Origin of the sequence: Nocardioides sp. Bht2 (assembly GCF_047308515.1) — a bacterium.
In the GTDB taxonomy this organism is placed as follows: Bacteria; Actinomycetota; Actinomycetes; order Propionibacteriales; family Nocardioidaceae; genus Nocardioides.
On record NZ_JBLBWI010000025.1, the window covers coordinates 1 to 45,495 of the forward strand.

38 protein-coding genes and 1 pseudogene are annotated in these 45,495 nt (G+C 69.2%); 16 read left to right on the top strand and 23 right to left on the bottom strand.

What is annotated here, in order from left to right:
• A pseudogene (locus ACLM5J_RS19855) lies at nucleotides 1-915 on the bottom strand (hypothetical protein); the annotation flags it as partial.
• A gap of 164 nt (nucleotides 916-1,079) precedes the next feature.
• On the opposite strand from ACLM5J_RS19855, the gene ACLM5J_RS19860 reads away from it, so the two are divergent.
• Complete coding sequence (locus ACLM5J_RS19860) at nucleotides 1,080-1,583, top strand: GNAT family N-acetyltransferase (protein ID WP_413658410.1); 504 nt, start codon at nucleotides 1,080-1,082, stop codon at nucleotides 1,581-1,583.
• Between the two features lie 6 nt (nucleotides 1,584-1,589).
• Here ACLM5J_RS19860 and ACLM5J_RS19865 read toward each other — a convergent pair whose 3' ends face one another.
• Genes ACLM5J_RS19865 through trpS form a run of 3 tightly spaced genes read right to left on the bottom strand, consistent with a single transcriptional unit; the run spans nucleotide 1,590 to nucleotide 4,188 of the window.
• Nucleotides 1,590-2,624 carry a YihY/virulence factor BrkB family protein gene (locus ACLM5J_RS19865; RefSeq protein WP_413658411.1) on the bottom strand — a complete coding sequence of 345 codons (1,035 nt, stop codon included), beginning with the start codon at nucleotides 2,622-2,624 and terminating at the stop codon, nucleotides 1,590-1,592.
• 13 nt (nucleotides 2,625-2,637) lie between these two features.
• The gene (locus ACLM5J_RS19870; RefSeq protein ID WP_413658412.1) at nucleotides 2,638-3,147 is read right to left on the bottom strand and encodes a 2'-5' RNA ligase family protein; all 510 of its coding nucleotides are present in this window, start codon (nucleotides 3,145-3,147) and stop codon (nucleotides 2,638-2,640) included.
• Between the two features lie 15 nt (nucleotides 3,148-3,162).
• Nucleotides 3,163-4,188, bottom strand: a complete 1,026-nt coding sequence (gene trpS, locus ACLM5J_RS19875; protein WP_413658413.1) for a tryptophan--tRNA ligase — start codon at nucleotides 4,186-4,188, stop codon at nucleotides 3,163-3,165.
• A 222-nt stretch (nucleotides 4,189-4,410) separates the two neighbouring features.
• On the opposite strand from trpS, the gene ACLM5J_RS19880 reads away from it, so the two are divergent.
• A complete protein-coding gene (locus tag ACLM5J_RS19880; RefSeq protein WP_413658414.1) occupies nucleotides 4,411-5,001 on the top strand; it encodes a DUF4328 domain-containing protein in 591 nt (196 codons plus the stop codon).
• Here ACLM5J_RS19880 and ACLM5J_RS19885 read toward each other — a convergent pair.
• From ACLM5J_RS19885 to ACLM5J_RS19905, 5 genes are all read right to left on the bottom strand, one after another.
• Entirely contained in the window at nucleotides 4,998-6,209 is a 1,212-nt protein-coding gene (locus ACLM5J_RS19885) for an MFS transporter (RefSeq protein WP_413658415.1), read from the bottom strand. The two genes, ACLM5J_RS19880 and ACLM5J_RS19885, sit on opposite strands and share 4 nt — an antisense overlap.
• 53 nt (nucleotides 6,210-6,262) lie before the next feature.
• Nucleotides 6,263-9,841, bottom strand: coding sequence for an ATP-binding cassette domain-containing protein (locus ACLM5J_RS19890; protein ID WP_413658416.1), 3,579 nt, complete (start codon nucleotides 9,839-9,841; stop codon nucleotides 6,263-6,265).
• A gap of 88 nt (nucleotides 9,842-9,929) precedes the next feature.
• The gene (locus tag ACLM5J_RS19895; RefSeq protein WP_413658417.1) at nucleotides 9,930-11,105 is read right to left on the bottom strand and encodes a hypothetical protein; all 1,176 of its coding nucleotides are present in this window, start codon (nucleotides 11,103-11,105) and stop codon (nucleotides 9,930-9,932) included.
• Nucleotides 11,102-11,629, bottom strand: a complete 528-nt coding sequence (locus ACLM5J_RS19900) for a SigE family RNA polymerase sigma factor (protein WP_413658418.1) — start codon at nucleotides 11,627-11,629, stop codon at nucleotides 11,102-11,104. Before ACLM5J_RS19900 ends, ACLM5J_RS19895 begins: the two co-directional genes overlap by 4 nt.
• Before the next feature lie 153 nt (nucleotides 11,630-11,782).
• Nucleotides 11,783-13,972: an NADP-dependent isocitrate dehydrogenase gene (locus tag ACLM5J_RS19905; protein ID WP_413658419.1), complete on the bottom strand. Its 2,190-nt coding sequence runs from the start codon at nucleotides 13,970-13,972 to the stop codon at nucleotides 11,783-11,785.
• 215 nt (nucleotides 13,973-14,187) lie between these two features.
• Between ACLM5J_RS19905 and ACLM5J_RS19910 the strand changes: the two genes are divergently transcribed.
• From ACLM5J_RS19910 to ACLM5J_RS19920, 3 genes are all read left to right on the top strand, one after another.
• Nucleotides 14,188-15,228 (top strand): MIP family channel protein, encoded by a 1,041-nt coding sequence (locus ACLM5J_RS19910; RefSeq protein ID WP_413658420.1) that lies wholly within the window; start codon nucleotides 14,188-14,190, stop codon nucleotides 15,226-15,228.
• A gap of 92 nt (nucleotides 15,229-15,320) precedes the next feature.
• Nucleotides 15,321-16,304, top strand: coding sequence for a malate dehydrogenase (locus ACLM5J_RS19915; RefSeq protein WP_413658421.1), 984 nt, complete (start codon nucleotides 15,321-15,323; stop codon nucleotides 16,302-16,304).
• A 91-nt stretch (nucleotides 16,305-16,395) separates the two neighbouring features.
• Nucleotides 16,396-17,016, top strand: a complete 621-nt coding sequence (locus tag ACLM5J_RS19920) for an HAD family hydrolase (RefSeq protein ID WP_413658422.1) — start codon at nucleotides 16,396-16,398, stop codon at nucleotides 17,014-17,016.
• Here ACLM5J_RS19920 and ACLM5J_RS19925 read toward each other — a convergent pair.
• The 6 genes from ACLM5J_RS19925 to ACLM5J_RS19950 all read right to left on the bottom strand — a co-directional run bounded on the left by ACLM5J_RS19925 (nucleotide 17,013) and on the right by ACLM5J_RS19950 (nucleotide 23,358).
• Nucleotides 17,013-17,390: a DUF3017 domain-containing protein gene (locus ACLM5J_RS19925; protein WP_413658423.1), complete on the bottom strand. Its 378-nt coding sequence runs from the start codon at nucleotides 17,388-17,390 to the stop codon at nucleotides 17,013-17,015. The genes ACLM5J_RS19920 and ACLM5J_RS19925 overlap by 4 nt on opposite strands.
• Complete coding sequence (locus tag ACLM5J_RS19930) at nucleotides 17,390-18,241, bottom strand: bifunctional methylenetetrahydrofolate dehydrogenase/methenyltetrahydrofolate cyclohydrolase (protein WP_413658424.1); 852 nt, start codon at nucleotides 18,239-18,241, stop codon at nucleotides 17,390-17,392. Before ACLM5J_RS19930 ends, ACLM5J_RS19925 begins: the two co-directional genes overlap by 1 nt.
• 14 nt (nucleotides 18,242-18,255) lie before the next feature.
• The gene (locus ACLM5J_RS19935) at nucleotides 18,256-19,431 is read right to left on the bottom strand and encodes an MFS transporter (RefSeq protein WP_413658447.1); all 1,176 of its coding nucleotides are present in this window, start codon (nucleotides 19,429-19,431) and stop codon (nucleotides 18,256-18,258) included.
• 419 nt (nucleotides 19,432-19,850) lie between these two features.
• The gene (gene purH / locus ACLM5J_RS19940) at nucleotides 19,851-21,455 is read right to left on the bottom strand and encodes a bifunctional phosphoribosylaminoimidazolecarboxamide formyltransferase/IMP cyclohydrolase (RefSeq protein WP_413658425.1); all 1,605 of its coding nucleotides are present in this window, start codon (nucleotides 21,453-21,455) and stop codon (nucleotides 19,851-19,853) included.
• Complete coding sequence (gene purN, locus ACLM5J_RS19945; protein ID WP_413658426.1) at nucleotides 21,452-22,075, bottom strand: phosphoribosylglycinamide formyltransferase; 624 nt, start codon at nucleotides 22,073-22,075, stop codon at nucleotides 21,452-21,454. The genes purH and purN overlap by 4 nt, the downstream gene beginning before the upstream one ends.
• A 62-nt stretch (nucleotides 22,076-22,137) precedes the next feature.
• Nucleotides 22,138-23,358, bottom strand: coding sequence for a DUF6350 family protein (locus tag ACLM5J_RS19950; RefSeq protein ID WP_413658427.1), 1,221 nt, complete (start codon nucleotides 23,356-23,358; stop codon nucleotides 22,138-22,140).
• Nucleotides 23,359-23,517: 159 nt separating this feature from the next.
• On the opposite strand from ACLM5J_RS19950, the gene ACLM5J_RS19955 reads away from it, so the two are divergent.
• The 7 genes from ACLM5J_RS19955 (at nucleotide 23,518) to ACLM5J_RS19985 (ending at nucleotide 30,763) form a co-directional block, all read left to right on the top strand.
• Complete coding sequence (locus ACLM5J_RS19955) at nucleotides 23,518-25,317, top strand: sigma factor-like helix-turn-helix DNA-binding protein (RefSeq protein WP_413658428.1); 1,800 nt, start codon at nucleotides 23,518-23,520, stop codon at nucleotides 25,315-25,317.
• A 19-nt stretch (nucleotides 25,318-25,336) separates the two neighbouring features.
• A complete protein-coding gene (locus tag ACLM5J_RS19960) occupies nucleotides 25,337-26,293 on the top strand; it encodes an ABC transporter ATP-binding protein (protein ID WP_413658429.1) in 957 nt (318 codons plus the stop codon).
• Nucleotides 26,286-27,179, top strand: coding sequence for an ABC transporter permease (locus ACLM5J_RS19965; RefSeq protein WP_413658430.1), 894 nt, complete (start codon nucleotides 26,286-26,288; stop codon nucleotides 27,177-27,179). The genes ACLM5J_RS19960 and ACLM5J_RS19965 overlap by 8 nt, the downstream gene beginning before the upstream one ends.
• The gene (locus ACLM5J_RS19970; RefSeq protein WP_413658431.1) at nucleotides 27,179-28,093 is read left to right on the top strand and encodes an ABC transporter ATP-binding protein; all 915 of its coding nucleotides are present in this window, start codon (nucleotides 27,179-27,181) and stop codon (nucleotides 28,091-28,093) included. The genes ACLM5J_RS19965 and ACLM5J_RS19970 overlap by 1 nt, the downstream gene beginning before the upstream one ends.
• Nucleotides 28,090-28,800 (top strand): ABC transporter permease, encoded by a 711-nt coding sequence (locus tag ACLM5J_RS19975; protein ID WP_413658432.1) that lies wholly within the window; start codon nucleotides 28,090-28,092, stop codon nucleotides 28,798-28,800. The genes ACLM5J_RS19970 and ACLM5J_RS19975 overlap by 4 nt, the downstream gene beginning before the upstream one ends.
• Before the next feature lie 93 nt (nucleotides 28,801-28,893).
• Nucleotides 28,894-29,400, top strand: a complete 507-nt coding sequence (locus ACLM5J_RS19980; RefSeq protein WP_413658433.1) for a SigE family RNA polymerase sigma factor — start codon at nucleotides 28,894-28,896, stop codon at nucleotides 29,398-29,400.
• Nucleotides 29,393-30,763, top strand: a complete 1,371-nt coding sequence (locus ACLM5J_RS19985; RefSeq protein WP_413658434.1) for a hypothetical protein — start codon at nucleotides 29,393-29,395, stop codon at nucleotides 30,761-30,763. The genes ACLM5J_RS19980 and ACLM5J_RS19985 overlap by 8 nt, the downstream gene beginning before the upstream one ends.
• A 69-nt stretch (nucleotides 30,764-30,832) precedes the next feature.
• Here the strand turns inward: ACLM5J_RS19985 and sucD are convergent, their stop codons facing one another.
• Nucleotides 30,833-31,714, bottom strand: a complete 882-nt coding sequence (sucD, locus tag ACLM5J_RS19990) for a succinate--CoA ligase subunit alpha (RefSeq protein WP_413658435.1) — start codon at nucleotides 31,712-31,714, stop codon at nucleotides 30,833-30,835.
• 17 nt (nucleotides 31,715-31,731) lie between these two features.
• A complete protein-coding gene (sucC, locus tag ACLM5J_RS19995) occupies nucleotides 31,732-32,898 on the bottom strand; it encodes an ADP-forming succinate--CoA ligase subunit beta (protein ID WP_413658436.1) in 1,167 nt (388 codons plus the stop codon).
• A 297-nt stretch (nucleotides 32,899-33,195) separates the two neighbouring features.
• Between sucC and ACLM5J_RS20000 the strand changes: the two genes are divergently transcribed.
• Complete coding sequence (locus tag ACLM5J_RS20000; RefSeq protein WP_413658437.1) at nucleotides 33,196-34,071, top strand: M23 family metallopeptidase; 876 nt, start codon at nucleotides 33,196-33,198, stop codon at nucleotides 34,069-34,071.
• 110 nt (nucleotides 34,072-34,181) lie between these two features.
• Here the strand turns inward: ACLM5J_RS20000 and pcrA are convergent, their stop codons facing one another.
• A complete protein-coding gene (gene pcrA, locus ACLM5J_RS20005; protein ID WP_413658438.1) occupies nucleotides 34,182-36,638 on the bottom strand; it encodes a DNA helicase PcrA in 2,457 nt (818 codons plus the stop codon).
• 13 nt (nucleotides 36,639-36,651) lie between these two features.
• Nucleotides 36,652-37,827: a GAF domain-containing protein gene (locus ACLM5J_RS20010; RefSeq protein ID WP_413658439.1), complete on the bottom strand. Its 1,176-nt coding sequence runs from the start codon at nucleotides 37,825-37,827 to the stop codon at nucleotides 36,652-36,654.
• Between the two features lie 113 nt (nucleotides 37,828-37,940).
• On the opposite strand from ACLM5J_RS20010, the gene ACLM5J_RS20015 reads away from it, so the two are divergent.
• Nucleotides 37,941-39,788, top strand: a complete 1,848-nt coding sequence (locus ACLM5J_RS20015; RefSeq protein ID WP_413658440.1) for an NAD(P)/FAD-dependent oxidoreductase — start codon at nucleotides 37,941-37,943, stop codon at nucleotides 39,786-39,788.
• 80 nt (nucleotides 39,789-39,868) lie between these two features.
• On the opposite strand, the gene ACLM5J_RS20020 is transcribed toward ACLM5J_RS20015, so the two are convergent.
• The 3 genes from ACLM5J_RS20020 to ACLM5J_RS20030 all read right to left on the bottom strand — a co-directional run bounded on the left by ACLM5J_RS20020 (nucleotide 39,869) and on the right by ACLM5J_RS20030 (nucleotide 42,311).
• On the bottom strand, nucleotides 39,869-40,225 hold the full coding sequence (locus ACLM5J_RS20020) for a hypothetical protein (RefSeq protein ID WP_413658441.1): 357 nt from the start codon (nucleotides 40,223-40,225) through the stop codon (nucleotides 39,869-39,871).
• Between the two features lie 131 nt (nucleotides 40,226-40,356).
• Nucleotides 40,357-40,998, bottom strand: a complete 642-nt coding sequence (locus ACLM5J_RS20025) for a LuxR C-terminal-related transcriptional regulator (protein WP_413658442.1) — start codon at nucleotides 40,996-40,998, stop codon at nucleotides 40,357-40,359.
• The gene (locus ACLM5J_RS20030) at nucleotides 40,995-42,311 is read right to left on the bottom strand and encodes a PspC domain-containing protein (RefSeq protein ID WP_413658443.1); all 1,317 of its coding nucleotides are present in this window, start codon (nucleotides 42,309-42,311) and stop codon (nucleotides 40,995-40,997) included. The genes ACLM5J_RS20025 and ACLM5J_RS20030 overlap by 4 nt, the downstream gene beginning before the upstream one ends.
• A 145-nt stretch (nucleotides 42,312-42,456) precedes the next feature.
• On the opposite strand from ACLM5J_RS20030, the gene ACLM5J_RS20035 reads away from it, so the two are divergent.
• Together ACLM5J_RS20035 and ACLM5J_RS20040 are read left to right on the top strand one after the other, a co-directional pair.
• On the top strand, nucleotides 42,457-43,860 hold the full coding sequence (locus ACLM5J_RS20035; protein ID WP_413658444.1) for a PspC domain-containing protein: 1,404 nt from the start codon (nucleotides 42,457-42,459) through the stop codon (nucleotides 43,858-43,860).
• Nucleotides 43,857-44,315 (top strand): hypothetical protein, encoded by a 459-nt coding sequence (locus ACLM5J_RS20040; RefSeq protein ID WP_413658445.1) that lies wholly within the window; start codon nucleotides 43,857-43,859, stop codon nucleotides 44,313-44,315. The genes ACLM5J_RS20035 and ACLM5J_RS20040 overlap by 4 nt, the downstream gene beginning before the upstream one ends.
• Nucleotides 44,316-44,416: 101 nt before the next feature.
• Here the strand turns inward: ACLM5J_RS20040 and ACLM5J_RS20045 are convergent.
• The coding region (locus tag ACLM5J_RS20045) for an HNH endonuclease signature motif containing protein (protein ID WP_413658446.1) at nucleotides 44,417-45,495 on the bottom strand (1,079 nt) is incomplete at its 5' end.

Below are 45,495 nucleotides of genomic sequence, written 5' to 3' on the forward strand. Positions count from 1 at the left end.
TCGAGCTTGTCGAGACCTCCAAAGTCCAACGTGTCTTGGGCGTCGGCGATCGAGCTTGTCGAGACCCCCGTCGGCCCGGGCGTCACTCCGGTGGTCGAGCTTGTCGAGACCTCCAAAGTCCAACGTGTCTTGGGCGTCGGCGATCGAGCCGAGGGCTTTGGCCTTCCGCTGCCCGAGGGTGTCGGCGTCTCCAGCGCGGCGCAGTTTCTCGGCTTCTTCGCAGACCAGGTCGTGGAACCTGGTGAGGTCGAGCGAGTCACCCACGACATCGAGCGTCGAGGTGCCCGACGCGGTGCCTGCCGGCCCGTACTTGTGGGTGAGCGTCACATCCCAGTCCGCCTTGGAGAGCGGACCGGTCTTGTCGCGGATCAACTCGGGATGGAACTTCGCGACCGCCATCGCGAGCGTGCGTTCGATGGTCGGCCAGCCGTACCGTTCACCGGCAGCAAGCTGCTGATCGAACCAAGCCGCCGCTTCGGCCGACAGTTTGCGGATCAGCTCCGCAACCCTGCGCGCCTTCCACCCCGGGACTTCCAACAGTTCGACCTTCGCCCACAACCGGGGCAGCCGGTGGTGCAGATCCAAGGCGTCCGCGAGTAGCGACAGCGCCGCATACCGCGAAACTCCAGAAGCTGCTGCGAACTCCTCAGCCGCGAACGCCGCCACCGCCGGGGTTCCCTCACCGCCCAGTTCGTCGTCGAGATCCAGTGAAGCGAGTGCCTGGTCGTCACACCACGAAGCTGGCGAGGCGCCGTCCACCACGGGGTTGAGGACGCACCATTGGCGGGCCAGCCGCAACTGCCGCCGAGACGCGGCCCAGGCGCGGTCGCGGTTCTCCGAGATGACCGCAAGCAGACAGCCCGCATCGAGGTCTGTGACCTCGTACGGAACATGCTTGGCGTCGATCTCGATCATGAGAACAGTCCATCAGGGACCCCCGACAGTTTGATCTCGACAAGCTCGATCACCGGAAGACAAGCTCGATCGCCGGAGGACAAGCTCGATCACCCGGGCTCGATCACCGGATGCGGCGTCGAAACCCGGTTGCGCGACGCCGAGGCAGCAGGCAGGGTCGTCGCATGCTGGAACTGCGGATCGCGGGCGCGGACGACTGGCAGATCTGGCGTGAGGTCCGGCTCGCGGCCTTGGCCGAGTCCCCCGGAGCCTTCGGAGCCACCCTGGCGGATTGGCAGGGCGACGGGGACAAGGTGGAACGCTGGCGGGCACGGCTGTCGATCCCCGGCGCCCGCGACCTCATCGCTTACCTGGACGGGCACCCCGTCGGGATGGCCAGCGGGGTTCCCGGCGAGGTTCCCGAAACCATCGAGCTGATCTCGATGTGGGTCGCCCCGAGCGCTCGCGGCCACGGCATCAGCGACCTGGTGATCGAGGAGATCGCCCGTTGGAGCGACGCTCAGGGCGCGAACCGACTGGTGCTCGCGGTCAAGGCTCAGAACCTCGCCGCGATCCGGGCCTACCAGCGCGCCGGGTTCAGCATCGTCCTGACGGCCGAGGGTGTCGCCGAACCGGACGCCGACGGCGAGCTGACCATGGTCCGGCCGCTCCCCCGGGCCGAGGCCTAGCCTGACTCAGGAACGTCGACGCAGAAGCCGGGCCAGCCCGAGTCCGAGTACCGCCCCCGCACCCAGCACGGCGGACGGCGGCCAACTCTGTTCCGACGCCGGGCGGGCAGCCAGAGCGGGACCGACATGCGGGCCGGCAGGCAGCGCCTCGGGCGGCTGGGCCGCGCGCACCGCGGCTGCTGCGGGCGAGCTCCATGCCCAGGCCGCGGCGTACATGACGACCCGGGAGAAGTAGTTCATCCAGACCACCAGGATCAAGGCGATCCCGAACGCCTGGAACGCCGGCTGTGATTTGGTGCTGGCGATCAGCAATGTCGAGACCTGCTTCAACAGTTCGAAGGCGATCGCGCCGAGCAGCGCTCCCGACCACAGCGAGTTCCGTGGCACGTTCGGACGGGCCAGGAGTTGGAAGAGCGCATAGAACAGGACAGTGGCCGCAGCCATCCCCACCACCACGGAGAGCACCCACAGCAAGGGTGAGAGGCCCTCGGCCAATCCCAGCTCCCGCAGCACCCAGCGCGACGACCGTGACAGCACCGCCGAGACGCCGACGCTGACCACCATCACCACCCCGATCAACACTAGCGACGCAAGGTCGCGCAGCTTGCCGATCACGAAGTTGGGCTGCTCGGCGCTCGGCTCGTCGAACATCACCAGGAGCGCCTCGCGCATCCCGGAGAGCCAACCGAGACCGGCATAGAGCACACCGACCAGACCGATCAGTCCGACCGCGCCCGCGGCGTCCTGGATGGTGAGCAGCGAGATCTCTCCCTCGCCCTCCCCAACGATGCCGGGAAGCACCTCCTCGATCGCCTTCACCATCGCGCTCTGGACCTGCGGGAAGACCCGCGAGATCCAGCCGACGGCGAAGAAGGCGAGCGCCAGGATCGGGAAGAACGACAAGAAGGCGTAGTAGGTGACCGCGCCGGCCTGCAGATTGCCCTTGACCGCCGAGTAGTGCTCCTGGGTGGCCAGCAGGTGGTCGAGGAACGGCCTCCGCCGTCGAGCCTCGTTGAGCTTGGCTTTCAGGCGATCGGTCATCCCCGGCATCTGATCAGCTTCCTCCCAGCTGGAAGGTGCTGCTCACCTGCCAGCCTGCGTCGGCGTCGTGTACGTAGAGGTGGAACTCGGTCACCCTGAACCTACAGGCGAAGCTGGCCAACTCGCCGAAGGCCCGGTCCAACACCTCGTCACTCAGGTGGTGTGCGATGGTGACGTGCGGGTGGTACGGAAAGCTGAGGTCCTGCGCCAACGGTCCGCTCCGTACCAGCGCAGCCACCGCTTCACAGTCGGCGATCCCTTCCACCACGCCGACGAAGACCACCGGCGAGATCGGCCGGAAGGTCCCGGTCCCCCGCAGGTGGACGTCGAACGGGTGGTACTCGCTCGCGGCCCGCGCCAGGTGTTGTTCCAGCACCTGCAGGTCATCGTGCTCGGTGGGCGGAACCAGCGTGATGTGGGTCGGGATCTGCGTCGCCGTCAGATCGCCGATCGAGGTCCGGTACTCCTGCAACTGCGAAGCCCAAGGCTCCGGAATCGCGATCGAAACACCGATGGTGGGCACGTGCGAACCTTACCGCTAGGGCTTCACGAAGCCGATGCGGTCGTAGACGTCGTTCAACGTCCGCTCGGCCACCTCGTTGGCCCGCTCGGCACCCGAAGCCAGGATCTGGCTCAACGTCGCGCGGTCGGCCATCAACTCCAAGGTCCGCTCCCTGAACGGCGTCACGAACTCGACGACGACGTCGGCCAGGTCGCCCTTGAAGTCGCCGTAGCCGCGGCCCTGGTACTTCTCCACCAGAGCCTCGATCGAGTCGCCGGTCAGCGCGGAGTAGATGCTCAACAGGTTCGAGACGCCGGGCTTCTCCTCGGTGTCGAACCGGACCTCGGCGTTGGAGTCGGTGACCGCGGAGCGGATCTTCTTCGCGCTCACCTTCGGGTCGTCGAGCAGGTTGATGATCCCGGACGGCGACGAAGCCGACTTCGACATCTTCGAGGTGGGCGCCTGAAGATCGGTGATCTTCGCCGTCTCCTTGAGGATGTACGGCTCGGGGAGCCGGAAGGTCTTCTTGTAGCGGTGGTTGAACCGCTGCGCCAGGTCGCGGGTCAGCTCCAGGTGCTGGCGCTGGTCCTCGCCGACCGGGACGTACTGCGGCCGATACAACAGGATGTCGGCAGCCTGCAGGATCGGGTAGGTGAAGAGGCCGACCGAGGCCGCGCCTTCGCCGCCCTTCGCCGACTTGTCCTTGAACTGGGTCATCCGACGGGCCTCACCGAAGCCCGTCATGCACTGCAACACCCAGCCGAGCTGGGCGTGGGCCGGAACGTGGCTCTGCATGAAGATCGCCGAACGCTCCGGGTCGATCCCCATCGCGATCAGTTGAGCGGCCGAGACCAGGCACCGTTCCCGGAGCACCTTCGGGTCCTGCTCGACGGTGATCGCGTGCTGGTCGGCGATGAAGAAGAACGGCTCGTACTCGTCCTGGAAGCCCACCCACTGCCGCAACGCGCCCAGGTAGTTGCCGAAGTGGAACGAGTCGGCGGTGGGCTGGATCCCGGAGAGCACCCGGGGCTTGGCGGTGCCCGGCGTCGTGGTGGTGGACATGACCCCCATCCTTTCATCCCCACGCCGACGGTCCGAACCGGGCGCATTCGACAGACGTCCGGCGCACCTGGCCCTAGGGTGCCGCCATGAGCGAAGTCGGCCCCATGGCCCCACCACCACCTGTCGGCTACCCAGCGCCGACGTTCCAGCTCCCGCCTCCGGCCCCGACCGGCCTGGCTATCGGCGCGCGAGCCGCGGCGATCACGGTCGGCCTCACCAGCGGTGATCAGCCTGGTATTAGCGTTCCCCGCCCTGACCAGCTACCAGGATGCGGCAGCGCGGGGAGACGACGCAGCCGACGTCCTCACCGCGTACGAGGTGGTCCCGCTGGTCGGCGTCATCGCGCAACTGATCGCCCTCATCCTGACCTGTCTCTGGCTGTACGAGTGCCGGAGGCGGGTCGACCTTCTCGCGCCCTGGGTGCCACAGCGACGGAGCACGGCCTGGGTCTGGTTGGCCTGGCTCGTGCCGGTGGTCAACCTCTGGTTCCCGTACCAGGTCATCCGCGACGTCCGACGGGGCAGCTACCCGCATCAGCGGATCGGCAGCGGCCTGGTCGGTTGGTGGCTGGCTGCGTGGCTCGGCTACCAGGTCGTCGACCGCTTCACCGCGATCACGCTCCCCATGGACGGCGCGATCGATATCGCGACGATCGAAGCGACGCTGATCCCCACCCAGGCCATCGCTACTGCGGTCTGCCTCAGCGCCTTGGTGCTGTGGTGGAAGGTGATCTCCGACATCATGGACGGTCAGGTGCAGTTGGGTACCCCGGCACCGACTCAGCCGGAGCACTGGCCGACGCAGCAGGCCTAGACGGCAGGGCTTCTACGCTCCAGGCGTTGTGAGATCACCAGGACGACGACCCCTGTCGCGGCCAGGCCCATCCCGACCAACGCCGGCGAACGGTAGCCCCAGCCGGCCGCGATGACCAGGCCGCCGAGCCAGGCGCCGAGCGCGTTCGCGACGTTGAGCGCGGCGTGGTTCATCGCGGCACCCAGCGTCTGGGCGTCGCCGGCGACCGTCATCAACCGCAACTGCAGGTTGACCACCAGCACCGAGCCCAACACGGTGATCCCGAAGACGGTCGGCAACGCCCACCAACCGGCCGGGGCCAACAGGGCGAAGGCGCCCAGCACCACGAAGGTGCCGATCGAGCCGAGGAAGAGCGAGCCGAAGACCGACCAGTCGGCGAGCTCACCGGCCAGCCAGGTACCTACCGTCATCCCGAGCCCGAAGGCGAACAGGAACCACGGCACGGCGCTGTTCGGCAGGCCGCCGACCTCGGTCAGGGTGGGCGCGATGTACGAGTAGACGGCGAACATGCCGCCGAAGCCGATCGCACCGGCCAGCAGGGTCAACCAGACCTGCGCCCGGCTGAACGCGGCTAGCTCACGGCGTCCGGACTGCGCCGGATCGCCCGGCGTCCGGGGCACGAACCAGAGGACCAGCGCGATGGTCAGCGCACCGAGCACGGTCACCAACCAGTAGGCGGAGCGCCACCCGACGCTCTGTCCGAGCCAGGTGGCGGCCGGCACCCCGATCACGTTGGCGATCGAGAGGCCCAGCATCACCATGGCGACCGCACGGCCCCGCCGTCCGGGCGCGGCCAGGTTGGCGGCCACCAGGGAGGCGACCCCGAAGTAGGCACCGTGCGGGAGGCCGGAGAAGAACCGGGCCGCCGTCAGCATGCCGTGGCTGGTGGCGAGCGCGCTGAGCGCGTTGCCGAGAACGAACGCCGCCATCAGCCCCATCAACAGGGCACGACGGGGCAACCGTGCCCCGAGGAACGCTAGGACCGGGGCACCGATCACCACTCCGAGCGCATAGGCCGAGATCACGTGGCCGGCCTTGGGGATGCTGACCTCCATCCCGTCCGCGATCTCGGGCAGCAGCCCCATCGTGACGAACTCGGTGGTGCCGATCGCGAAGCCGCCCATCGAGAGGGCGAGCACCGCCCAGCCGAAGTGGACCGGCTTGGTGGAGGTGGTGACGCCGTCAGGGCGCGCTGCGGTGGAGGTCATCGGGTCAAGAACGAAAGAGGTCCGCTCCGCATTCCCGACGTGAGGGCGTTCACTCACCCCGCCAGGTGGCCCCAGCGCACACCCAGCTCACTCCACGGGCCGATCGCGGCCACCTCGCCGTCGACCAGGACGACGACCCGGTCGGCCTGGGCCAGGGCGGCCCGCTTCGCGGTAGCACCGATCACCGTGGCGCCGCGCTCGCGCAGGGCCGCCCACAGCTCGTTCTCGGTGGTGGCGTCCAGGGCGCTGGAGACGTCGTCGGCCAGGATCAGCTCGGCGTCGGTCGCCAGCGCGCGGGCCAGAGCCAGGCGCTGCACCTGGCCGCCCGAGAGCCGCACCCCACGGTGACCGACCAGGGCGTCCTTGCCACCCGCCTCGGCGATGTCGGGACCCAGCCGGGCCGCAGCGACCGGCAGGTCGAAGCGACGCTGGTGTCCGAGCCGCACATTGTCGGCGAAGCTGCCCGAGAGCACCCGCGGCACCTGAGCCACGTGCGCGACCTGGCCGGGACGCAGGAAGACCTGGGCGTCGGCGACCGGGGTGCCGTTCCAGAGCACGTCGCCGGTGTGCTCGATCAGCCCGGCCAGCGCGGCCAGCAGACTCGACTTGCCGGAACCGACCTGGCCGACCAGCAGCACCAGTTCACCGCGCTGGACGGCGAGGTCGACGTTCTGGACACCGATCGTGCCGTCGTCGTGGAGGGCGCTGAACCGGCGCAGGGTCAGCGTCTCCAGCGGGATCCGCTCGACCGCGGGCGGCTCGGGGGCAGCGCCGGAGACCAGGTCCACGCCCGGGGGCAGGTCCATCAGGTCGACACCACCGGCGAACCGGCTGGTCTCTTTCTGCCAGGCGCGGGTACCCGGCGCCTCGGTGACCACCATGCCGGCGACCCGGCCGAACCAGTCGAAGCCGGCGACCGCGTTGGCGACCAGCAGGGTGGTGGCCAGGCCCCAGCCGCCACCGAGGAAGACCGCCCAGGAAGCGACCACGCCGCCTTGGACCATCACCATCGGCACGCCGTCGAGGAAGGCCTGGACCCGGTGTTCGCGGACGGCGGCGCTGACCCGACCAGAGTCGACCTCACGCAGATGCCGGTGCACGGCCGGGGTGGCGGCCGCCAACTTCACGGTGCGCGCCGACTCCAGAGCGGAGACCAGCGAGCGCCCGAACCGGGCCCGTGCCGCGGAGGCTGCGGCGGCCGAACGACCGGCGATCGGCCGGCCGATCGCGGAGGCGAGTGCCGAGCTGATCAACACCGTCATCAGCACCGCGCCGGCCAGCCAGGTACCGGCCAGCAGGGCGGTGACAGCAGCGATGATCAGGCCGTTGACGAAGTCGACCCAACGGTCGGCGTAACGCGCGTAGCGGTCGGCGTCCATCGACCGGGCGACCACCTCGCCGGGCGGGGTCCGCGGCAGTCGGTGCTGCTGGGTCTGCCCGAAGAGCACCGACATCCGGGTACGGAGCAGGATCTCGACCCACCATCGCGGGTAGCAGTAGAAGGCGACCGCCAGCATCAACGGCGCGGAGAGCAGGCAGAGCACCAGCGCGACCGACCAGAGCGTGGGCGTGGTGCCCTCTTGCAGGTCGACCACGACATGGCCCCAGATCAGGCCAGTGACCGCGCCCTGCGCACCGACCAGCGAGGTCAGCAGGAAGAGCACCGCGCCCGCGATACCCCAGGCCGGGCGGACCGCGAGCACGTGCAGGATGCCGCGGGTCAGGCTCGGGCCGGTACCCACCTCGGGAACCTCCGGCGGCGGGCCGAGACGGCGGCGACCGCCGACGCTCGCGGCAGGCTCATCCAGGGTGGCGTGCGCCGGCTCGGCGCTGGCCGTCGGGGCGTCCTCCTCGGCGAGGCCGTGGGCGTCCGGCTGGGCGTGCGCCTCGGCCCGACTGGCCTGCAGGAGGTCACGGTAGGGACCCTCGACGCGGGCCAGCTCGGCCCGGCGTCCCTGCTGGACGAGCTGCCCGTGGTCCAGCACCCCGACCAGCGGGGCGCGCTCGATGGTGCTGAGCCGGTGCGCGATCAGGATGCCGGTACGGCCGATCAGCAGCCGGTCGGCGGCGGCGACCACGCGACGCTCGGTGAGCGGGTCCATCCGGGCGGTGGCCTCGTCGAGGACCACCACCTTGACGTCGCGGATCAGCAGGCGGGCGAAGGCGACCAGCTGCTCCTCCCCTGCCGACAGCGTCGTGCCACCGGGGCCGAGCAGGGAGTCGAGCCCGTCGGGCAGACCGGCCACCCAGTCGAGCAGGCCGAGCTGCACGACCGCGCTCTCGATCGCCGACCGCGGGACGTCCTCGAAGAGGGTGATGTTCTCAGCCAGGGTGCCGGCCAGGATCTCGGTGCGCTGGGTGACCACGCCGACGGCGGCCCGCAACTGCTGCAGGTCGAGGTCGCGCACATCGACGCCGCCGAGCAGGACGGTGCCACGGGGCGGCTCGACGGCACGCGAGAGCAACGAGGCCAGCGTTGACTTCCCGGAGCCGGAGCGCCCGACCAGGGCGATCGTCTGCCCCGCCGGCACGTGCAGGTTGATCCCGGAGAGCGCGAAGCTGCCCTCGGCATAGCTGAAGTGGAGGTCGCGGACCTCCAGTGCGAGAGCGCCGTCGCCGGGAACGGCGCGGCCACCGAGCGGCTCGGGCTCGACGGCGAGCATCTGGCGCAGGCGGATCACGGCACCCAGACCGGCCTGCAGATCGGGCAGGTGGTTGGCGAGCATCGAGACCTGGCCGACGAAGGTGGAGGTGACCAGGAAGAGGGTGACCAGGCGGGCCACCGACATCGAGTCGTTGGCGGTCAGCGCCACGCCGACCACACCGACCGCAGCCAGCATCGAGTAGAGCAGGACACCGGCCCTGGCACCGAGCCGTGCCTCGATCACGACCACCCGGCGGAACTTCTCGTGGACGTCGGCCGAGAGCTTGGCCAGACGCCGCACCACGTGCGACTGGCCGAGGCTGGTGCGCAGGTCGTCGCGGCCCGCGATCCCTTCCTCCAAGGCGGCGGCGTGGTCGGTCCAGGCCATCTCCTCGATCACCTTGCGCCGCGAGATCTCGCCGAGCAGGCGCCGGATCGCGAGGAAGGTGAGCCCGGCCAGCGCCGGGAAGATCAGCCAGGCCGGCCACCAGGTGAAGCCGGCCACGATCCACATCGGGATGACGCCGAAACCGGTCCGCGCCAACATCCACAGCTGCCACCGGACCAGGTTGCCGACCTCGTGGGTGTCGTCGTCGACCCGGTCCAGGATCTCGCCGACCGCCTGCTCCCCCAGCGCGGCCAGCGGTTGGTTCATCGCGGCGTCGAGGAGGTCCTCGCGGAGCAGGCCCTCAGCGCGGTCCGAGACACCGACCCACACCACCTTGCCGGCGGTGTCGATGACGGCCGCGCCGAGGACGCAGAAGGCCAACGCCCAGACCAGGGCGGACGACGGGTTCTCGGCGAGGCGACCGGCGAAGACCGTGCCGGCGGTGGTGCCGATCGCGGCGATCGCGGTGCAGATCAGGGCGCCGATCGCGAGCGGCGAACGGAGCCGACGCGCATCTACCCGACGACGCAGATCCGATTCAGGAGTGCTGCGAGGGGCGGGGGCCGGAGGGGCGTCGTCGGAGGTCAGCGTCGTACTCATCGCTGATTGACATTACGCCGTACCTCCGACAACTTCCTACCGATTTTCCGGTGATCAGAGCCCGCCCCCGCATGACCTTCGGCACGCCTCAGCCGATGTGCTCGCCGATCGGCAACTGGAAACCGATTCCGAAGTCGAAGTCGCCACCGTCGCCGGCCTCGCTCCCGGGGAGCGCGATCGGCTGATCACAGCTGCGCCGTTCGACCGAGCAGGTCATCGCTTGGGCCGCCCAGGAGCGCCCGGACCGCTGCAGACCGAAGGCGAGATACCGCCCGTCGTCGAGCCAGCGATAGCCGGTGAAGAAGTCATAGTCAGCCTTCTCCTGCGGAGCGAACGAGGTGCCGTCGGCGAGCGCGACCAGGGTGAAGTCGTCGCTGTCCGCCTTGCTGTTCTCGCTCATCACATAGCGTCCGTCGGGCGACAGGTCGCCACCGTCGACCGCGAGCGCCTCACCGAGGCTGGCCAGGTCGGTCGTCGCATAGGTGCCCTGGGTGGCGCCCTCGGCGTCGTCAGACCGCACCAGGAAGTGCCCGTCCTGGACATCGAAGATCGTCAGTCCGGGATCGGTCGAGAGCACCCGTACGGTGCCGTCGGTGCGATCGATCGCCAGCAGACCGCGCTGGTCGGCGGCGTAGAGGGTCTCCTCGTCGAGTGCCATCGGGCGAGTCCGGTTCCGCAGCTGCCACTGGGCGTTGCTGAGCTCGTCTCCGCCCTGCACGACCTGCGCCGGCAGTTGCACCGGGACCCGCAACAGCTCGCTGCCCTCGCTGTGGACAGCGAACGTCCAGCGGCCATCGGTGACGTCGAGCCAGGCGGTGGAGTCGCCGTCGGTGACGAGATCGCGGGTGCCGGTGTCGTCGTCGATCTGACCGATCGGGGTGGCCCCGTCCGGGAGCGATGCGTAGAGCTTCCCGGCCTTGTCGGCGAAGACATAGCCGGAGCCCGTCTCGACGTAGGCGTAGACGTCGTGGCCGACGTCGATCGTCCTCCCACCGGCGTGGATCACCGAGCCCTGGGCCCAGCTGAGCGCGGACTGTTCGCTGGCCGCCACATGGGCTTCGTCGCTCGGGCTCCACCAGCCGTCGACCTGGCCCGGCAGGACCACCGCGGCAGCGACCAGTGCGGTACCCAGCAGACCGCCGGTGAGCGCGCGGCGACGCCGGACGCCACGTCGCCCTTGGTCGAGGATCGCCTCCAGGTCCGGGGCACGCGGGGTCAGCGCGTCAGCGCGCTCGTTCAGGGTCTCCTTCAACAGCTCGGTCATGCCGAGGCTCCTTCCAACTCGGCGACCAGTGCGACGTCGTCGCCCAACCGCTTGCGCAGCGTGCGGAGCCCGGCCGAGACCTGACTCTTGACCGTTCCCGTGGCGCAGCCCATCGCGTGTGCGGTCTGGGCCTCGGTGAGGTCTTCGTAGTAACGCAGCACGATCGCCGTCCGCTGCCGGATCGGAAGCTCGCGGAGCGCCTGCCAGAGCCATTCCCGTTGGGCGACCTCTTCGGTCGGCGCCGGGCCGACGAGGTCGGGCAGGTGCTCGGTCGCGGTCTCGTTGTTCCAGCCCTTGCGCCGGAACCAGGTGATCGCGGTGGTCGCCACCACCCGCCGGGCATAGGCCTCCAGGTTGCCGACCTCACGCAGTCGCGGCAGCGCCACGTACGTCTTGGCCAGTGCCTCTTGGACGAGGTCCTGGGCCAACTGCTCGTCGGCGACGATCAGGTACGCAGAACGGTGCAGCGCTGCGAACCTCGCTGTCGCGAAGTCGGCGAAGGCGGCGTCATCACGTCGCGGCACGCGGGCTCCTTCTCTCACTGGGCCGAATGCCCATCGTGCTACCTAGACGCGGCGAGCGTCGGACAAGGTTCGGTCGGTGTCGGAAGTTTCTCCGGGGCGAAATGGCCCGAGCCCGGCCGACCAACAGGTCGACCGGGCTCAGGTTGAGGTGGATCAGAGTGCCTCGAGCGCGGCGTTGAACGTCGCGGAGGGGCGCATGATCGCGGACACCTTGGCGGCGTCGGGGCGGTAGTAGCCACCGATCTCGGCAGGCGAACCCTGGACGGCGATCAGCTCACCGGCGATCTTCTCCTCGTTCTCGCGGAGCTGAGCAGCCAGCGGAGCGAACGCTGCGGCGAGCGCGGCGTCCTCGGACTGCTTGGCCAGCTCCTCGGCCCAGTAGAGGGCGAGGTAGAAGTGCGAACCACGGTTGTCGGTGGTGCCCAGCTTGCGACCCGGCGAACGGTCCTCGTCGAGGAAGGTGCCGGTCGCGCGGTCGAGGGTGTCGGCGAGCACCTGAGCACCGGGGGTACCGGCCTGCTCGGCGTACTTCTCCAACGACGGCACCAGCGCGAAGAACTCGCCCAGGCTGTCCCAGCGCAGGTAGTTCTCGTCGACGAGCTGCTCGACGTGCTTCGGCGCGGAGCCGCCGGCACCGGTCTCGAAGAGGCCACCGCCAGCGATCAGCGGAACCACCGAGAGCATCTTCGCCGAGGTGCCCAGCTCCAGGATCGGGAACAGGTCGGTGTTGTAGTCACGCAGCACGTTGCCGGTCACCGAGATGGTGTCCTCGCCCTTGCGCAGACGCTCCAAGGAGAACTTGGTGGCCAGCTCCGGGCTGAGGATCTGGATCTCCAGGCCCTCGGTGTCGTGGTTCGGCAGGTAGGCGTTGATCTTCTTGATCAGCTCGGCGTCGTGCGCACGGCTCTCGTTGAGCCAGAAGATCGCCGGGGTCTGCGAGGCGCGGGCGCGGGTGACAGCCAGCTTCACCCAGTCCTGGACCGGGATGTCCTTGGTCTGGCAGGCACGCCAGATGTCGCCGGCCTCGACGTCGTGCTCGAGCAGCACGTCGCCGTTGGACGCCAGGATCCGGACGGTGCCGGCCTCAGCGATCTCGAAGGTCTTGTCGTGCGAGCCGTACTCCTCGGCAGCCTGAGCCATCAGGCCGACGTTCGGGACGGTGCCGATGGTCGCCGGGTTCAGCGGGCCGTTGGCCTTGACGTCCTCGATCACGGCCTGGAAGACACCCGCGTAGGAGGAGTCCGGGATGACGGCGAGGGTGTCGTCCTCGGCGCCGTCGACGCCCCAGAGACGTCCACCGTTGCGGATCAGGGCCGGCATCGAGGCGTCGACGATGACGTCGGACGGCACGTGCAGGTTGGTGATGCCCTTGTCGGAGTTGACGTAGGACAGGCGCGGGCCGTTGGCGAGGGCGGCGTCGAAGGCAGCCTTGATCTCGGCCCCGTTGGCGAGTGCGTCGAGACCGCCGAGGATCGTGCCGAGGCCATCGTTGGCCGAGAGACCGGCCGCGGCCAGGTCGTCGCCGTACTGGGCGAAGACGTCGGCGAAGAAGGCCTTCACCACGTGGCCGAAGATGATCGGGTCGGAGACCTTCATCATGGTGGCCTTGAGGTGGACCGAGAAGAGCACGTCGGAGGCCTTGGCCTCGGCGACGGCGTTGCGTAGGAACGCCTGCAGGTGCGCAGCCGACATCTTGGTCGAGTCGACGATCTCGCCGGCCAGGACCTTGAGGCCGTCCTTGAGGACGATGTTCTCGCCCGCGGCGGTCTCCAGCACGATCGAGAGGGTGTCGTCGCCAGCGACGGTCACCGACTTCTCGTTGCTCGCGAAGTCGTTCGCGCCCATGGTGGACACGTTGGTCTTCGAGCCCTCGGTGAACGGCTTGTTCGTGTGCGGGTGCTTCTTGGCGTAGCTCTTCACCGAGCCCGGCGCACGACGGTCGGAGTTGCCCTCACGCAGAACCGGGTTCACCGCGGAACCCTTGACCTTGTCGTACTTGGCGCGGGTCTCGCGCTCGGCGTCGGTGGCCGGCGCCTCGGGGTAGTCCGGGATGTCGAAGCCCTGCGCCTGCAGCTCCTTGATCGCGGCCTTGAGCTGCGGGATGGAGGCCGAGATGTTCGGCAGCTTGATGATGTTGGCGTCCGGGGTCTTGGCCAGTTCGCCGAGCTCGGAGAGCGCGTCGTCGGCCAGCCCGAACTGAGCCAGGATGCGGGCCGCGACGGAGATGTCGCGGGTCTCGATCTCGACGCCGGCCTTGCCGGCGAAGGCCTCCACGATGGGAAGGAACGAGTAGGTCGCCAGCAGCGGCGCCTCATCAGTGTGGGTGTAGATGATCTTGGCCATCGGAAGGACTGTCTCCTGAACATCGGCGGCGAAAAGTTGCTTGATATCAAGATACCTGAACGGTCGAACTTTCACAGCCTCGCACTCGGCGCCAGCCGGGTCCACCCCGTCCGAGCGGCGACGGGCTCGTTGCGCTTCAGCCCCAACGAGAGTTCGATGGCCTAGTGTCGAAGCATTCCGATTCTCGGGTTCATCAGATGAAAGGGAACCAAATCGTGACTGCCGAATCCCTCGATCCTCCTGCCCTGCCACGCAAGTTGGCTGCCGAGCTCCTGGGCACCTTCGTTCTGGTCTTCTTCGGCTGCGGCGCCGCCATCGCCAGCGGCGCGGACATCACCACCACTGCCCTCGCCTTCGGCATCTCGGTGCTGGTGATGGCGTTTGCCGTCGGCCACATCTCCGGTGGTCACTTCAACCCGGCCGTCTCCGTGGGCGCCGGCGTCGCGGGCCGGATCGCCTGGATCGACGTCGCCTACTACATCGTGGCGCAGCTCGTCGGTGCGATCCTCGCCGGTCTGGTCCTCTTCACCATCTGGAACGGCACCGACGGCTTCGACTCCGACGGCGGCATGGCCACCAACGGCTGGGGCGACCAGAGCGCGCACGACATCTCCCTGTGGGCGGCCCTGCTGATCGAGGTGATCGGTACCGCGGTCTTCCTCTGGGTGATCCTGGCGGCGACCGACAAGCGCAACAAGGCGATCGCCAGCTCGGCGCCGTTCGCGATCGGCTTCGCGCTGACCGGCCTGCACATGGTGATGATTCCGCTGACCGGCACCTCGGTGAACCCGGCTCGTTCGATCGGCGTCGCCCTCTTCGGCGGCACCGACGCGATCACCCAGGTCTGGGCCTTCATCGTGGCTCCGCTGGTGGGTGCCGCGATCGCCGGCATCAGCTACGCCTTCATCTTCGGCCGTGACGGCATGGAGGTGGTCGGCGGTGGGCTCACCTTCGGCGGCGGCAACACCGCTCAGGGCGGTGGCCAGTGGGGCGGCCAGCAGCCGGTCTGGGACCCGAACACCGGCCAGTGGGTGCAGCCGCACCCGCAGGGTGCACCGCAGCAGTGGGCCCAGCCCGCGCACGAGCAGCAGCAGTGGTCGCAACAGCCCCAGCAGCCGCAGCCCCCGGCACCCGAACAGCAGTGGGGCCCGCCGCAGCCGCCTCCCCCGGCTCCGCCCGCTCCCCCCGCTCCGGGGCAGCAGCAGTGGGCGCCGCCGTCCGAGGGCACGCAGATCCGCCCGAACGACCAACCCTGAGTTCAATGTGAGTTGAGCGCTCGAATCGCCCGCGATTCGCAGCGCTCAGCTCACATTGAGCTTCTAACCACCCAACCCTTTTAGGAGTATTCGTGAGTGCAACCCCGTTGAAGGTCGCCGTTACCGGCGCTGCCGGTCAGATCGGCTACAGCCTTCTGTTCCGTCTCGCCAGTGGTGCACTGGGCGATCGGCCGATCGAGTTGCGCCTGCTGGAGATCACCCCGGCCCTCAAGGCCCTCGAGGGCGTCGTCATGGAGCTCGACGACTGCGCCTTCCCCGGCCTGGCGGGTATCGAGATCGGCGACGACGCCGAGACGATCTTCGACGGCGTCAACCTGGCTCTGCTGGTCGGTGCCCGCCCCCGCGGCCCCGGCATGGAGCGCAGCGACCTGCTCTCGGCCAACGGCGCGATCTTCACCGCTCAGGGCAAGGCGCTCAACAAGGTCGCGGCCGACGACGTCCGGATCGGAGTCACCGGTAACCCGGCGAACACCAACGCACTGATCGCGATGACCAACGCTCCCGACATCCCGCAGGAGCGCTTCTCGGCACTCACCCGCCTGGACCACAACCGCGCCATCTCGCAGCTCGCCGCGAAGACCGGCTCCTCGGTCAACGACATCAAGAAGATGACGATCTGGGGCAACCACTCGGCCACCCAGTACCCGGACATCTTCCACGCCGAGATCGCCGGCAAGAACGCCTTCGAGGTCGTCGGCGACCAGGCCTGGGTGGAGAACGACTTCATCCCGACCGTGGCCAAGCGTGGCGCGGCGATCATCGACGCCCGCGGCGCCTCCTCGGCCGCCTCGGCCGCCTCGGCCACCTGCAACGCGGCCCGCGACTGGCTCAACGGCACGCCGGAGGGTGACTGGGTCTCGATGGCGGTCGTCTCCGACGGCTCCTACGACACCCCCGAAGGCATCATCACCTCGTTCCCGGTGACCACCAAGGACGGCGACTGGAGCATCGTTCAGGGCCTGGAGATCTCCGACTTCTCCCGCGCCCGGATCGACGCCTCGAACGCGGAGCTGGTCGAGGAACGCGCTGCCGTCACGGAGCTCGGCCTGATCTGATCCACCCCGTTCATCCGCCAGCACCCCGAGTCCGCCGACTCGGGGTGCTGGTCTTTCCGGGCGGCTTCCGCGCGCCGCCTAAGCTGGCCGCGTGCGCCTTCCGTTGAACGTCGGGTTTGACCTCGACATGACGTTGATCGATACCCGGCCGGGGTTCGCGGCCACCCTGGACGCGCTCGGCGGTGAGCTCGGCATCACCTTCGCCTCCGCATCGATGATCGAGCGCCTCGGGCCGCCGCTGGACCTGGTCCTCGCCGACTACCTCGACGCCGCCCGGATCCCGGCCGCGATCGATCGTTTCCGTGAGCTCTACGTCGACCACAGCATCATTCCGGTCCCCGCCCTGAGCGGCGCCCACGAAGCGCTCGCGGCGGTCCGTGGCCACGGCGGCCGGATCGTGCTGGTGACCGGCAAGTTCGCGCCCAACGCGCAACGCCACGTCGACCACCTGACCTTCGACATCGACCACCTCGAGGGCGAGGTCTGGGGTGTCGGGAAGGCTGCGGCGTTGAGTCGCCACGGCGTCGGGATCTATGTGGGCGACCACATCCATGACGTCGAGGGGGCGCGCGCCGCCGAAGTGCTCAGCGTCTCCGTATTGACCGGAGGTTGCTCCGCCGAAGAGCTCCGCGATGCCGGCACCGATGTCGTGCTCAACGACCTCACCGAGTTCCCGGACTGGTTCGCCCGGCACGTCGAGACGTTGGGCTAGGGCTGGTCCGGGATCGTCGCGGCCAGCACCAGGAGCAGCACGCCGAAGATCACCATGATGGTGACGTCGAAGGTCTTGCGGCGCACCTCGAGCATCCCGGCCACCTCGGTCCGCAGCGCGACGCGTGCGGCGGCACCGGCGAGCATCGCCAGCGCCAGCCAACTGACGCCGCTACGCCAGGGCCCGACCGCCGCCGTCACCACACCGCCGATGGCGGCCGCAAGGACACACAGATAGATCACGCCACCGATGGTGCGCGGCGCCTTGATCTCGGTGACCGAGCGGCGTTCGAGATCAGCGTCGGTCGACGACTCGACAGCGCGGCCTTCCTCAGGCTCCGCGTCAGGCGGCACTGCCGGGTCGTCGGTCGACATCAGCGCAGGTTGTTCTCGGCGATCGAGACCACGTTGGCCAGCAGCATCGCGCGGGTCATCGGACCGACGCCGCCGGGGTTCGGGGAGACCCAGCCCGCGACGTCCCAGACGTCGTCGGCGAGGTCTCCTGCGATCTTGCCGTCGACCCGGGAGACGCCGACGTCGAGCAGGGCCGCGCCGGGCTTCACCATCTCCGCGGTGATGATCCCGGGCACACCTGCTGCGGCGACCACGATGTCGGCCTCACGGACGTGGGCGGCGAGGTCGACGGTGCCGGTGTGGCAGAGCGTCACGGTGGCGTTCTCCGAACGGCGGGTGAGCAGCAGGCCCAGCGGGCGACCGACGGTGACACCGCGACCCACGACCACCACCTCGGCGCCGTTGATCTCGACGTCGTGGCGACGGAGCAGCTCGACGATGCCGAACGGGGTGCACGGCAGCGGGGCCTCGTTGCCGAGCACCAGCCAGCCGAGGTTGGTGGGGTGCAGGCCGTCGGCGTCCTTGGCCGGATCGATCAGACCCAGCACCCGGTTCTCGTCACGGCCACGCGGCAGCGGAAGCTGGACGATGTAACCGGTACAGGCCGGGTTCTCGTTGAGCGAGCGGACGGCGTCCTCGATCTCCTCCTGCGAAGCGGTCTCCGGGAGGTCGATCCGGATCGACTCGATGCCGACCTCGGCGCAGTCCTTGTGCTTGCCGCCGACGTACCACCGCGACCCCGGGTCGTCGCCGACCAGGATGGTGCCGAGGCCGGGCGTGACGCCCTGGGCCTTCAGCGCGGTGATCCGGGTACGCAGTTCGTCCTTGATCGCCGCAGCGGTAGCGGTTCCGTCAAGCTTCTTGGCAGTCACGAGGGCATTCTATTTCAGGCGGCGACGGAGTGCTCGCGCAGGTGACGCTCCGCGGCCCGAGCGGCCGGGTGCGCCACGATCACCGCGACGACGGCGATCGCCGCGATCACGGCCCAGCCCGGCGTTCCCCAGGTGAGCGCGAGGAAGGTGAAGAGGGCCGGGCCGACGATCGACTCCACCTGGTAGCCCAGGTTGAAGACACCCTGGTACTCCCCCAGCCGCTGCGGGTCGCTGAGCTCGGCGAGCCAGCCCCAGTGCGCGGCGCTCGACCAGAGCTCTGCTCCGGTGATGGTGACGTGGCCGAGCCAGATCAGCACGATCGACACCCACCCCACAGTGTCGTGGGTGACGGCGATGATCGCGCAGGAGATCACGAAGGACCAGCCGCAGAGCCGGGCCGCCCGGAGCGCACCGTCGACGTTGTGCGCCCCCTTGGCGAACGGCACCTGGAGCAGCACGGCAAGCACCGTGTTGGTGCCGAAGAGCCAGGCCAGCAGTACCGGCGGGGCGTCGGTGCGCTCGACCAACCAGAGCGGAACGACGACGTTGAGCAACACCTGGTTGGTGCCCAGCACACCGTTACAGATACCGAGGATCACGAAGCCCTTGTTCTTCAACCCGGCGGGGCTGGCCAACTGGACGACCTCGACCGATTCCGCGCGGGCGATCGCGGGCAACGCGCGGACCATGAAGGCGTTGATCACCAGGAGAGCGCCGGTGAGCAGCGGCACCGCCATGATCGCGGTGTCGGTGCCGATCGCCAGCGCGAAACCACCGGCTGCGGCACCGAGCGTGTAACCGACATTGCGAGCTGAACGCATGAAGGCCATCGAGCGCACGCGGGTCTCGCGTGGGAAGACCTCGATCGTGTAGGCGCCGCGCCCCGAGCGTGCCCCGGTCTCGACGGCGGCGAGCACCGAGAGCATCAGGGTGAAGGTCCAGAAGCCGTCGAGCAGGGGCCAGATGAAGTAGAGCCCCGCCTCGATCGCCGAGCCGAGCACCCACATCCGTTGCGCGCCGAGCCTGTCGGTCACCTTGCCGAGCGGCACCGAGCAGGCGAGCACCACGACACCGCTGATCGACATGCCCAGGCCCACTTGAGCAGCACTGAGTCCGACGATCTTGGTGAAGAAGACCGCGGTGCCGGTGAGGAACGAGCCGGTCGCGAACGCGGAGAGGATCGACTGCAGGTCAGCCGGCGTTCCAGGCTGGTCGGCGGAACGAGGGTGGCCAGCAGTCTGGAAGCGCGTCGCCGGAGGCGAGTTGGCGCTCAGACGCGTTCTCCCGAGAGCGACAGATTTATCTTGACGTCAAGATATCGCGCGGGGTGCGCCGCCCGCATCTCCATTTTCGACGCACACCGTGGTCGAGCTTGTCGAGACCATCACCCACCGTGGTCGAGCTTGTCGAGACCATCACCCACCGTTGGTCGAGCTTGTCGAGACCATTGCCGGGATCTCGACAAGCTCGATCACCGGGGCGGGAGCATCGCCGGGATCTCGACAAGCTCGATCACCGAAGCAAGCTCGATCACCGGGGCGAGCTCGATCACCGGCACAATGCGTGACGCCCGCGGGCGGACCCGCGGGCGTCACGACGAAGCGCTGGCTCAGTGAGCGAAGTGGCGGGTGCCGGTGAAGTAGAGGCTGATCCCGGCGGCGTTCGCGGCGGCGATCACCTCGTCGTCACGGATCGAGCCACCCGGAGCGACGACGGCCTGGACGCCACCGTCGATCAGGACCTGGAGACCGTCGGCGAACGGGAAGAACGCGTCGGAGGAGGCCACCGCACCCTGGGCACGGTCACCGGCGCGGGTGACGGCGAGGTTGCAGGAGTCGACCCGGTTGACCTGGCCCATGCCGACGCCGACCGAGGCGCCGCCCTTGGCGAGCAGGATCGCGTTCGACTTCACCGCACGCACCGAGCGCCAGGCGAAGGTGAGGTCGCCCAGCACCTCGTCGGTCACCGCGGAGCCGGCCACCAGGCGCCAGTGCGCCGGGTCGTCACCGAACGGACGGCCTTCGGCGTCGGTACCGGCCGCGTCGATCAGGTCGCGCTGCTGAACCAGCAGACCACCGGTGATCGGGCGCGACTCCAGGTGCAGACCCGTGGGCGGGTCGACGACCAGCAGACGGAGGTTCTTCTTGGCGGTCAGGATGTCGAGCGCAGCGCCCTCGAAGCCGGGAGCCACGATCACCTCGGTGAAGATGTCCTTCACCGTCTCCGCCATCTCCGCGGTCACCGGGCGGTTGGTGGCGATGATGCCGCCGTAGGCCGAGACCGGGTCGCACTCATGCGCCTTGCGGTGCGCCTCAGCGACGTCGGCGCCGACCGCGATGCCGCACGGGTTGGCGTGCTTGATGATCGCGACCGTCGGCTGGTCACCGTGGTCGTAGGCGGCGCGATAGGCGGCGTCGGCGTCGATGTAGTTGTTGTACGACATCTCCTTGCCGTGCAGCTGCGTACCCTGCGCGAGACCACGCGCGGCACCGTGACCGTTGCGGTAGATCGCCGCAGCCTGGTGCGGGTTCTCGCCGTAGCGCAGCACGTCCTCTCGGCTCCACGAGGCGCCGATCCAGGCCGGGAACTGGGTCTCGACGTCGTCCGAGACGAGCACCGAACCCATCCAGGAGGCGACGTTCACGTCGTAGGTGGCCGTGTGCACGAACGCGTCCGTGGCCAGACGGCGACGCTCAGCCAACGTGTAGCCGCCGGCCTCGACGGCGGCCAGCGTGCCCGCGTAGTCCTCGGGCGAGGTCACGATCGCCACCGAGGGGTGGTTCTTCGCGGCCGCACGGACCATCGACGGGCCACCGATGTCGATCTGCTCGACGCATTCGTCCGGGCTCGCACCCGAAGCCACGGTCTGGCTGAACGGGTACAGGTTGGAGATCACCAGGTCGAACGGCTCGACACCGAGCTCGGCGAGCTGCTCCACGTGGGAGTCCAGACGGCGGTCGGCCAGGATGCCGGCGTGCACCTTCGGGTGCAGCGTCTTGACGCGGCCGTCGAGGCACTCGGGGAAGCCGGTCAGCTCCTCGACGCGGGTGACCGGGATCGCCAGCGCTTCGATCAGCGCAGCCGAGCCACCCGTGGACACGATGCTCACGCCAGCCTTGTGCAGGCCGCGGGCAAGGTCCTCCAGACCGGTCTTGTCGTAGACGGAGACCAGCGCACGCCGGATCGCGATCCGACCTTCGGGGTTCGTGCTCATCGCGTGAACCGCACCTTCCTATCGGTGATGGTGAAACCTTCTCGGGCCATCCGGCCCACGTTCTCGACGAGCATCTCGCGCTCGGCGGTCTTGATGCGCTCGTGCAACGACGCCACATCGTCGTCGTCGAGCACCGGCACGGCGCGCTGGTCGACGATCGGGCCGGTGTCCACACCGGCGTCGACCACGAACAACGTGCAACCGGTGACCTTGACCCCGTACTCCAGGGCATCCTTGGGCCCGGTCATCCCCGGGAAGGACGGCGACAGCGCCGGGTGGGTGTTCACCGTGCGGCCGCCGAAGGCGGCGATGAAGTCGTCACCGACCAGCTTCATGAAGCCGGCCAGCACCACCAGGTCGGGTTCGTAGGCGGCCACCCCCTCGGTGAGCGCCTTGTCCCAGGCTGCACGGTCGGCGAAGTCGGGCACCCGCAGCACGAAGGTGTCGATGTCGAGCCGCTCCGCACGGCGCAGCCCCTCGATGTCGTGACGATCGGCGCCCACGGCAACAACCTCGGCGCCATAGGCGGGGTCGGCAGCGGCGTCGAGGATCGCTTGCAGGTTGGTACCCGAACCTGAGACGAGGACTACGAGCCGGGCGGGCCTGGCGGAGGTGGACACGGGGCGAAGTTTATCCAGCCCCGACCGCGACCCGGCGGGCGGGCCGCGTCTGAGCGAACCGGCTACTCGGCCTCGACCTGGCGACGTCGTGTCAGCCAGGTTCCGACCAGTCCCCCGAGCAGGCCACCGAGCCCGAAAGCGACGATCCCCGAGACCAGGGTCTCCCCGACCACCGGCCCCACGTCCGCCATCCGACCGGGGCCGACCGCGCCTCCGGCGAGGGCAGCCAGGACCCCGAAGAGGACGCCGACCGAGACCCCCGCAGCGACACCGCGCAGCGCTCCGGCCTCCCAGGCGACGGTGGGGTGCAGACGCTGAGTCCGGGCCACCGCAACGGCGGCAACCACGACCGGGAGCCCGATCAGGAAGGGGGTCCAGGCCGGCGTCTCACCGTTGTCCGGCAGCGCGGCGAGCAACGGGAAGAGCGGCACCGGGCCGATCGCGACCAACGTCGGGCTGACCAGGGTGCCGGTGCCGACCAGGAAGCCGGGGCCGAGCAGGTAGGAGCCGGAGAAGATCACCGCGTTCGGCACCACGGTGAGGCAGAGCAACAGGTAGAGGATCGCGTCGCCGGGTGAGGTGTGCATCTGGGACAGCACATTGGCGGCCGTCCCGAAGTCGAGCAGCAGGGCGATCGCGAAGACCACCGCGGAGAGCCCGAGGAACCAGACCAGCACCGCACGAGCGGCGACCGCGGTGGCGCGGACCGCTTCGGGAACCATCGAGAGCCAGGTCGCGGCACGCCCGGAGCCGACCGAGACGGCCGGACCTGCCAGCACGGCACAGAGCGCGAGGGTCCAGAGCAGGACCCGGCCCAGCGACGGGTCGTTGTCGCCGGCCGCGACGATGCTGACCACGGTCGCGACCAGGAGGTACGAGGCCGCGAAGACGCCGAGCGCCACGTGCACGGTCCAGTCCCGGACGCCGTCTGCCAGGTCGTCGGCGTCGGGCCCGTGGTTGCTGAGGCTCTCCCCCAGGCGCAGCCCGGTCCGCCAGATCACCACGGCGCAGAGCAGGGTCAGCCCGAGCGGCACCGCGCTGATCCGGATCCCGTCGATCGCCACCCCGGAGCCGTGGCCGCTGAGCCAGGCCAACGCGCCACTGCGCAGCGCGTCGCGGGGAGCACCGTGGGCACCGGCGTCGGCGAGGAACCAACCGACCAGGCTGGTCGCCAGACAGAGCCCGAGGGTGATTCCGGACGCCGTGAAACCGGCCAACGCCGCAAGCAGCGAAAGGGGCCGGGCGGTGCGGGGGCGGTCGGTCGGCGTCACGGTGGAGATCATGGCCCCTCCATCCTTGCCGGTACAGGTCGCTGGCGGCGGCTGCACACGCCGAGGAGTCGCGCCGCCCGATGTGGCACGGACCGCATCGGGTCGGCCCTCGCGCTGGGGCGTCGTCGGCAACGGGACAGGTGACCGGGCCCCGCGTAGGCTTGGCTCGTCATGCCTGCCCCCGTTGACTTCGACTCCTTCTATCAAGCGACCCGCGGTCGCCTGCTGCTGCAGACCTACGCGTTGACCGGCGATCTGCCCGCGGCGCGCAGCGCGGTCCGCGAGGCGTACGTCTCCGCGTGGCACCACTGGCGCAAGGTGTCGCGGATGCCGGACCCCGAGACCTGGGTCCGCCCGCACGCCTGGGGCAGCGCCCAACGTCGCCACCAGGCGCGGATCTGGCACCGCGAGAAGCAGCTCGACGACGCCACGATCGCCACCTTCGAGGCGCTGGGCAAGCTGACCACCAACCAGCGCAAGGCCCTCCTGCTTGCGGAGCTGGGCGGGCTGAGCATCGCCGCGTTGGCCCGCGAGATCGGGCTGACCGACGCCGCCGCCACCACCGCACTGGAGACGGCGCAGACGACGTTCGCCGAGCAGCTCGACCTGCCGCCGGAGCAGATCACGGCGCGACTGACCGCGCTCGATGAGCGGCTCGCCGACACCCAGTTCGCACGGTCCACAGTGATCCGCAGGAGCGGTGCTCGTCGGCGCCGCACGCACACCGCGGTCGCGGTCGCAGCGGCCGTGGCACTGATGCTGGGCGCGGGCGCCCTGGTCCACCAGAGCGACTCCGAGATCCGGTCCCTGGGCCACAGCTCCGACGACACCGAGCCCGGCCCACGTCTGCACCCCAACGACCTGCTCGACAAGACCGCCGTCACTGCTGATCTGAAGCCGCGGACGATCGCCGCCACGACCACCAGCGACAACACCAGCGGCAGCGGCCGCTACGCGCTCTGTCAGCGCGACCCGTTCGCCGATCCGGCCGGACTCGGCACGTTGGTCCGCACCTTCACCCTGGAGGGCAAGCCGACCGCGAACGCGTTGCAGGCCGCCGAACTGAGCGCCTCCCCCGAGGCGAGCAAGGCCGCCTACGACCGGCTCCGCGGTTGGTACATGAGCTGCTCCGAGCCGCGCGTGCAGCTGCTCTCCACCCACGAGCTCGACGGCGTCGGCGAAGAGGCGATGGTGCTGGCGATGCGGGCCTGGCAGGCACCGGCCACCACGCACCTGATCGCGGTCAGCCGGACCGGTTCGCTGCTCACCTCGACCACGCTGACCTCGACCGGACCGGTCAAGGTCAAGCTGGGCCCTGTCGTCTCGCTGATCAGCGACGCGGTCACCAAGCTGTGCACCAACAAGGCGGGCGGCACCTGCGTCACCGACCCGGTGCTGCGCAAGGTGGTTCCGCCGCCGGCCGAGAAGGCCCGCGGCATGCTGCAGGAGATCGACCTGCCGCCGGTGACCGGCGTCGACCTGCCCTGGGTCGGCACCAAGCCCACCAAGGCCACCACCAACGTCGCCGCGACCCGCTGCGACAACACCAGCTTCAAGGGCAAGCAGTTCGCCAGCACCCGGACCCGGAGCTTCGTAGTCCCCGGCGCCGATCTCGCCACCTCGTTCGGCATCACCGAGACCTTCGGACGGCTCTCCTCGGTGAAGAACGCTCGCAAGATGGTGGAGCAGGTCCGCGCCAAGATGGCGAAGTGCGAGAAGGACGACCTCACCACCGACGTCACCCGGACCGTGCAGCGCACCACCAAGAAGACCGAGCTCACCATCTGGCGCGTCGACACCGAGGTCTCCGACAAGCGCACCGTCACCTACCTGATGGCGATCATGCGCCGCGACGACGTCGTCGCCCAGGTCGGGTTCATCCCGGACGGTTCGCGGAACCTGCCCAAGGGTGGCTTCGACGCGCTCAGCGTGCGGGCCCTGGAGCGTTTGGACAACCTGGCGACGAGCTGACGCCGTGTAGGTTGACGGCGTGAGCGCGGAGACGGCGTCAACCTCGATGATCGACCCGGTGATCAGCACGGCTGGTCTCACCATGGACTACGGGCGCGTGGTCGCCCTGCACGAGCTCAGCCTGGAGATCGGCGGCGGCGTGACCGGCTTGGTCGGCGCCAACGGTGCCGGCAAGTCGACGCTGATCAAGATCCTGCTGGGCCTCCAGGAGCCGAGCGCGGGAAGCGCCCGGGTGCTGGGCCACGACGTCGCCACCGCCTCGGACGAGATCCGGCGCGTCGTCGGCTACATGCCCGAACACGACTGCCTGCCGCCCGATGTGAACGCCAGCGAGTTCGTGGTCCATCTGGCCCGGATGTCCGGGCTGCCTGCGGCCGCTGCGCGGGAGCGGGCCGCCGACATCCTGCGTCTGGTCGGCCTCGACGAGGAGCGGTACCGCCTGTTGGGCGGCTACTCGACAGGCATGAAGCAGCGCGCCAAGCTCGCCCAGGCGTTGGTGCACGACCCGTCGCTGGTCTTCCTCGACGAGCCGACCAACGGCCTCGACCCGGCGTCGCGGCTGGAGATGCTGACCCTGGTCCGCCGGATCGGCACCGACTTCGGTATCCCGGTCCTGGTCACCTCCCACCTGCTGGGAGAGCTGGAGAAGATCAGCGACTACGTGGTGATCCTCGACGGCGGCCATCTGCTCCGCTCCTCGGCCACCAGTCAGTTCCTCGACGCCACCGGCGCCCTGCTGGTCGAGGTGCTGGGCGGCGATGTGGAGCGTGACCAGCTCGGCAACGCGCTCGCCGAGGCCGGTCTCACCTGCCGCCCACGGGGCGCGATGGTCACCATCGACCCGGCACCCGACGGGCTCGACGTGCACCGGCTGGTCCGCGACACGGTCGCCGATCTCGGTCTGGCGCTGGTCCGGGTCCAGGCCGATCAGGGCCACTTGGAGGACGTCTTCACCGAGGGGGCGCACCATGTCTGAACGTCAGCCACCGCCCCGCGCGGCCGGAGTCATCCACGACATCGGCTACCGTTGCTACTCCGGTCCCCGCGAGTCGAACGCCAAGATCGCTCTCTCGCTCTACCTGACCGGCCTGCGGCACGCCTTCGGGATCGGCCGCTCCGGGCGCTCCAAGGTGCTGCCGATCGTGCTCGGGGCCTTCACCCTGCTGCCGGCGGTGATCCTGATCGGCGTCCTCGCCGTGACCGGAGCCAGTGAGGCGTTGGTCAGCTACGCCGACTACACCAACCAGGTGCAGGTGCTGATCAGCATCTTCGCCGCCGCCCAGGCCCCGGTGCTCTTCTCCCGCGATCTGCGCTCCCGCTCGATCGTGCTGTACCTGGCCCGGCCGCTCAGCCCCGCCGTGTTGGCAGTGGTCCGGTGGGCATCGTTGGCCACCGCCTGTCTGATCTTCATCCTGATCCCGCAACTGCTGCTGCTCGGCGGCGGCCTGATCGCCGACCTCGACGTCAGCCACGAGCTCAGCCAGTTCCTCAAGTCGGTACCGCTCACGTTCCTGCTCGCGGTGATGCTAGCCGGCATCACCGGTCTGATCGCGAGCTACGCGCTACGCCGCGGCTTCGCGGTGGTCGGCTCGATCCTGGCGCTGGTGGTACTCAGCTCCGGCGTCTCGATCGTCCAGGCGATCGCCGACGAGACCGGTTCGCGCCGGGTCGGCGAGTTCGCCGGCCTCTTCTCGCCGTGGTCGCTGGTCAACGGCCTGGCCAGTGCGATGGACGCCGGCGTCCGGGTGATCACCCCGCCGCACGGTGCGCCGATGGTCGCCCTCTACCTGATCGCGATCGCAGCGGTCGTGCTCGGCACCCTGACACTGTTGGTGGTCCGCTTCCGGAAGGCAGGTCGCTGATGAGTGAGTTGGTGCTCGACAAGGTCTCGCGTTGGTTCGGCAACGTGGTCGCGGTCAACGACGTGACGATGACCATCGGCCCCGGCGTCACCGGACTGCTCGGACCCAACGGTGCCGGCAAGACCACCCTGATGGCGATGATGTCCGGCTTCCTGGCGCCGTCGGCGGGCACGGTGACACTGGACGGCGTGCCGGTATGGCGCAACACCGAGATCTACCGGCTTCTCGGTCTGGTCCCGGAGCGGGAGATCAGCTTCGGCTACCTCACCGGTCGCCAGTTCGTGCGGGCGAACGCCGAACTGCACCGGCTGCCCGACGTCGCCGCAGCCACCGATCGGGCGCTCGCCCGGGTCGAGATGACCGAGCCTGCCGAACGCCGCATCGACACCTACTCCAAGGGCATGCGGCAGCGGATCAAGATCGCCGCCGCCCTCGTCCACGAGCCCCGGGTGATGCTGCTCGACGAGCCGTTCAACGGCGTCGATCCTCGCCAACGGATGCAGCTGATGGACCTCCTCCACCGCCTCGGCGACGCCGGCAACACGATCGTCTTCAGCTCGCACATCCTCGAGGAGGTCGAGCGGCTCGCCCGGCACATCGAGGTCGTCGTCTCGGGCCGCCATGCCGCCTCGGGCGACTTCGGCGCGATCCGTCGGCTGATGACCGATCGGCCGGTGCGCTACTTCCTGCGCTCCAGCGACAGTCGGGCGCTGGCCCGGGTGCTGGTCGCCCAGTCGGCGGTGCAGGCGGTCCGGTTCTCCGGCGACGACGGCATCGACGTCGAGGTCTCCGATCTCGGCGCCTTCGCCCACGGCCTGCCGCAGTGGGCACGCCACGACGACATCGCACTCTGGGAGGTCTCGCCCAGCGACGAATCCCTGGAGAGCGTCTTCTCCTACCTGGTGGCCCGATGAACGCGACCATCGCCCGGCTGGCCCTGCAGGCCCTGATCGGGAGCCGCCGGTTCTGGCTACTGCTGATCTTCCCGATCGGTCTGGCCGCGCTCGTGGTGCTGATCCGCGTCCTGACCGACGACCAGGTCGCCGCGTGGGAGACCCTCGACGGGATGGGACCGTCACTGGTCCTGCCCCTGCTGGCGCTGATCGCGGCGAGTTCGGTGATGGGCCCGGAGGTCGACGACGGCTCGATCGTCTACCTGCTGGCCAAACCGATCTCGCGGCACAGTGTGGCACTCAGCAAGTACCTGGTCGCCGTCGCCGCCGTCCTCACTGTGGGCACCTTGCCGATCCTGCTCGTCGGCATCGTGGTCCGTACCGACGAACCCTCGATGTCGGTGGCGTTGTGGGTGAGCACGGTGGTCAGCGGGATCGTCTACACCGCGCTGTTCCTGGCGCTGAGCACGCTGAGTCGGCATGCGGTGGTCTTCGGGCTGCTCTACATCCTGATCTGGGAAGGCACACTCGGCAGCATCTTCTCCGGGATCGCCACCCTCAGCGTCGCCCAGTGGGGCCAGCGGGTGGGCCAAGAACTCGACTCCGCGATCAGCAACAGCGACCTCGCTCTGTGGTGGGCCCTGCTCGCCTCGGTCGCCGCCACCGTCGGGGCGGTCTGGTTCGCCGGTGACCGGCTCCGCTCCTTCTCCTTCCAGGGCGACGAGTAACAGCCGGAGTCTCCTGAAGGATTCTCGCGCGTCGACGCAACCGGACTGCTCCCCCGCGCGTCTCCCCGTCGAGATGAGTTCAAGGAGGTGGGGATGACCGAGGAAGAGTTCGATGCGTTCTACAACGCATCCTTCAGTCGGCTGACCGGCCAGCTCCACGCGATGATCGGGAATCGCGACGAGGCCCAGGAGTGCGTCCAGGAGGCGTTCATCCGGGCCTGGAGCCGGCGTAAGCAATTCGGGGAGGTCACGCATCCGGACGCCTGGATCAGAACCACCGCCTACCGCCTGGCGGTCAGCCGGTGGCGGAGGGTGAAGCTGGCCCGTCGGGCACCCGACCGCGCGTTGCAGCACGGCGACGACGCCGCCGGGCCCGATGTGAACCGGGTAGCCCTGATCGCGGCCTTGAAACAGCTTCCGGAGAGCCAGCGCCGCGCGCTTGTGCTGCATCACCTCTGCGACCTCTCGGTGCAGCAGGTCGCCGACGAGACCGGGGTACCACCCGGCACCGTCAAGGCCCGCCTGCATCGCGGCCGCACCGCCTTGGCGGCACTTCTCGACGCCGACGCCGGACCCACCCAAGGAGCAGCTCATGTCTGATCCGATCCGCGAACTGGAGAACTTCGCGACCCCGCCCGTCCCCCACCTCGACGCCACCGAGGTACGTCGCCGTGGCGATCAGCGCCGTCGCCGCCGTCAGCTGGGTGGCGCGGTGGCGGTAGCCGCTGCGGTGGCGGTGATCGCCTCGACCGGTGCGGTCCTGGCCACCGGCGGCAAGGACGACGCCGTCGCTCCCCCGGCAACCCGGCCCCCGCAGCAGCTCACCGCCATCCCGGACGACTTCCCCCTCGACGTCGGCCTCACCGCGGCGAAGGTCACCGACGCCGCAGGGCTGTCGGACCTCGACTACTGCGGGACGACGCCACTTGCGGGGTTGCCGCACAGCGATGTGCGCACCGCCGCGGTCCAGGACAGCACCGTCACCAGCACCCGGACCCTCTACCTGCTCGACGACGCGAAGGCGGCGGACACTGCTCGCGCCGCGATCGTGGCTGCCGCCTCCGACTGCACCGGCGGTGACCCGAAGGACTCCGGCACGGTGAGGGTCCAGCCGTCCGGCGACGACGCGACCTGGAGCACGGTCACCGAGGTGTTCCCGGCGCGCCCAGGCACCGTCGCCAGCACCGAGGTGGTCCATGCGGTGACCGCGGGCAACGCGCTCCTGGTCACCAGCTCGTTCTCCGCGAACGCGCCTGGTGGCCCGGGCACGCCGGAGCTGGCCGTCACCACGCGGGACGCCCTGGCCGAGCTGGTCAACAAGATGTCGCTCTTCGTCACCCTGCGCGAGGCCGCGGATCTGCAGCGGCCCTACAAGCTCGAAGAGCCGCCCGCTTCGGCCGAAGTCGGCCAGGGCGACATCGGCGATCTGGATCTGACCCGCGGCTTCACCGACCTCTCCGGCGACGGCGGCGAGCAGGTGGGGCCTGCGGCCGATCTGGAGGGGGTCGACCAGATGTTGGCCTGTGGCCGGCCGCTGCTCAGCCAGGAACACCTGCCGACCGGGCGACTGCTGGCAAGCAACAGCGGACCGGAGTTCTTCGAACTGCGCCAGGTGATCGCCTACCGCGATGCTGAGGCGGCGAAGGAGACCTTCGAGGCTCTCTTCCGGGTGGTCAGCGACTGCCCCAACGAGACGATCAACGTCGAGGGATCGGTCACCTCCGAGCGCACCTGGCAGGTCTTCGGCTCCGGCAACCCGGAGAGCCTGGTCTTCTCCGAGACGCCGACCGAAGGGCTGGGCGGCTCGCTCTTCCGGGTCAGCCGGTTCGGGCGCTCGCTGCTGGTGATGATGCAGGGCGGCGAGTGGAGTACCGACACCGTCGGTGGCGGCCTGATCGGCCTCGACCGGTCCGGCGACCTCGTCGCCCCGCTGCTCTGTGCGTTCACCGAGCAGGGGTGCTGAGCGGCCCTGGACCGAGAACGCAACAGCCCCCGACCAGTTGGCCGGGGGCTGTTGTGGTGATCAGTCAGATCAGAGGTTCTTCATGATCTCGCGCATGAGCTCAGCGGTCTCGGACGGCGTCTTGCCGACCTTGACACCGGCGGCCTCGAGGGCCTCCTTCTTCGCCTGCGCGGTGCCCGAGGAGCCGGAGACGATGGCGCCGGCGTGGCCCATGGTCTTGCCCTCCGGGGCGGTGAAGCCAGCGACGTAGCCGACGACCGGCTTGGTCACGTGCTCGGCGATGTAAGCGGCAGCGCGCTCCTCGGCGTCGCCGCCGATCTCGCCGATCATCACGATCGCCTTGGTCTCCGGGTCGTTCTCGAAGGCCTCGAGAGCGTCGATGTGCGTGGTGCCGATGATCGGGTCTCCACCGATGCCGATGGCGGTGGTGAAGCCGAAGTCACGCAGCTCGTACATCATCTGGTAGGTCAGGGTGCCCGACTTCGAGACCAGACCGATGGGGCCCTTGCCCGCGATGGTGTGCGGGGTGATGCCGGCCAGCGACTCCTCCGGCGAGATGATGCCGGGGCAGTTCGGGCCGATCATCCGGGTCTTCTTGCCGTCGAGGTACGCGAAGACCTCGGCGGTGTCCTGGACCGGGACGCCCTCGGTGATGACCACCAGGAGCGGGATCTCGGCGTCGATGGCCTCGAGGCAGGCGGCCTTGGTGAAGGCCGGCGGCACGAAGGCGACCGAGACGTTGGCGCCGGTGGCGGCCATGGCCTCTTCGACGGTGCCGAAGACCGGGAGCTCCTTGCCGTTGAGCTCAACGGTGGTGCCGGCCTTGCGGGCGTTCACGCCACCCACGATGTTGGCGTCGGCCTGGAGCATCAGGTTGGTGTGCTTGGAGCCCATCCCACCGGTGATGCCCTGGACGATGATCTTGGAGTCCTTGTTCAGGTAAATCGTCATTTCAAAGTCTCCTAGATTCAGGCGTTCGCCAGCTCAGCGGCCTTGTCGGCCGCGCCATCCATCGTGTCGACCTGCGTCACCAGCGGGTGGTTCAGGGCGTTGAGGATCGCACGACCCTCTTCGACGTTGTTGCCGTCGAGACGGACGACCAGCGGCTTGGTGGCCTTGTCACCGAGGAGCTCGAGAGCGCCCTTGATGCCGTTGGCGACCTCGTCGCATGCGGTGATGCCACCGAAGACGTTGACGAACACGGACTTGACCTGCTCGTCGTTCAGGATCACGTCGAGACCGTTCGCCATCACCTCGGCGTTGGCGCCGCCGCCGATGTCGAGGAAGTTGGCCGGCTTCACGCCGCCGTGGTTCTCACCGGCGTACGCGACGACGTCCAGGGTCGACATGACCAGACCGGCACCGTTACCGATGATGCCGACGGCACCGTCGAGCTTGACGTAGTTCAGGCCGAGCGCCTTGGCCTTCGCCTCGAGCGGGTCGGCCTCCTCGCTGATCTCGAACTGCTCGTGGTCGGGGTGGCGGACCTCGGAGGCGTTCTCGTCGAGCGAGACCTTGCCGTCGAGTGCCTCGAGCTTGTCGCCAGCGAGGCGGGCCAGCGGGTTGACCTCCACCAGGGTGGCGTCTTCCTCGACGTAGACCTTCCAGAGCTTCTGGACCATCTCGATGGCCTGGTCGCGCAGCTCGGCCGGGAACTTGGCCTCGTCGACGATCGCGGCAGCCTTCTCCGGGGTCACACCCTCAAGGGCGTTGATCGGGATCTGGCGGACAGCCTCGGGGTTGGTCTTGGCGACCTCCTCGATCTCCACACCACCCTCGACCGAAGCGATGCACAGGTGCGAGCGGTTGGCGCGGTCCAGCAGGAAGGAGAAGTAGTACTCCTCCACCGGCGGGGTGGCCGGGGTGACCAGGACGCGGTTAACCGTCAGGCCCTTGATCTCCATGCCCAGGATGTTGGACGCGTACTCGAACGCCTCATCGGCGGTCTTGGCGATCTTGACGCCACCCGCCTTGCCACGGCCACCGGCCTTGACCTGAGCCTTGACGACAGTGACGCCGCCGATCTGCTCGGCAGCTGCCTTGGCTTCCTCGGCGGTCTCAACAACCACGCCGAGCGTGGTCGCAACGCCGTGCTTGGCAAAGAGTTCCTTTGCCTGGTACTCCATCAGGTCCACGTGTCTGATTCCTTCGATTGCTGTTCGCTACGGCCGAGTGGCATCCCAGCCGCGGGAAATCCTCTCGCACCTTAGTCCGCCCTTAGCTGCAGGAACTAATGCGGGGGTGACTCTGCGGGACTAGACCGCCGAGAGGCTGGTCACGCGTGAGGCACCGACACACCCGACGTTTTCGCCCAATTCCCCCACTTTTGGGGATGAGCTCCTCCACAATCGTGGGACGCAGATTTCTAAGGCCTTCGGGGGTCCGTTACAGTCTGTGAGGCTTACGACCACCGAACACAGGGATTTTTCTGCATGGGCAACCATCGAGCACCTCGTCGCGGCACTCGGTCCGCAGTGGCGGGGACGACGGCTCCAGCGCAGGAGACCCCTTACGTAGGCGGGAAGCGCCGGGCAGCGAAGCCCGAGTCCACCCGCTCCCCGATCCTCAAGGCGATGCCCTCCCCGGCCGTTCTGGTCGGTGTCGCAGCGCTCGCCGTCTCCGCCACCGGAGCGATCACCGTCAGCCAGGCTGACGTCGCCGGTAGCGCCGCAGCCAACACCCCGATCCAGCTCCAGGCCAGCGCACTCTCCGGCCAGAGCGCCATCTCGGCCAGCACCTCGCGGGCCCAGCGCACCGAGGCGATCTCCCGCGACTCGCGGCGCGACGCTCTCGAGGACGCCACCACCCAGGAGCTCGAAGCCGCCGCCGAGGCCGCCGCCGAGCAGCGCAACGCCGAGCTGGCGAAGCTCGCCGCCACCGCCGAGAAGCACCGCGACGCCGTCGAGCTCAACCTGTGGCACCTGCCGCTGGCCAGCTACCGGCTCACCGCCACCTTCGGCCAGGCTGGCGGCAACTGGTCGCGCAACCACACCGGCCTCGACTTCGCCGCCCCCACCGGTACCCCGGTGATGGCGGTCGCCAACGGCACCATCACCTCCGCGGAGTACGCGGGCGCCTACGGCAACCAGATCATCCTCACCACCGACGACGGCACCGAGCTGTGGTTCTGCCACCTCTCCGGCTACGCGGTCTCGGTCGGCGACACGGTCCGGGCCGGCGAACTGATCGGCTACGTCGGCAGCACCGGCAACAGCACCGGCCCGCACATGCACCTCGAGGTTCGCCCCGGTGCCGGTGACCCTGTCGACCCGATGGCGGCGCTGATCGCCAACGGCGTCCGCCCCTGAGCCCGACGCTCACCTAGTAACGCAAGGAGCCCCGTCCGATTCGGACGGGGCTCCTTGCATCTCAGGTACTCCAGACCGACGACGACGGCGCAGCGCCTGCCGTGGGCCTCTCAGAGCTTCTCAACGGGGGCGTAGCGGAGCAACAGCCGCTTCACACCCTCGGAGCCGAAGTCGATCGAGGCGACCGACTTCTCCGCGGCACCCTCGACGGCGACCACGGTGCCCATCCCGAAGGAGTCGTGGACGACCCGGTCGCCGGCGACCAGCGACGGGATGGCCCGCGACTTCTTGGCCTTGCTGGCGGCGTCGACCCGCGCTGCCGCGGCACCGAAGTTGCGGCGCCCGGCAGCGGTCGGCGAGCTGAAGTCGACGCGCGAATTGCCGGAGTAGTCCGAACGGTTCCAACTGGTCTGTTCGGCGGCGGTGCGGCGCCAGTCGATCAGGTCGACCGGGAGCTCGTCGAGGAACCTCGACGCCGGGTTGTGCGCCGGAGCGCCCCAGGCCGAGCGCATCACGGCACGGGACAGGTAGAGCCGCTCCCGGGCTCTGGTCAGCCCGACGTAGGCCAGGCGACGCTCCTCCTCCAACTCGGGTCGGTCGCCCAACGCACGCATGTGCGGGAAGACGCCGTCCTCCATGCCGGTGAGGAAGACCACGGGGAACTCCAGGCCCTTGGCGGTGTGCAGGGTCATCAGGGTGACCACGCCGCTGCCCGCCTCGCCGTCCGCGCCGTCCTCGGGCGCATCCGGGATCTGATCGGCGTCGGCGACCAGTGCGACCCGCTCCAGGAAGTCGGCCAGCCCCGGGGTCTCGGTACCGGCCACTGTCGCGCCCTCGTCGGCCGGGTCCGCGGACGGACCGGCCACCGGTGCGTCGGAGAACTCCCGCGCCACCGCGACGAGCTCGGCCAGGTTCTCCAGCCGGGTCTCGTCCTGCGGGTCCTCGGAGGCCTCCAGTTCGGCGAGGTAGCCACTGCGGTCCAGCACGGACTCCAGGACGACGTCAGGGCGCTCCCCGCCGGCCACCATCGACCCGAGCTCCTCGAGCATCGCCGCGAACGGCTGGATCGACTTCAGCGAACGGGTCGCCACGCCGGGGGCCTCGTCGGCGCGCTGGAGCGCCTCGAAGAAGGTGATCCGCTCGCGCTCCGCGAACGCCGCCACGCAGGCCTCGGCGCGGTCGCCGATCCCCCGCTTCGGAGTGTTCAGGATGCGTCGTAGTGAGATCTCGTCGGCGGGGTTGAGCAGTACCCGCAGGTAGGCGATCGCGTCGCGGACCTCGCGGCGCTCGTAGAACCGGGTGCCGCCGACCACCTTGTAGGGCTGGCCGGTCCGGATGAACGTCTCCTCGAAGATCCGGGACTGAGCGTTGGTCCGGTAGAAGACCGCGACGTCACCGGCACGCGCATGGCCGTCGTCGGTGAGCTTGTCGATCTCGTCGGAGATGAAGCGGGCCTCGTCGCGCTCGTCGTCCGCGACGTAGCCGACGATCTTGGCGCCGTCTCCGGCGTCCGACCAGAGCCGCTTCGCCTTGCGGCCCGCGTTGTTGCCGATCACGGCGTTGGCGGCGTTGAGGATCGTCTGGGTGGAGCGGTAGTTCTGCTCCAGCAGGATCGAGGTGGCGTTGGGGAAATCCTGCTCGAAGTCGAGGATGTTGCGGATGTTCGCGCCACGGAAGGCGTAGATCGACTGGTCGGCGTCGCCGACCACCATCAGCTCCGCCGGCGGTACACGCTCTCCGCTGGAGGCGAGGTCGGCGTGCGCATCGGCCTCCGGGTCGTCGGCGCAGAGCTGGTGGATCAACGCGTACTGGGCGTGGTTGGTGTCCTGGTACTCGTCGACCAGGACATGCCGGAAACGGCGTCGATAGGTCTCGCGGACGTCGGGAAACTGCTGGAACAGGTGGACCGTCGTCATGATCAGGTCGTCGAAGTCGAGCGCGTTGGCCTCGCGGAGCCGACGCTGGTAGTTCGCGTACGCCTGGGCGTACGCCTCCTCGAAGGCGTTCCGGGCGTCCTTGGCGGCCTCCTCGGGGTCCTTCAGCTCGTTCTTCGCGTTGGAGACCCAGTTGAGCACCGCCCGCGGCTGGTACCGCTTCGGGTCGAGGTTGAGGTCCTGGCAGACCAGGGTCATCAACCGCTTGGAGTCGGCGGCGTCGTAGATCGAGAAGCCGGACTTGTAGCCGAGCCGGTCGATCTCCTTGCGCAGGATCCGCACGCACGAGGAGTGGAAGGTGGAGACCCACATGATCCGTGCCCGCTTACCGACCAGCTCCTCGACCCGCTCCTTCATCTCGGCCGCGGCCTTGTTGGTGAAGGTGATCGCCAGGATCGAGCCGGGGTGCGCCTTGCGCTGCGAGATCAGCCAGGCGATCCGTCGGGTGAGCACGCGGGTCTTGCCCGAACCAGCACCCGCGACGACGAGCAACGGCGCCCCTTCGTGGACGACCGCGGCGCGTTGCGGATCGTTGAGGCCTTCGAGGAGATCTTCTGCCGTCAGGCGGGGCGCACCCGTGCCGGAGGAACCAGACGAGCCCGCGCCGGCGGGGATCGGAAACAGTGTGTCCATGCTGGCGCCAACCCTACGTGGCACCGCCGACACGTAGCGCGGTGACCACCGGGGCGCTGGAGGTCGGGAGCAGCTGTCCACGATCCTCGGGCAAGGTGAGCGTGACGGCGACCTGGGGTGCGATCCGGTACGGCTGCGAGAGCACCACCGAGCCGGCTGTGCGGCGCAGCCGGGAGAGCTCGGCGCGGACCGTGACCACCTTGCTGGGGTCGGCGAAGAGGTCGTCGGCAAGGTCGCGGGCGTTCCGGCCCTGGGAACCGGCCAACGCGAGCGCGAAGAGCAGCTCCGCATGACGCAACGAGAGTCGGTGCTCCCAGGCCCCGGCGTCGCCGTCGAGCCGCAGCACCGGGTCACCTCGCAGATCGAGCTCCAGGCGGGAGGCTCCTGCGCTCTCCGGCTCGGGCCGCAGCAGCCATCCGTCGGGCAGCGGGTCGGCCTGCACCATCCCCAGCACCGGCAGCCAGCAGCGCCCCGGCTCCATCCGCTCCGGAAGCAGTACCCGGTGCGGCGCGACCAGCCCCGAGGCGAGCGCCGGATGGCCGAGCCGGTCGACGACGAGCGCGGGCTCGCTGAGCCGCGAGACCAGCACCGTGGCGTGGACGCGGAGCCGGTCGAGACGCAGCCGCCGCTCCTCGCGGAGCTCCAGGGAGGCCACCCGGGCCGCCAACTCGACCAGGCCCAACTCGGCGGGGTGCAGGCCCCGGCTCGGCCCACTCACGTCGACGGCGCCGATCACCCGGCCGGTGTCGGGATCGCAGACCGGGGAGGCCGCGCAGCCCCAGCCGATGTGCGACTGGGCGAAATGCTCCGCGCCGCGGATCAGTACCGGGGCTCCGAGCACCAGGGCGGTGCCGATCGCGTTGGTCCCCACGTTCCCCTCCGACCAGGCCGAGCCGGGCACGAAGCCGAGCCGGTCGGCGCCGTCACGGACCGCGGTGCTGCCGATCCGCCACAGCACCCGCCCCTCGACGTCGCTGACCACCATCAGGTGCCCGGCCTCCAGTGCCGAGGAGAGCGCCCGGGTCATCGCCGGGACCAGCGGCGCGAGCGGGCTGGCCTCACGCCGCTGCTCGACGTCGGCACGAGGCAAGGGCGCCAGCGCCGGGGCACCGCCGCGGTCGATCCCACTGGCCTGCGCCCGGCTCCACGACGCCCGGATCTCGGCACGCGGCTCGCTCTTGACTGTCATCGTCCCAGTAGAGCGGGTGCTGGGTTGCAGCGACGTTGCAACCCCTTGCAACCCTCGCCACCCACCGGGCACCTCTTGTGTGCTGGATCACACGAACCGAGAGAGGCGGAGCGATGACCCAGACCCTGGAACCCCAGACCGAGCGCACCGGGAGTGAGGGCCCGGCCGAGGCGCCCCCGAGCCCGCAACAGCGGGTCGACGGGTGGCTGTCGGCGTTCGAGAGCGCATTGACCGACGGCGACGTCGAGCGGGCGACGTCACTCTTCGCACCGACCTGTTTCTGGCGGGACCTGGTCGCCTTCTCCTGGAACCTGACCACCGTCGAGAACCGCGACGGCGTCCGCTCGCTGCTGACCGCGACCCTGGAAGCGGCCTCCCCCAGCACCTTCCGCACCTCGGAGGAGCCCACCGAGGAGGACGGCGTCGTCACCGCCTGGATCACCTTCGAGACCGCGGTCGGCCGCGGGCGGGGTCTGCTCCGGCTGACCGACGAAGGCGCGTGGACCCTGCTCACCACCCTGTACGAACTGAAAGGGCACGAGGAGCCGCTGCGCGGCGGGCGGCCGATGGGTGCCGAGCACGGTGCCCGCAAGGACCGGACCACCTGGACCGAACGCCGCGCCGCCGAAGAGGAAGCGTTGGGCCACACCGTCCAACCCGAGGTGCTGGTGATCGGCGGTGGCCAGGGCGGGATCGCCCTGGGCGCGCGACTTCGTCAGCTCGGCGTCCCGGCTCTGGTGATCGACCGCTACGCCCGCCCCGGTGATCAGTGGCGCAGCCGGTACAAGTCGCTCTGCCTGCACGACCCGGTCTGGTACGACCACCTGCCCTACCTGAAGTTCCCCGAGAACTGGCCGGTCTTCGCGCCCAAGGACAAGGTCGCCGACTGGCTGGAGTTCTACACCAAGGTGATGGAGGTGCCGTACTGGTCGAGCACCACCGCGACCAAGGCGAGCTACGACGAGGCCAGCGGCGAGTGGAGCGTCGAGATCGACCGCGACGGCGTCGCGATGACGTTGCACCCACGCCAGTTGGTGCTCGCCACCGGGATGTCCGGGAAGCCGAACGTGCCGAACTTCCCCGGCCAGGAGCTCTTCGCCGGCGAGCAGCACCACTCCTCGCAGCACCCGGGCCCCGACGCCTACGCCGGCAAGAAGGTGGTCGTGATCGGCTCCAACAACTCGGCGTTCGACATCTGCGGCGCACTCTGGGAGCACGACGCCGACGTGACGATGGTGCAGCGCTCCTCGACCCATATCGTCAAGAGCGACAGCCTGATGGAGATCGGGCTCGGCGCGCTCTACTCGGAGGAGGCATTGGCCGCCGGCGTGACCACCGAGAAGGCAGACCTGATCTTCGCCTCGCTCCCCTACCGGATCATGCACGAGTTCCAGATCCCGCTGTATCAGCAGATGCGGGAACGCGACCAGGAGTTCTACGACCGGATGGAGCGGGCCGGCTTCGACCTGGACTGGGGCGACGACGGTTCGGGGCTCTTCCTGAAGTACCTGCGTCGCGGCTCCGGCTACTACATCGACGTAGGTGCCGCGGAGCTGGTGGCCGACGGCGAGGTCAAGCTCGCCAAGGGCGAGGTCGACCACCTCACCGAGCGCACCGTGGTGCTCGCCGACGGCACCGAACTGGAAGCGGACCTGGTCGTCTACGCCACGGGCTACGGCTCGATGAACGGCTGGGCGGCCGACCTGATCAGCCAGGAGGTCGCCGACCGGGTGGGGAAGGTCTGGGGACTCGGATCGGAGACCACCAAGGACCCCGGTCCCTGGGAGGGCGAGCAGCGCAACATGTGGAAGCCCACCCAACAGCCGGGGCTCTGGTTCCACGGCGGCAATCTGCACCAGTCGCGGCACTACTCGCTCTACCTGGCGCTTCAGCTCAAGGCACGCTACGAGGGCATCCCCACCCCGGTGCACGACCTGGCGCCGGTGCACCACCTGTCCTGACCCCGGGCCAACGCCGAAGGGCGGCCCCGCTGACGCGGGACCGCCCTTCGGGCGTGCTCAAGCTGGGCTCAGGCCAGGACTCAGACGTGGGCGGAGGACCAGAAGACAGCCACCGCGACGTTGGCCACCGAGAGGCCGAGGATGGTCCAGTAGAGGGCGTCGGAGATCTTGGGCTTGCGCAGGTTGGCCATCACCAGGCCGAGGACGACCAGGCCGATCAGCAGCTTGACGCCGACCTTCGCGTGGTTGACGTCGCCGTCGCCGGCTTCGAGGACACCGACCAGGGCGAGACCGGCGAGGAACGCGGTACCCGCGCCGTCCCGCATCGGGCCGTTGACGACCTTGTCGGCGGTCTTGCTCTGGGCCAGCAGTCCGCCGATCAGCGCGGCGAAGCCCAGGATGTGCACGAAGAGCAGGATGAGGCGCAGGGTTTCCATGCCCAGCATCTTACCGACAGGGTGTCAGGACCCCGGAGGTCGAGCCCGTCGAGACCCCGGAGGTCGAGCCTGTCGAGACTCCGGAGGCCGAGCCCGTCGAGACCCCGGAGGTCGAGCCTGTCGAGACCCGTTCAGAGCAGACGGCGGTCGCTGGCCCAACGGGTCAGCTCGTGACGTGAGGAGAGCTGCAGCTTGCGGAGCACCGAGGACATGTGGGTCTCGACGGTCTTCACCGAGATGAAGAGCTCCTTGGCCACCTCTTTGTAGGCGTAGCCACGGGCGATCAACCGCATCACCTCACGTTCGCGTTCGGTGAGCCGGTCCAGATCCTCATCGACAGCGGCGACGTCGATCGAACCGGCGAAGGCGTCCAGCACGAACCCGGCCAGCCTCGGCGAGAAGACGGCGTCCCCCTCCGCCACCCGGGCAACGGCGTCGACCAGTTCCGGGCCGGTGATCGTCTTGGTGACGTAGCCTCGCGCGCCGCCGCGGATGGTGCCGATCACGTCCTCGGCGGCGTCCGAGACCGAGAGCGCGAGAAAGCGGACGTCGTGGGTGCTGAGCTGTCGCATCACCTCGATACCACCGCCGCCGGGCAGGTGGACGTCGAGCAACACCACCTCGGGCCGGTGCTCGGTGATCGCAGCGACCGCGCTGGCGACGTCCTCGGCCTCACCGAGCACCTGGACCGGCGCTCCCGGCTGGGCCTGCAACTCCGCCCGGACCCCGGCCCGGAACATGGCGTGGTCATCGACGATCACAACAGTGGTCACTTCTGCTCCTCCAACGGCATCTTCAACACGACCTCGGTGCCCTCACCGGGCGTCGACCGGATCTCACCCTGGCCGCCGTGGCGTTCCATCCGTCCCACGATGCTGCCACGGACGCCGTGGCGATCCTCGGCGACGTCGTCGAGGACGAACCCGACACCGCGGTCCTTCACGTAGACCTCGACGGCCTCCGGGGTCACCTCGGCGTAGACGTCGATCTTCGGCACCCCGGCATGGCGGGCCGCGTTGGCCATCGCCTCACGGGCCGCGCCGACGACCGGAGTGGTCCGTTCGCTGAGGGGCGTGTCTCCGACGGTCACCGTCTCGACGACCACGTGGTGGGTGTCCTCCACCTCGGCGGCGACCGCGCGCAGCGCCGCAGCCAAGGTCTCCCCCTGCATGGTCTGCTCCGCGAAGAGCCAGGAACGGAGGTCGCGTTCCTGGCTGCGCGCCAAGCGACCGACCACGACCGGGTCGGCGGCGTTCTTCTGGATCAGCGCCAGGGTCTGCAACACCGAGTCGTGCAGATGCGCGGCCATGTCGGCGCGCTCCTGGCTGCGGACCCGCTCGGCGCGTTCGTCGCCAAGGTCCGAGGCCATCCGGATCAGCCAGGGCACGACGGTGAGGGCGAGCCCGATGATGCTGAGCAGACCAGCTGCCACGACGGCGCTGACGCCGCTACCGGGCCCATGGGTCAGCGCGAAGACGATGAGCGCCGCGATGATCAACAGGCCGCCGGCGATCAGGCGGGTCCACGACGCCCAGCCACCACTACCGATCAGCGCGCGGAGCGGATCGATCCGCTGGGTGGTGTCTACCCAACGGTCCCGTTGCGCCTCGTCGGCCTGGCGCCAGATCAGGGCGACGCCACCGATCCCGATCACCACCGGCCAGAAGAGGGCACCGCGCCCGAAGGCGGTCTCGGCGGCGAGCACGAACCCGACCGCGAGCGCCGCCAGCGCGATGGTCGGACCGATGTCGCCGATCCGCCGGACCGCGCTCGGTCGCTTGCCGGTGCGGGTGGCACTGGCCAGACCGGGGGCGTCGTCAGCGAACCGTTCGTCGGTGGGCAGGACCAGCCAGAGGCCCGCATAGAACGCGATCCCCAGACCGCCCAGGACGGCGGTCAGCACGAAGCCGAGCCGGACCCACAGCACCGGAACTCCCAGGTGCTGGGCCAGACCGGAGGCGACTCCGGCCAGATAGGTGTCGCTGGTGTTGCGGGTGGCACGCCGGACGTCACGAGCTGCGGAGGCACCGGCTGCGCCGGGCGCGCCGGATGCCCGACCGAGCGCTGCGGACGAAGGTGTGGTCATGATGACCTCATCGTCACATAGCCGGGAAGGCCCGAACCATGAGGAACTACCCCGAGAGACCCCTGAGCCGGATCAGGGTTCTGGGGCTCCGAATCAGGGCGCTCCCCGATGGTGCGACGCCGTCGCGACCGGAAGGCTTGGTGCCATGAACGAGACCACTCCCGGCGGCGGACCCGAGGCGCCGCACCAGCCTGCGGGCCCCGGCCCGCACGAGGGCAGTCACTACGACGGCGGCCCTCGGGTCACCGGCGAAGAGATCCGCGACCTCGGCCGGCTCCGCCGCACCGTCGACGACAAGTACGTGGCCGGCGTCGCCGGCGGCCTGGCCCGGCACCTGGACATCGATCCGGTGATCCTCCGGGTCGCCTTCGTGGTGCTGACCTTCTTCGGCGGCGCGGGCCTGATCGTCTACGGCGCCTGCTGGCTGTTGGTGCCCGAGGAGGGACGCAACGACGCCCCGATCGACCTCGATGTCCGGTCGCGCAGCATCGCGCTGATGGTGATCGGCGCGGTCGCCGGCTTGGCGATGGTCGGCGACCTCTTCGGCGAGGGCCCTGGCGGCTGGATCGCCTGGCCCCTGGTGGTGGTCGGCGCGATCGCCTGGATGATCCTGTGGCACCGCGACCGACGTCGCGCCGGTCGCACTGCGGTCCACCACGGCTTCATGCCGCCGGGCGGGTACGGGCACGGCCCTGGTCCGGTTGGACCTGGCCCGGCTGCGTCTGGGTTCGGTCCGGGCCCGGCTGGCCCTGCATACGGCCCTGGTTCTGCGCCCGGCGCTGTTCCTCCTCAGGCTCCGCCCGGTACTCCCTACCGGAGCCCGCAGGAGTGGGCACGTGACTACGCCGAATCGCAGAAGCAGGCCGCGCTGGCCAGTGCTTACGCGGGCTACCAGCAGCAGGTGCCCCCGCAGCCGCCGCCGGCTCCGGTGTACCGGGTCCGTGACCCGCGCAAGCGGGGCCCGATCCTCTTCTGGTTCACCCTGGCCCTGATGGCACTCAGCCTGGGCACCCTCGGCATCATCGATGGCGCGGGCGCCTCGGTCGCCGGCTCCGCCTACCCGGCTCTGGCGCTCGGTGTGGTCGCGGTGATGTTGCTGGTCGGCGCGTTCTTCGGCCGGGCCGGCGGATTGATCCCGATCGGTCTGATCGTCGCCCTCTGCCTGGGCGGTGCCACGGTGGCGGATCGCTTCGACGGCGACCAGATCCGGCACGCCCCGACCAGCGCCTCGGCGGTCCAGGACCGTTACGAGATGGGGATCGGCGAGATGGTGGTCGACCTGACCCAGGTCGAAGATCTCGACGGTCTGGACGGCCGGAGCATCCGGTTCGAGGGCGACCTCGGCAGCATCAAGGTGATCGTGCCCGACGGCCTGGACCTGGGCGTCGACGCCCGGGTCTCGGGCGGAGGTGAGGTCCGAGCCCTAGGCCAACAGCAGAGCGGGTGGGGCGTCAGCCTCAGCGCCAACCAGGACCGGGGCGCGGTGGCTCCTCGGATCCAGATCAACGCCGACCTCGACTTCGGCGAGATTGAAGTGGTGACACGATGAACGAGAACCCGAAGAACGACGGCTCCGACGACGCGATCGACTCGGTCGAGGAGACCGCACCGGTGACGGGGCTGCCTTATGCGCCGGCTGCTGAGGAGGTCGAGTCAGTCTCGGAACCGGTTGAGCCGGTTGAGCCGGTCGCCGAACCGCTTGGTGCAGCAGAGCCGGCCGCAGAGCCTGTCGCCGCGCCGGTCGCGGAGCCGACCACCGTGATCGAACCGGAGCCGGTCGTCACCTCGTGGCGGCACCCGGTCAACGTCGGCCATCTGGTGATGGGCGTGGCCTTCGCCGGGTTGGTGGTGGTCTGGGCGCTGATCACCAGCGACACCGTCGACAACGATGAGGTGCGTTGGCTGATGCCGGTGCCGTGGGTGGCTGCCGGTGCTCTTGGCCTGGTGGCGACCACCTGGTCGAACCTCCGGGCTCGCAAGGCCCGCGAGCTGCGGGTGTCGTAGGTCGACTCACGCAGCATCGAGCACACCGCTTCCTCCGGCGACGACATCGTCACCAGAGGGGCGGTGTGCTGTGTTGTGGAGGGCTCCGTGTTGTGGAGGGCTCAGACCAGTCGGATCGTGCCGACGGCGGTGACCAGCCAGGTTTGTCCGCGGTGGTCGGTCCACAGGTAGTTGCCGTCTTTGGTGCGCTGGTACCGCCATCGGCCATGGGTCTTGGCCAGATGGTGACGTCTACCGAGCGGGGCCAGGTTCTCGGGCGTGGTTTGGCCCGGTGGACCCGTGTCGTCGTAGGCGGTGATGTGGTCAAGATCCGCATCTGCTGAAGACCGGGTGCAGTGCGGGAAGACGCAGTACGGATCGCGTTGACGGACCTGTTCGGCCATCCAAGCGGGTGGGTCATGCCGGTCCACGGCACCCGTGCGGTTCAGGTCGATCACCGGGGTGATGGTGGCGATGGAGCCGTGGCGCTTGAGCCAATCGGTGAGTTGCTCGACCAGCACGGGGCCGAGCTTGTCGGCGTCCGCGATCGCGAGGTCGTCAGTACCGAACAGGTCGGCGAGCGTGGTGTGCACGAAGATCCGCAGCCCGCGTCGCGGTGGTCGAGCTTGTCGAGACCCCCGGTCGTCGTCGCGGGGTTGATCTCGACAAGCTCGATCAACGGAACCCCGGTGGTCGAGCTTGTCGAGACCCCCGTCGGGCCGGGCGTCTTCCCGGTGGTCGAGCTTGTCGAGACCCCCGTCGGCCCGGGCATCTTTCCGGTGGTCGAGCTTGTCGAGACCCTCGTCGGACTGGGCGTCTTTCCGGTGGTCGAGCTTGTCGAGACCCTCGTCGGGCCGGGCGTCTTTCCGGTGGTCGAGCTTGTCGAGACCCTCGTCGGGCCGGGCGTCTTTCCGGTGGTCGAGCTTGTCGAGACCTCCGAAGTCGAGGGTGTCCTGCGCCTCCGCGATCGAGCCGAGCGCCTTGGCCTTCCGTTGCCCGAGCGTGTCCACGTCGCCTGCGCGGCGTAGCTTTTCGGCTTCTTCGCAGACCAGGTCGTGGAACCTTGCCAGGTCCAGCGAGTCGCCCACCACATCGAGGGTGGAGGTGCCGGAGGCGGTGCCTTCAGGGCCGTGCTTGTGGGTCAGGGTGACGTCCCAGTCGGCCCTGGAGAGGGCCCGGTCTTGTCGCGGACCAACTCGGG

What these genes read in the sequence shown, in the direction of transcription:
- ACLM5J_RS19985 (WP_413658434.1), top strand. Translation starts at nt 29,393, where the DNA reads ATGTCTGATCCGATCCGCGAACTGGAGAACTTCGCGACCCCGCCCGTC.
- ACLM5J_RS19925 (WP_413658423.1), bottom strand. Translation starts at nt 17,390, where the DNA reads ATGTCGACCGACGACCCGGCAGTGCCGCCTGACGCGGAGCCTGAGGAA.
- ACLM5J_RS19970 (WP_413658431.1), top strand. Translation starts at nt 27,179, where the DNA reads ATGAGTGAGTTGGTGCTCGACAAGGTCTCGCGTTGGTTCGGCAACGTG.
- ACLM5J_RS19895 (WP_413658417.1), bottom strand. Translation starts at nt 11,105, where the DNA reads ATGACCGAGCTGTTGAAGGAGACCCTGAACGAGCGCGCTGACGCGCTG.
- ACLM5J_RS20040 (WP_413658445.1), top strand. Translation starts at nt 43,857, where the DNA reads ATGAACGAGAACCCGAAGAACGACGGCTCCGACGACGCGATCGACTCG.
- ACLM5J_RS19955 (WP_413658428.1), top strand. Translation starts at nt 23,518, where the DNA reads ATGCCTGCCCCCGTTGACTTCGACTCCTTCTATCAAGCGACCCGCGGT.
- ACLM5J_RS19965 (WP_413658430.1), top strand. Translation starts at nt 26,286, where the DNA reads ATGTCTGAACGTCAGCCACCGCCCCGCGCGGCCGGAGTCATCCACGAC.
- ACLM5J_RS19885 (WP_413658415.1), bottom strand. Translation starts at nt 6,209, where the DNA reads ATGACCTCCACCGCAGCGCGCCCTGACGGCGTCACCACCTCCACCAAG.
- ACLM5J_RS20035 (WP_413658444.1), top strand. Translation starts at nt 42,457, where the DNA reads ATGAACGAGACCACTCCCGGCGGCGGACCCGAGGCGCCGCACCAGCCT.
- sucD (WP_413658435.1), bottom strand. Translation starts at nt 31,714, where the DNA reads ATGACGATTTACCTGAACAAGGACTCCAAGATCATCGTCCAGGGCATC.
- ACLM5J_RS19905 (WP_413658419.1), bottom strand. Translation starts at nt 13,972, where the DNA reads ATGGCCAAGATCATCTACACCCACACTGATGAGGCGCCGCTGCTGGCG.
- ACLM5J_RS20015 (WP_413658440.1), top strand. Translation starts at nt 37,941, where the DNA reads ATGACCCAGACCCTGGAACCCCAGACCGAGCGCACCGGGAGTGAGGGC.
- ACLM5J_RS19865 (WP_413658411.1), bottom strand. Translation starts at nt 2,624, where the DNA reads ATGACCGATCGCCTGAAAGCCAAGCTCAACGAGGCTCGACGGCGGAGG.
- ACLM5J_RS20000 (WP_413658437.1), top strand. Translation starts at nt 33,196, where the DNA reads ATGGGCAACCATCGAGCACCTCGTCGCGGCACTCGGTCCGCAGTGGCG.
- ACLM5J_RS20010 (WP_413658439.1), bottom strand. Translation starts at nt 37,827, where the DNA reads ATGACAGTCAAGAGCGAGCCGCGTGCCGAGATCCGGGCGTCGTGGAGC.
- ACLM5J_RS19860 (WP_413658410.1), top strand. Translation starts at nt 1,080, where the DNA reads ATGCTGGAACTGCGGATCGCGGGCGCGGACGACTGGCAGATCTGGCGT.
- pcrA (WP_413658438.1), bottom strand. Translation starts at nt 36,638, where the DNA reads ATGGACACACTGTTTCCGATCCCCGCCGGCGCGGGCTCGTCTGGTTCC.
- ACLM5J_RS20020 (WP_413658441.1), bottom strand. Translation starts at nt 40,225, where the DNA reads ATGGAAACCCTGCGCCTCATCCTGCTCTTCGTGCACATCCTGGGCTTC.
- ACLM5J_RS19975 (WP_413658432.1), top strand. Translation starts at nt 28,090, where the DNA reads ATGAACGCGACCATCGCCCGGCTGGCCCTGCAGGCCCTGATCGGGAGC.
- ACLM5J_RS20030 (WP_413658443.1), bottom strand. Translation starts at nt 42,311, where the DNA reads ATGACCACACCTTCGTCCGCAGCGCTCGGTCGGGCATCCGGCGCGCCC.
- ACLM5J_RS19950 (WP_413658427.1), bottom strand. Translation starts at nt 23,358, where the DNA reads ATGATCTCCACCGTGACGCCGACCGACCGCCCCCGCACCGCCCGGCCC.
- ACLM5J_RS19890 (WP_413658416.1), bottom strand. Translation starts at nt 9,841, where the DNA reads ATGAGTACGACGCTGACCTCCGACGACGCCCCTCCGGCCCCCGCCCCT.
- trpS (WP_413658413.1), bottom strand. Translation starts at nt 4,188, where the DNA reads ATGTCCACCACCACGACGCCGGGCACCGCCAAGCCCCGGGTGCTCTCC.
- purH (WP_413658425.1), bottom strand. Translation starts at nt 21,455, where the DNA reads ATGAGCACGAACCCCGAAGGTCGGATCGCGATCCGGCGTGCGCTGGTC.
- ACLM5J_RS19980 (WP_413658433.1), top strand. Translation starts at nt 28,894, where the DNA reads ATGACCGAGGAAGAGTTCGATGCGTTCTACAACGCATCCTTCAGTCGG.